Below are 45,267 nucleotides of genomic sequence, written 5' to 3' on the forward strand. Positions count from 1 at the left end.
CCGAGCTGGTCGCGGACATGCAGGCCCTGTTCAAGGCCTACACGGAGCGGGGCCGGGCCGCCGAGGAGGCCGGTGACACCGAAGCCCCGGCGGGCCGGCCGGAGCGGGAGCCCGGCGAGCCATCCGCCGGAGCCTCGGGTTCAGTGCGCCTCGGCGAACGCCTCGTAGACCTTCTTGGGGATGCGGCCGCGCGGGGGGACGTCCAGCTTGTTGGAGCGGGCCCAGGCGCGGACGGCGGCCGGGTCGGGGGTCAACGCGGTGTGCGTGTACGCCTTCCCGGACTTCGACTGCTTGCGGCCGGCCTCGAGGTAGGGCGCGAGGGCCTTACGCAGTTTCTTGGCATTGGTTGGATTGAGGTCGATCTCGTACGACTTGCCGTCGAGTCCGAAGGCGATCGTCTCCGCCGCTTCCGAGCCGTCGATGTCGTCAAAGAGAGTGACCACGACACGTTGCGCCACGAATATCGGTCCCTTCGTGCGGCACCTCTGCGATCACACCCCATGACGTGCGTGGACGCCACGGAGTTGTCGGGGAGATGTCGACTGTCCGGCTGTTATTGGGCAAAGTATCGGCTATTGCCAATTCCTTTGTACAGTGCCGGGCATTGCATTGTGAAGCCCGACTAAAACCTTCCGCGTGTCCGAAGGTAATGGGGCCCCGCCGCTCTTCTGCGATTTTTCCCAGGATTTTCCGTGCAGGCCCCCGCGTCGATGCGGGATCGTGATCGGGCTCACGTAGGATTCTACGAATCTACGCGAGTAGAAATTTTGTGCGGGTAGTCTGAAGCGACCTGCTCAGCACCACACACCGGGAGTGCCAGTGGCACGCGTCGTAGTCGACGTCATGCTCAAGCCGGAGATCCTCGACCCCCAGGGCCAGGCGGTGCAGCGTGCACTGCCGCGCCTCGGTTTCGAGGGTGTCTCCGACGTACGTCAGGGAAAGCGATTCGAACTGGAAGTGGACGGACCGGTGGACGACGCCGCGCTCGCCCGCATCCATGAACTGGCGGAATCCTTCCTCGCCAACACCGTGATCGAGGACTTCACCGTCAAGGTCGAGGAAGTCGCGGAGGCAGGAAAGTGACCGCTCGTATTGGAGTCGTCACCTTTCCCGGCAGCCTCGACGACCGGGACACGCAGCGTGCGATCAAGCTCGCCGGTGCCGAACCCGTCGCCCTCTGGCACAAGGACAAGGACCTCAAGCAGGTCGACGCCGTGGTGCTGCCCGGCGGTTTCTCGTACGGCGACTATCTCCGGGCCGGTGCCATCTCGCGCTTCTCGCCCGTGATGGAGAGCGTGATCGAGCAGGCGAAGTCCGGAATGCCCGTCCTCGGCATCTGCAACGGCTTCCAGGTCCTCACCGAGGCGCACCTTCTCCCCGGCGCGATGCTCGGCAACAACCACCTCCACTTCATCTGCCGCGACCAGAAGCTGCGGGTGGAGAACGCGGAGACGTCCTGGACGGCCGACTACGAGTCCGGCCAGGAGATCCACATCCCGCTGAAGAACATGGACGGGCGGTACGTCGCCGACGAGCACACGCTCGACATGCTGGAGGCGGAGGGCCGGGTCGTCTTCCGTTACGTCGACTTCAACCCCAATGGCTCCCTCCGGGACATCGCGGGCATCACGAACGAGGCCGGGAACGTGGTCGGTCTCATGCCGCACCCCGAGCACGCCGTCGAGACCCTGGTCGGGTCCGGCCGTACCGACGGCCTCCCCTTCTTCACCTCGATCCTCAAGAAGCTGGTCAACGCATGAGCCGCACGCCTCTGGACACGGTCGAGAACGCGGCCGCGACCCCCGACGTCGAGCTGCCCTGGGCCGAACTGGGCCTGAAGAAGGACGAGTACGAGCGCGTCGTCGAGATCCTCGGCCGCCGGCCCACCGGCGCCGAGCTCGCCATGTACTCCGTCATGTGGTCCGAGCACTGCTCGTACAAGTCCTCGAAGGTCCACCTCCGCCAGTTCGGTGAGAAGGCCCCGCAGTCCGACGCCCTGCTCGTCGGTATCGGCGAGAACGCCGGTGTCGTCGACGTCGGCCAGGGCTACGCCGTCACCTTCAAGGTCGAGTCGCACAACCACCCGTCGTACGTCGAGCCCTACCAGGGAGCGGCCACCGGCGTCGGCGGCATCGTGCGCGACATCATCGCGATGGGCGCCCGCCCGGTCGCGGTCGTCGACCCGCTGCGCTTCGGCGCCGCCGACCACCCCGACACCAAGCGCGTGCTGCCGGGCGTCGTCGCGGGCATCGGCGGTTACGGCAACTGTCTCGGTCTGCCCAACATCGGCGGCGAGGTCGTCTTCGACGCCTGCTACCAGGGCAACCCCCTCGTCAACGCCGGTGCCATCGGTGTCATGAAGCACGAGGACATCCACCTCGCGAAGGCGTCCGGCACCGGCAACAAGGTCATCCTCTACGGGGCCCGCACGGGCGGCGACGGCATCGGCGGCGCCTCCATCCTGGCGAGTGAGACCTTCGACGACGCCAAGCCGTCGAAGCGCCCCGCGGTCCAGGTCGGCGACCCCTTCCAGGAGAAGCTGCTCATCGAGTGCACGCTCGAGGCCTTCGCCGAGAAGCTGGTCGTCGGCATCCAGGACCTCGGCGCGGCCGGTCTGTCCTGTGCCACCTCCGAGCTGGCCTCCAACGGCTCCGGCGGCATGCGCGTCACCCTGGACGACGTACCGCTGCGGGACTCGACTCTCTCTCCCGAGGAAATCCTCATGAGCGAGTCGCAGGAACGCATGTGCGCGGTCGTCGAGCCGGAGAAGGTCGACCGGTTCCTGGAGATCTGCGACAAGTGGGACGTCATCGCCACCGTCATCGGTGAGGTCACCGACGGCGACCGTCTGGAGATCTACTGGCACGGCGGCAAGATCGTCGACGTCGACCCGCGCACGGTCGCCCACGACGGCCCGGTCTACGAGCGCCCCTACGCCCGCCCCGAGTGGCAGGACGCCCTCCAGGCCGACGACGCGAACAAGCTGCCGCGTCCGGCGACCAGCGAGGAGCTCAAGGACCAGGTCCTCAAGCTCGTGAGCTCGCCGAACCAGGCCTCCAAGTCCTGGATCACCTCCCAGTACGACCACTTCGTGCAGGGCAACACGGTGCTGGCGCAGCCCGAGGACTCGGGCATGATCCGCATCGACGAGGAGACCGGGCTCGGCGTCGCCATCGCCACGGACGGCAACGGCCGCTACGCCAAGCTGGACCCGTACGCCGGCGCACAGCTCGCCCTCTCCGAGGCCTACCGCAATGTCGCGACGACCGGCGCCAAGCCGCTCGCCGTCTCCGACTGCCTGAACTTCGGCTCGCCCGAGGACCCGGCCGTCATGTGGCAGTTCGCCGAGGCCATCCGCGGTCTCGCCGACGCCTGCCAGCAGCTGGGCACCCCGGTGACCGGCGGCAACGTCTCGCTCTACAACCAGACGGGCGAGGCCGCCATCCACCCGACCCCGGTCGTGGCCGTGCTGGGCGTCATCGACGACGTCGCCCGGCGCACGCCGGTCGCCTTCCAGGAAGAGGGCCAGCTCCTCTACCTGCTCGGTGACACCCGTGAGGAGTTCGGCGGTTCGGCCTGGTCGCAGGTCGTCCACGACCACCTCGGGGGCCTGCCCCCGAAGGTCGACCTGGAGCGCGAACGCCTCCTCGGCGAGATCCTCATCTCCGCCTCCCGCGACGGCATGATCGACTCGGCGCACGACCTGTCCGACGGCGGTCTGATCCAGGCCGTGGTCGAGTCGGCACTGCTCGGCGGCAAGGGCGCCCGGCTGGTCGTCCCCGACGGTCTCGACGCCTTCACCTTCCTCTTCTCGGAGTCGGCGGGCCGCGCGGTCGTCGCCGTCCCGCGCTCGGAGGAGCTCCGCTTCAACGACATGTGCGGTGCGCGGGGTCTGCCCGTCACCCGTATCGGTGTCGTGGACGGAGACGCGGTCGAGGTCCAGGGCGAGTTCGCACTCCCGCTGGCTGAGCTGCGCGAGGCGCACGAGGGGACCATCCCGGCGCTCCTCGCCTGACCGTCGCCGGTCGTACGACGAGGAAGGCCCCGCCCGGAGTCACGTTTCCGGGCGGGGCCTTCCTCGACTCATCGGACGTAGTTCTTGAGGATCTCCGTGTCGAGTTCGATGCCGATCGGGTCAGGGATGAGCACCCTCTCACCGAACTTCGCGGTGTGGATGTCGCGGTAGCCTCCGACCTTCCGGTCCGGAGTGCTGTGCACCGTGACCGTGCAGGAGTCCCGGTCGATCAGGAGGTACAAGGGAATTCCGGACTGGCCGTATGCGGCGGGCTTCTCGTGCCGGTCTCGCCGGTCGGTGTCCGAGTCGTACGAGGTGACCTCGACGACCAAGAGCGTCCCGGCAGGGTCGGCCCACTCGCCGTGTCCCGCGAAGTGGGCTTCGGGCGCGAGCACCGCATCCGGTTTCGCCCTGCCCTCTCGGTACGTCTCCACGCGGAGCCCTTGGCCCTGATACAGGTCCAGGTCAGGCCTGGTCTGCATACAGCGTCGGGCCAGCCAGGTCACGATGGTGTTGTGGTCTCCGTCCGTCACCTTCTTGACTCCGATCCGTCCGTTGATGAACTCCAACGTGACGGTCTCGGGAGCGGCGGAGGCGATCGTTTCGAACTCCTCCACCGACATCTGAGACGTGTGCTCGGCCATAACCGTCATGTTGCACTTCCTTCCAGGCGAAGGCCAGCGTTGTCCGGGTCCGGCAGTGCGGGGCGGTTTTGGCCGTCGATCACACTCACGGGTCATTGCCCCTGGTCTTCTGACCCGGCCTCGTGTCCTGGTGGACCGTGCGCTGGGCCTGAACGAGCACCGTGAGACATAGGCTCACCTCCATGCCCCCGGTCAAGAAGCGCATACGGACGTACGATCCCGCCAAGACGCGCGCCGCGGTTCTCGCACAGTTCGGGCACATACGGGAGGCCGTCCGCGTCCTCACGCCCGAGCGGCTCGCGCTGCCCACCCGGCTGGGGGACTGGACGGTGCGTGAACTGGTCGCGCACGTCGGCACGACTCTCGAAGGTGTCACCCGGCTCCTCGACAAGCCGGAGCCCGTAAAGCGGGACGCCACGGTCCTCGACTGGCCGTTCGCGACCTCCGCCAACTCCGGGGCCATCGCGGACACAGCCCACCGACTGGCCGAGGAGCACCCCGACCTGGTGGCCTTCCTGGCCGACGTGGAGCGGGACTTCACGGCCCACCTCGACGCCCACCCCGGCACCCGGCTGCTCGCCACCAGCGCGGGCGCGATGCCGCTGGCGGACTGTGTCGTCACCCGCACCGTAGAACTCGTCGTCCACACCGACGACCTGAACGCCGCCGTGCCGGGTTTCGACATCCCCCTCGACCGCCAGGCCCTCGCCGCGTGCACCCGGCTGCTCGCCGACGCGCTCGCCGTGAAGGCGCCCGGCGCGTCGACGGAGGTGCGGATCCCGCCGTACGCCGTCGTGCAGTGCGTGGAGGGCCCCCGGCACACCCGGGGCACACCGCCGAACGTCGTGGAGACCGACCCGCTGACCTGGATCCGGCTGGCGACGGGACGTACGGAGTGGAAGACCGCGCTGGACGAGGCGAAGGTCAGCGCGAGCGGTGAGCGGGCCGACCTCGGGGGACTGCTGCCCCTGATGGGCTGAGCCCACCCGCTGACTCCACCGCCGGCTCCACCGCCGGCTCCACCCGTTGGGCTCCACCGCCGGCTCCGCCCGTTGGGCTCCACCGCCGGCTCCACCCGTTGGGCTCCACCGCCGGCTCCGCCCGTTGGGCTCCACCGCCGGCTCCGCCCGTTGGGCTCCACCGCCGGCTCCACCCGTTGGGCTCCACCCGCCGACCTCACCGCTGACTCCACCCGCACCGCCCCGGAGGGGAACCGGCCACCCCACCCCTCCCGTCACACCGTCATGGACAAGCAGCGACTGACCCTCAGCGTCCTGACCCTGCTTCCGCTCGCCGTGGCCTGCGGCACCGAGACGGCGGGCGGCGGTTCCGTGGGGAGCGGATCGTCGCCGGTCACCGGCGTTCACTGGAGTGTCGACACCCTCACCACGCACGGCCGGACCCGGCAGGCGCCGGACAGCGCGTATCTGCGGATCGGCGAAGACGGTCGCGTCAGCGGCAACCTCGGTTGCAACACTTTCGGCTCGACCGTCACCCTCAAGGGTGACCGTGTCGACTTCGGGAAGATCGAGGCGACCGACATGGGCTGCCAGAAGGACCCCATGAGCTTCGAGCAGAGCCTCAGCCGCGCCTTCGTCGACGGCACGTTCACCAGCGAGGTCAAGGGCGACAGGCTGACGCTCACCACCGACGGCGGCGACCGCGTCAATCTGACCAAGGAGCCGGACGCGCCCCTGTACGGCACGAAGTGGACGGTCATGTCACTCGGGGACGGTGCCGTGGCCCAGTCCCTTCCCGAGGGGGCCGACGCCCACTTCACCCTCGACAAGGCGAAGGGCACCCTTTCCGGCCGCCTCGGCTGCAACCAGGTCACCGCCAGGGCCACCGTCCGCGACGGACATATCACCCTCGGGACCGCCAGGACCACCCGGATGATGTGCGACGGCTCACTCATGGACACCGAGAGGACCCTGCTGGGTTTCTTCGACAGCACGGTCGGATACGAGTTGAACCACCGAGCCATCGCGCTGACCAGCGCAAACGGTAAAACCCTCCAAGCCGTCGCCGACGAGTGATCCGTCAAAGATCCGTATCCCCAATTCGGACCAGTGGTCGATCTCGCCTACACTCGGTGGCGTGCCACGTGGTGACGGTCGACTCAATCATGATCTGCTCCCCGGCGAGAAAGGCCCCCAGGACGCTTGCGGCGTCTTCGGAGTCTGGGCCCCGGGTGAAGAGGTCGCCAAGCTCACTTACTTCGGGCTCTACGCCCTCCAGCATCGGGGCCAGGAATCCGCGGGAATCGCGGTGAGCAACGGCTCCCAGATCCTCGTCTTCAAGGACATGGGCCTCGTGTCCCAGGTCTTCGACGAGACCTCGCTCGGTTCGCTCCAAGGTCACATCGCGGTCGGTCACGCCCGCTACTCGACCACCGGCGCCTCCGTGTGGGAAAACGCCCAGCCGACGTTCCGTGCCACCGCGCACGGCTCCATCGCGCTCGGCCACAACGGCAACCTCGTGAACACGGCGCAGCTCGCCGAGATGGTCGCCGACCTCCCCAAGCAGGACGGCCGCACCACCCGCGTGGCCGCCACCAACGACACCGACCTGCTCACCGCGCTCCTCGCGGCCCAGGTCGACGACGACGGCAAGCCGCTGACCGTCGAAGAGGCCTCCGCGAAGGTCCTCCCGCAGGTCAAGGGCGCCTTCAGCCTCGTCTTCATGAACGAGCACACCCTGTACGCGGCCCGCGACCCGCAGGGCATCCGCCCGCTGGTCCTCGGCCGTCTGGAGCGCGGCTGGGTCGTCGCCTCCGAGTCCGCCGCCCTCGACATCTGCGGCGCGGCCTACGTCCGTGAGATCGAGCCGGGCGAGTTCGTCGCCATCGACGAGAACGGCCTGCGTACGTCCCGATTCGCGGAAGCGAAGCCCAAGGGCTGTGTCTTCGAGTACGTGTACCTGGCCCGTCCCGACACGGACATCGCCGGCCGGAACGTGTACCTCTCGCGTGTCGAGATGGGCCGCAAGCTCGCCAAGGAAGCCCCTGTCGAGGCTGATCTGGTGATAGCGACTCCGGAGTCCGGGACGCCCGCCGCGATCGGTTACGCGGAGGCCAGCGGCATCCCGTTCGGCGCCGGCCTGGTCAAGAACGCGTACGTCGGCCGGACCTTCATCCAGCCTTCACAGACCATCCGCCAGCTGGGCATCCGTCTGAAGCTGAACCCCTTGAAGGAAGTCATCAAGGGCAAGCGCCTGGTCGTCGTCGACGACTCGATCGTGCGCGGCAACACCCAGCGGGCCCTGGTGCGCATGCTCCGCGAGGCGGGTGCGGCGGAAGTCCACATCCGGATCTCCTCTCCCCCCGTGAAGTGGCCCTGCTTCTTCGGCATCGACTTCGCGACCCGCGCCGAGCTGATCGCCAACGGCATGAGCATCGAGGAGATCGGCACCTCGCTCGGCGCCGACTCCCTCTCGTACATCTCCATCGACGGCATGATCGAGGCGACCACCATCGCCAAGCCGAACCTGTGCCGCGCCTGCTTCGACGGCGAGTACCCGATGGAGCTTCCCGACCCCGAGCTGCTCGGCAAGCAGCTTCTGGAGACCGAGCTGGCCGCGGGTCCCGCAGCCACGGCCGCGGCTGACGCCATCCGTCGCCCGTAAGCGCCGCAGAGCCCCGTTTCACCAACCCGAAAGATCCCAGGCAATGTCTTCTGTGTCTGATCAGTCACCTCCGGCGACGGGCACTGCTTCCGGTGCTTCCTACGCGGCTGCCGGCGTCGACATCGAAGCGGGCGACCGCGCCGTAGAGCTGATGAAGGAGTGGGTGAAGAAGACGCAGCGCCCCGAGGTCCTCGGCGGCCTCGGCGGCTTCGCCGGCCTCTTCGACGCCTCCGCCCTCAAGCGCTACGAGCGCCCGCTGCTCGCCTCCGCCACGGACGGCGTGGGCACCAAGGTCGACCTCGCCCGGCAGCTCGGCGTGTACGACACCATCGGCCACGACCTGGTCGCGATGGTCATGGACGACATCGTGGTGTGCGGCGCCGAGCCGCTCTTCATGACCGACTACATCTGCGTCGGCAAGGTCCACCCGGAGCGCGTGGCGGCCATCGTGAAGGGCATCGCCGAGGGCTGTGTGCTCGCGGGCTGCGCCCTGGTGGGCGGCGAGACGGCCGAACACCCGGGCCTGCTCGGTCCGGACGACTTCGACGTCGCGGGCGCCGGTACGGGCGTGGTGGAGGCCGACCGGCTGCTCGGCCCGGATCGTATCCGTACGGGTGACGCGGTGATCGCCATGGCGGCCTCCGGTCTTCACTCGAACGGGTACTCCCTCGTCCGGCACGTCCTCTTCGACCGGGCGAACCTCAGCCTGGACCAGCACGTCGAGGAGTTCGGCCGCTCGCTCGGCGAGGAGCTCCTGGAGCCCACCAAGATCTACTCGCTGGACTGCCTGGCGCTGACGAAGACCACCGAGGTGCACGCCTTCAGCCACATCACCGGCGGCGGGCTCGCGGCCAACCTGGCCCGGGTGATCCCGGACGGGCTGCACGCGATCGTGGACCGCGAGACCTGGACCCCGGCCCCGGTCTTCGACCTCGTCGGCAGGACCGGCAATGTCGAGCGTCTGGAGCTGGAGAAGACGCTGAACATGGGCGTGGGCATGATCGCGATCGTCCCCGAGGAATCGGCGGACGTGGCGGTGGCCACCCTCGCGGACCGCGGCGTGGACGCCTGGATCGCCGGTGAGATCACCGAGCGCGGCGAGCACGCGACGGGCGCGGCCCTGATCGGCGACTACGCGAGCTGAGGCCCTCGGGGCAGCACGAAACCCGGTCCGGCGTTGAGGCCCCGGACCGGGTGAAGTGCGGTTGCTACGAGAAATCCGCCAACAGAGATCTACTCACCGCTACTGCTACGAGAGATCGCGGAAACCGCGAGGGACGCTGGTGCGTCAAGCGCCGCGACGTTGAGACTGCGGACCGGACTGGTCGTCCTCATCCTCATCGTCGTCGTTGTAGAGATCCGCGTACTGGGCGTACGGGTCGTCTTCCTCGTCGTCGTCCTCGAACGGCTCGCCATTCGGCGGCTGGCTCGAAGTCGAAGCGCCCAGCTCATTGGCCAGACGCGAGAGGTCAGTCCCGCCGCTGCTGTACTTCAGCTGGCGGGCGACCTTCGTCTGCTTGGCCTTTGCCCGGCCGCGCCCCATGGCTCGACCCCCTCGGATACGGGGCTCGGTGGCCCCAGAGTCTTGACACGCGTTCATGATCTGGAACGGGCTCTCCGTGGAGAGACCGGTCCGTAGGGCTTCCACGGTACCTGAGCCCGCGCCCATACGGTACGTCGCCCGCAGGACGCGCCTAGGCCCAGAACCTGCGAGGTGCCCTGTCCTCGCTGGTCAACCGCGATTTTAACCTCTTCTTGGCGGACGACCCGCCGACGGGAGTGAGAGTTCTCTCGAAGTGTCCCCTCGGCGGGTCCCTGACAAGCGTCGAGACACGTGCGGAATGCGACGGAATGGAAGGTTCCGCTATCCGCGGTGGCGCGCCTCCGCCATCCGCTGCTCGGCGATCCGGTCGGCCGCGGCAGCCGGCGGAATCCCGTCCTCCTTCGCACGTGCGAATATGGCCAGCGTGGTGTCGAAGATCTTTGTGGCCTTCGCCTTGCACCGGTCGAAGTCGAAGCCGTGCAGCTCGTCGGCGACCTGGATGACACCGCCCGCGTTCACCACGTAGTCGGGCGCGTAGAGGATCCCGCGGTCCGCGAGGTCCTTCTCGACGCCCGGGTGCGCGAGCTGGTTGTTGGCGGCGCCGCACACGATCCGCGCGGTGAGCACCGGCACGGACGCGTCGTTCAGCGCCCCGCCCAGCGCGCAGGGGGCGTAGATGTCCAAGCCCTCGGTGCGGATCAGCGCCTCGGTGTCCGTGGCGGCCGTGACGCCCGTCGGGTGCTTGTCCAGGATCTGCCGTACGGACTCGTCGCGTACGTCCGTGATCACGACCTCCGCGCCGTCCTCGCGCAGGTGGTCCACCAGGTGGCGGCCCACCTTGCCGACGCCCGCGATGCCGACCTTGCGGCCGCGCAGTGTCGGGTCGCCCCACAGGTGCTGGGCGCTCGCCCGCATGCCCTGGAAGACCCCGTAGGCGGTCAGGACCGAGGAATCGCCGGCGCCGCCGTTCTCGGGCGAGCGGCCCGTCGTCCAGCGGCACTCGCGCGCCACGACGTCCATGTCGGCGACGTACGTACCGACGTCGCACGCGGTGACGTAGCGCCCGCCGAGCGAGGCCACGAACCGACCGTAGGCGAGGAGCAGGGCCTCGCTCTTGATCTGCTCGGGGTCTCCGATGATCACGGCCTTGCCGCCGCCGTGGTCGAGACCGGCCATGGCGTTCTTGTACGACATCCCGCGCGAGAGGTTCAGAGCGTCGGCGACGGCTTCCTCGTCACTCGCGTACGGGTAGAAGCGCGTACCGCCGAGGGCGGGGCCCAGAGCGGTGGAGTGGATGGCGATGACGGCCTTGAGGCCGCTGGCCCGGTCCTGGCAGAGCACGACTTGCTCATGACCCCCCTGGTCCGAGTGGAACAGGGTGTGCAGGACGCCGTCGGTTACGTCGGTCACTGTGGTGACTCCCAGGTAAGTAGCGGCGGTTGTGGACGGTGCCCGTGCGGATGGCGGGCTTCCGTGGGCATGAGATTAGAGCCTGTGCCCGGTCGCCATCCGCGCAGTGTTCAGGATCACCTCCTCCCGGAGTACGTTTCCGCACGGTCGTGGGACGATTTGGAGTGATTTCCCGGTCGCCCGAGCGCCGCTCGCCCGGGATTCCCGCCCGGGTTTCGGGTCCGGTCCGTTGGGGAGGGAGCAGGGGTGCCCAAGGTGTCCTCGGTGATCGTCCCGTACGCGTCCTATCTGCGCGTGTACGAACCGCTGGCCGCCTTCCCGGAGCCGGAGCGCACCCACTGGGCGCGTTATGCGCGGCGCGCCGAGCGTCCGTCGTACCAGGACGAGTTGCGCCGCTCGCTGGCCGATCTGCTGCCCACCCCGCCGATCCCCGTGCCGGTGCACGAGAGCGCGGACGCGTTCGTGCTGAGCGTCGACGGAGTGCTCTGCGTCTGTCCCTGGCGCACCCGGCTGCGCGGCTGGCAGGCGCTGGAGGAACTGGCCGACGAACTGCCCGCGTCCGTCCTGGACGCGGTCCTGCCGCCGCTCGTACGCCGCCAGGCGGCGCTTGACTACGAGCGCTGGCTCGCCCGCAACCCTGACGCCCGCCCGTGGATCCGCACCTCGACCTGGCAGGTGCCGCTGAACTGGTTCGTGCTCGTCACCGACGAGGAGCGGCGGTACGAGAAGGGGGCGGGCGGTGACGGAGCAGCGCCGGTGCTGCGCTACCGGACACCGATGGTGCAGGCGCGGCGGCGGACGGCACGCGCCCTGAAGACCCTGCGGGACACCCTGGACGAGGGGCCCCTCATCGATGGGCTGGTGGACGTGGGGCGCTGGCTGGAGGAGTTCCATCCGCGCTCGCTGGTCGAGCTGGACTACGGCGGGCTCGTGCACGCCCTGCCGGCCGGGCACCTCGAGGACGACCACTCGGCGGCAGACGTCGCCAAGGGCATCGAGGCGCTGCGTCACGGGGACGGGGCGGCGGCGGGCGAGGCGTACGGGCGGCTCGTGGAGCGCTGGCGCTCGGTCCGGGACCGGCGCTCGGCGAACTGAGGGGCGTCCAGGGCGTTTGGGTCTGTGGGGCGCATGGGTCCTGTGTGTCACGTGGGTTCTGTGTGTCCTGTGGGACCTGTGTGTCCTGTGGGGTGTCTGAGTGCTGTGGGGTGTCTGAGTGTCCCGGGCCGGCTGGGGCGGGTCGGCCGCACGAGAAGTGTGATGTGCTTCTCACTGGTGTTCGCCCGAACTGACGTATGGTCCTCGCACGCTGAAGAACCCTCACTGCGGGAGAAGATCGCGCAGGGCGGGACCTAGGTCCCGATCCGGTCTTTTGTGTCGACGATGTGCCAAGCGTGACGGATGGCACTTACCTGGCTCTTGCATCGCTTGCCCCTCCTCGTGCCAAAATAGGACAAGGAGCCCGGGGGAGGGCTCCATCCGTCCATGTTTGGGCGGGAATCTCGGTATTGCGCGCTATGGGGGGTCTGATGACTCCTGATCGTCCTGTGACTGATCGTCACAGTGGCGTGACTGTCCGCTATGGCATGGTCCATCGGCTTCCGTCGCTGATGAACACCTGGGAGGGCAATTCCATCGGTTTGGCCGACGCGGCTGGACGGATGGTGTAGTTGTAGTGCCGAGGACAAGCCGTTCGTCCTATAACCGACTCGACTCGCGTCCGCCATTTCGGGCAACGCGGGTCAAGGTGCAGAATTTAGAGGAAAGAACCGAGAAGGTTCGGTTCTCCCGAGGAGGCCGCTCATGACCGCTCGCACCCCTGATGCCGAGCCGCTGCTGACCCCGGCTGAGGTCGCCACGATGTTCCGCGTCGACCCCAAGACGGTCACGCGGTGGGCGAAGGCCGGCAAGCTCACATCCATCCGCACGCTCGGCGGGCACCGCCGCTACCGCGAGGCTGAGGTCCGCGCACTACTCGCGGGTATCCCGCAGCAGCGCAGCGAGGCCTGAACAACTGCATAACCGGGCAATTCGGTAGGTCCCCCAACCTGTCAAGACGCCCGACCACAGCTCCAAGCGACGCGGGTCCTGCCCCAACAGGGCTCACGCCCGACCCAGTTACACATGCGACAAGGGTGCGTCGTCGATCGCGCTGGACTCCGCCGGGTCCAGCGCGATTTTTTTGTGCCCTGCTCAGGCGCCGAAGGGGCGCGGCTGTGGGGTCGTGCGGTGGGCCTGTGAGCGGCCTTGTCGGAGTCTGGGGAGGGGTGTCGGATCTCCCGTGGGAGTCTCCGGAGAGTGGTGCAATTGCACATATTAAATTGACAAGTTGTAGGTGGGGTGTAAGTTCCGCTCTTCTGAAAACTTATGCGGTGACACCCGTCACATGCCAGAGTCCTTGTTGCCTGTGGCGCGTCTGCGCTAAAGGAGTTGGGCGGATGTGCCCTCCCGCGCGAGGGTCACGCCTTGGCGGGGGTTTCGTCCTCGGCCGCCGTCTCGTCCTCGTCGCCGTGCGCGGAGGGCTCCATGGCCAGTCTCAGGAGCTGGTGGCAGATCGGGCAGTGCCGCGTCAGATGGCGGTACCCGGAGGCGGCCGACAGATGGGCGCGGAGCAGCGCGCGCGTCTCGTGCCGAGCGGACGCCGCCATGGACCACCTCCACGAGGTCGAGTGCCCTGGATTCCGGGGTACCCGCCGAATGTGACGGCGTCAAGGTGCGGGAGGCTCCGCCGGTCGGGCGGGGCTGCGTCCGACGTCCGGTGGGAGGGCCTGGGGAGCGGCTGTGTGGGGGTGGGGGCGCACGAGGCGCGTGAAGGGGCGTACGGCGCCAGGAGTCTGTGGATACGCGCCCAGGGGCCCGAACGTGCGCTGCCGGGGGTTCGGGCCGCGCGGGGTGGCCCGCGCGCGGGTGGTCAGGGAGTCCGGATGCGCGAGGGGTCCGTGACTTCGAGCGGCTGCGTGGAGTGCGTACGCACGAGAGCCCGGGTCCGAAGACCCGGGCTCTCGTATCTACTGCGGTCCTGACGGGATTTGAACCCGCGGCCTCCACCTTGACAGGGTGGCGAGCACTCCAAACTGCTCCACAGGACCAGGTTTCGCAGTCACTTTCTTGCGCTGTGCTGCGAGAAGAGACTGTACAGGAGGGCGAGCCCGGGGTCGAACTCACCCACCGTGCAGGTCCCGTCACGGCACCGCCGCGTCGATCGCCTTCACGATGCGCTTGTCGGAGACCGGGTACGCCGTGCCGAGCGCGTGGGCGAAATAGCTGACCCGGAGCTCCTCGATCATCCAGCGGATGTCCAGGACCTGCTGCGGGACCGGCCGGCCCTGCGGCAACTGCTCCAGGAGCCACGCGTACTCGTCCTGCATCTCGTGGACCTTCTCCATGCGGGTGGTGTCCCGCTGGACGCCGGTCGGCATCTGCTGAAGGCGGCGGTCGGCGGCGACCAGATAGCGCATCAGGTCCGGGAGGCGGCGCAGGCCGGTCGCCGTGACGAAGCCGGGCTTCACCAGGGCGTTCAGCTGCGTCCGTACGTCCGTGAGGTTTGCCAGCAGGGTGGGGCTGCTGGTGGCCTTCAGACGGCGCTCACAGGCCTGCCAGGCGGCGAGGACCTGCTGCACCTGGCCCACCGTCCGGACCGTCGTGTCGACGATCTCGGCGCGCACCTTGTCATACAGCTTCCGGTACGACTCCTCGTCCCACGCCGGGCCCCCGAAGTCGCCGATCAGCTTGTCCGCCGCCGCTGTCGCACAGTCGTCGAACAGGGCCTGCACGGAGCCGTGCGGGTTGGCCGACAGGGCGAGCTTCTGGGCGTTGGTGAGCTTGTCCGAGGCGAACTTGCCCGGGTTCACCGGGATGTTGCGCAGGATCAGCCGCCGGGTGCCCTTCCACATGGCCTGATCCTGCTCGGCCTCCGTGTCGAAGAGACGTACGGAGACGGTGTTCGCCGTCGGGCCGTCGTCGACCAGGGCCGGGTACGCCTTCACCGGCTGGCCGGCCCGGCGCGTCTCGAAGACGCGCGTCAGCGTGCCGATCGTCCATTCCGTGAGGCCCGTACGTTCCAGGGACTCGCCGCCCTCGCGCTCCGCCGTCGCCGCCGCGGCCTGCGAGATCGCCTTGCGCGCCTTCGGCTTCAGCTGGAGCTGGAGGGTCTCCAGGTCCTTGTCCTCGGCCAGTTTGCGGCGCCGCTCGTCGACGATCCGGAAGGTGATCTTCAGATGGTCGGGGACGCGGGACCAGTCGAAGTCGTCGGCAGTGACCGGCACGCCGACCATCCGCTTGAGCTCGCGGGCGAGGGTCGTCGGCAGCGGCTCCTGAAGGGGCACGGCCTGGTCGAGGAACCGCTTCGCGAAGTTCGGGGCGGGGACGTAGTTGCGGCGGATGGGCTTGGGGAGGGAGCGGATGAGCTCGGTGACCACTTCCTCGCGCAGGCCCGGGATCTGCCAGTCGAAGCCCTCGTCCGTCACCTGGTTCAGGACCTGGAGCGGGATGTGGACCGTGACGCCGTCGGCGTCCGCGCCCGGCTCGAACTGGTAGGTCACCCGGAACTTCAGGCGGCCCTGACGCCACGAGTCGGGGTAGTCGTCCTTGCTGACGTCACCGGCTCGCTCGTTGATGAGCATCGAGCGCTCGAAGTCGAGAAGCTCCGGCTCGTCATGGCGCTTGTGCTTCCACCACGAGTCGAAGTGCGCGCCGGACACGACGTGGGCCGGCACCCGCTGGTCGTAGAAGTCGAACAGCGTCTCGTCGTCGACCAGGATGTCCCGGCGGCGGGCACGGTGCTCCAGCTCCTCGACCTCGGTCAGGAGCTTGCGGTTGTCGGCGAAGAACTTGTGGTGCGTGCGCCAGTCGCCCTCCACGAGGGCGTTGCGGATGAAGAGGTCGCGGCTCGTCTCGGCGTCGATACGACCGTAGTTGACCTTGCGCTGGGCGACGATCGGGACGCCGTAGAGAGTGACCTTCTCGTACGCCATCACGGCCGCCTGGTCCTTCTCCCAGTGCGGTTCGCTGTAGGTGCGCTTGAGGAGGTGTTCCGCCAGGGGTTCGACCCACTCGGGCTCGATCCTGGCGTTCACGCGGGCCCAGAGGCGGGAGGTCTCCACCAGCTCGGCCGACATCACGAAACGCGGGGGCTTCTTGAAGAGGGCCGAGCCAGGGAAGATCGCGAACTTGGCGTTGCGGGCACCCAGGTACTCGTTCTTGCCCGTGCTGCGCCCGCCGCTCTCGCCCCCGGTCTCCTTCACGTCCTTCATGCCGACGTGCGAGAGCAGGCCGGCGAGGAGGGAGACATGGACGCTCTGGTCCGCCGCGTCGTCCTCGTTGAGATGGATGCCCATCTGCTTGGCGACCGTGCGCAGCTGGGTGTAGATGTCCTGCCACTCGCGGATGCGCAGGAAGTTCAGGTACTCCTGCTTGCACATGCGGCGGAAGGCCGACGAGCCTCGCTCCTTCTGTTGTTCGCGGACGTAACGCCAGAGGTTGAGGAAGGCGAGGAAGTCGCTCGTCTCGTCCCTGAAGCGGGCGTGCTGCTGGTCCGCCTGCGTCTGCTTGTCGGCGGGGCGCTCGCGCGGGTCCTGGATGGAGAGCGCCGCGGCGATCACCATGACCTCGCGCGCACAGCCGTTCTTGTCGGCCTCCAGGACCATGCGGGCCAGCCGGGGGTCGACGGGGAGCTGGGCGAGCTTGCGGCCGGTCTCCGTCAGGCGCTTGCGTACGTCCTTCTGGGACGGGTCCAGCGCGCCCAGTTCCTGGAGGAGTTGGACGCCGTCGCGGATGTTGCGGTGGTCCGGCGGGTCGATGAAGGGGAACTTCTCGATGTCGCCGAGGCCGGCCGCCGTCATTTGGAGGATGACGCTCGCCAGGTTCGTACGGAGGATCTCCGCGTCCGTGAACTCCGGGCGGGCGCTGAAGTCGTCCTCGGAGTACAGGCGGATGCAGATGCCGTCCGACGTACGGCCGCAGCGGCCCTTGCGCTGGTTGGCGCTGGCCTGCGAGACCGGCTCGATGGGCAGGCGCTGGACCTTGGTGCGGTGGCTGTATCTGGAGATACGGGCGTTGCCCGGGTCGATGACGTACTTGATGCCCGGGACGGTGAGCGAGGTCTCGGCGACGTTGGTCGCCAGGACGATCCTGCGGCCGGTGTGGGGCTGGAAGACGCGGTGCTGCTCCGCGTGGGAGAGGCGGGCGTAGAGGGGGAGGACCTCGGTGAAGCGGTACTGCTTCTTGGTGAGTGCGTCCGCCGTGTCGCGGATCTCGCGTTCGCCGGAGAGGAAGACGAGGATGTCGCCCTTGCCTTCGGCCTGCAGTTCCTCGACCGCGTCCGTGATCGCGGTGATCTGGTCGCGGTCGGCGTCGTCGCCGTCCTCTTCGAGGAGCGGGCGGTAGCGGACCTCCACGGGGTACGTACGGCCGCTGACCTCGACGATCGGGGCGTCGCCGAAGTGGCGGGAGAAGCGCTCCGGGTCGATCGTGGCCGAGGTGATGACGACCTTGAGATCCGGGCGCTTGGGGAGCAGCTGGGCGAGGTAGCCGAGCAGGAAGTCGATGTTGAGGGAGCGCTCGTGGGCCTCGTCGATGATGATCGTGTCGTACGCGCGCAGCTCGCGGTCCGTCTGGATCTCGGCGAGCAGGATGCCGTCCGTCATGAGCTTGACGAAGGTGCCGTCCGGGTTCACCTGGTCGGTGAAGCGGACCTTCCAGCCGACGGCCTCGCCGAGAGGGGTGTCCAGCTCCTCCGCCACGCGCTCGGCGACCGTGCGGGCGGCGATGCGGCGGGGCTGGGTGTGGCCGATCATGCCGCGGACGCCGCGGCCCAGTTCGAGACAGATCTTGGGGATCTGGGTGGTCTTTCCGGAGCCGGTCTCACCTGCGACGATGACGACCTGGTGGTCGCGTATGGCGTCGGCGATGTCGGCCTTCTTCTGGCTGACCGGGAGCTGCTCGGGGTAGGTGACGGCGGGCACGCGGGCGCGGCGCTCGGCCATGCGGGCCTCGGCCTTGGTGACCTCCGCGTCGATCTCGGCGAGCACGGCGGCGCGGGCTTCGGGCTTGCGGATCCGGCGCGCACCCTCGAGCCTGCGGCCGAGCCGGTGCGCGTCGCGCAGGGACAGCTCGGCCAGGCGGGGGGCGAGGTCGCCGAGGACGGGGGCAGGATGCGTAGACATACGCCGTCCAGGATCTCACCTCGCCGAAATTACTGGCGAGCGGTTTTGGGCGGGGCGTGCGGACAGGTCAGGGGGTGCGCTGCGCCGGCGGCTCGGGGGAGGCGGCGGGGGCGGGCTCGGGCGTGGCAGAGGGCGCCGGTGTGGCGGCGGGCGCGGACTCCCGGTGGGGACGGTCTCCCCGGGCCATGGACTGGGCGGTGTTGGAGACGGCCTTGATGCCCAGGTAGGCGGTGGTCATGCTGCTCACCGCGGTGAACGCGGCGGTGAGCACGCCGACGATCACGGCCTTGTCGCCGTCGAGCCGCCAGACGCCGAAGATCGCGACGCCCGAGATCGCGAGAATGCTGACGACCACGGCCAACAGCCCGTACCGGGCCCGGTCCTTCTCCAACTCGGTGTCCCGAATCACTCTGGCCACGTTCCCGCTCATGTGTTCCCCGCCCCGAAGAAACCTGCTGGACCGGCCAGAACATAGCGGCGGCCGAGCGCCGGTGCCAAGCGAGCCGCCCGCCACCGGTCGCGCCCGTCCCGGCGCGAAAAGGGGCGAACCCCTTCGGGTCCGCCCCTCCTCAGCCGCCCGCGCGGGTGTCATCGCACGTCGACGTAGTCCTCCGTGCCGTCGCCCACGAAGTGCTTGCTGTCGGGATACAGGAAGACGGGTACCCAGGTGCCGTCCTGCTGGGCCTTGAAGCCCTTGCTGAAGGATCCGTTCGATTTCGTGGTGACGGTGGACATCAGGTACCAGGTCTTCTTGCCCTTGGGCCGGAAGAGGATCTCCACCTTCTTGGCGCCGTACGCCTTCCAGGAGGTGGTGCCGGCCTTGCGCTCCTGGAGCACGCCCTTGACGGTGATCGTCCGGCCCTTGGAGACGGGCTCGGGGGACGCGTTGGCGTCCTTGATCCGGGTGAGGGCGCGGTTCCTGCGCAGGCTGCCGCTGACGCCGCCCTTGATGTCCTTGCTGGTGGAGCCGGCGTAGTGCAGCCGCCAGTAGCCGTCCGTGTAGCCCGGCAGCTTCTCGACGATGAACTGCGAGCCGTTGGTGGTCTGCACCGTCTTCTTGGTGCTCCAGCCGGTCCTGCCGTCGGGCGAGTACTGGATGTCGACGCCGATCCGGTCGTTGGTGTCCCGCCCGACCAGGTCGACGATGCCGGTGACGTCCAGCTGCGCGTACTCGTCCAGTCGCGCCGTGAACTCGGTGAACTTCGTCGTGGCGGTGGCCGCGACGGTGACGTCGGCCTTCGTGGTGCGCTGGATGAAGGGGTTGTACGGGTACGGCGGGAAGCCGACCTCGTAGACCACCTTGCTGCCGTACGCGTACTTCGAGAAGGAGAAGCGGCCGTTCGCGTCGGTGGTCGACTGGACGGGGCTGCAGGTGGTGCAGTCCTTGTAGTCCATCTGCAGCGCGATGCCGGCCAGCGGCTTCCACTCCGTGCCGCTCTGGTACTGGAGCGTTCCGGCGACGTTGAACTTGTCGTTCGCGGTGACGTGGAGGCTGCTCTTGTCCAGGACGATCCGGGTCGGCGCGGTCTTCGGCCTGACCTCTACCCAAGGGCCGGCGGCGAAGCCCAGGTCGCCGTTGTACTGGGCGAAGGTCCAGCCGCCGTTCACCACCTCGTGGGAGGCGGAGAAGTGGCCGGCGTCGTCCGTGACAGCGGTGGTCTCGTCGTTCCCGTCGAACGTGAGGTCCACGGTGGCGCCGGGCAGTGGCACCGTCTCACGGGTGCTGGGGTCGCGGACGGCCATGTCACCGGTGGCCGTGACCGTCTTGTGCTCGATGTCCGGTTCGGTCGGCGTGACCGAGTAACCGGTGATGACGGGCTGCTTCTGGTAGCGCAGAGTGCCGGCGTTCTGCTGGACGGTGGTCTCGCCCGAGGAGTCCGTGGCCTCGATGTCGATCGTGTAGTCGCCCAGAGTGTCCAGGTGGATGGGCTGGGAGGCCCAGATGCTGTCCCAGGAGCTGTAGTCGTACTTGCGCGTGAAGTCGGTGATCGTGGCCACCGGTGCGTCCGACTCGGCGCTGCCGGCCGGGCGGAGCTTGGCCGTGATCTTGTCGACCGAGCCGCTGTAGTTGAGGCGGACGTCGAGGACCGACCAGTCGGCCTGGTCGCTGTACGCATTCTCGACGTTCGGCCCCGCGGCGTGGGCCGTGCCGGGTATCGCGAGGGTGCCGACCAGGACGGCGCCGGCCGTCACCAGTCCTCTGGCGATATGTCTCAAGAACCCCCCTAAGGCTCCGCGAGCGACGAAAACCCCCTCCAGTTGACCCGGAGGGGGTTCTCGTTCTTGTGGCTGGGGCCGGGGTCGAACCGGCGACCTATCGCTTTTCAGGCGATCGCTCGTACCAACTGAGCTACCCAGCCACGAGGTTTCATAAGAAACCTCAGCGGTCCTGACGGGATTTGAACCCGCGGCCTCCACCTTGACAGGGTGGCGAGCACTCCAAACTGCTCCACAGGACCAAGCTTTTGCGCGCGACGCGTAAAACAGTGTCGCACACGGTGTTGCGTGCCCCCAACGGGATTCGAACCCGTGCTACCGCCTTGAAAGGGCGGCGTCCTAGGCCGCTAGACGATGAGGGCTATCGGCCCGCCTGGGCGCTTCTCAGCGCGTCGGGGACGTGAGAAGCATATGGGATGGCGGGAGGTATCGCCAAAACGGTTTACGGGGTGGTCGTGGGGGTGGTCGGCGAGGGGGAGGAGGACTGGGGCGCGCCCGGTTGGTTCTCCTTCGGGAGGTGGCGGCTGACCTCGGCCGTCGTCAGGCCCAGGCCGCCCAGTTTGATCTCGTCCCAGGCCTGGAGACGGCGGGTGTCGCGGTCGACGTAGAGGACCGAGGCCTCGATGGGGTCCGGGTACTTGCCCTCGATCGCGCGCAGGCCGCTGCCGCCCGTCGAGCCCTCGACGCGCAGGCGGGTTCCGTACTTCATGACCTCCATCTGCTCGTGGTGGAGGTGACCGGCCAGGACGAGGGGCACCTCGCCGTCCGTCCCGCGGGCCGCCGACGGCTCGTGGGCGATGGCGATGTCGACGGGGGTGCCTGCCGTGCGCTGGTCGCGGAGGGCGGAGGCCAGGCGGGCGCCGGCCAGATCCTCCGCCGCGTCGCCGCCCGGGGCGACCGAGCGGTCGGGGGTGAACTGGGGGTCGCCGATGCCGGCGAAGCGCAGGCCCGCGACCGTGATCGCGCGGCCGTCGTCCAGGACGTGCACGTTCTTCAGGCGTTCCAGGTAGCGCTGGGTGACGAGGCTGTCGTGGTTGCCGCGCACCCAGATGTACGGCGCGCCCAGGTCGGGGATGGGGTCCAGGAAGCCGTTCTCGGCCGACGTTCCGTGGTCCATGGTGTCGCCGGAGTCGACGATCACATTGATCGAGTACTGCTTCACCAGCGACGCGATGATCTTCCAGCTCGCGGGGTTGAGGTGGATGTCGGAGACGTGCAGGACCCGGATGGTGGACGGGTCCGGCTCGTACGTCGGGAGCGTGGACGTGACGTCGTAGAGCTTCGTCACGTTCGTCACCAGGCGTGCCAACTCCTCCTGGTAGACGTTGAATTCGCTGACGATGCTGCGGGCGTTGCCGACGAGGGAGGGGGCGGAGGAGAGCAGTCCCGAGAACTTCGGTTCCAGCACCGAATTCGGGTTCCAGGTGGCGAAGGCCGTCGCACCCGAGGCGGTGAGCAGGGTGAGGGCAAGGCCACCGGCGGCCAGGGCGCGGCGAGGGCGGCGGTAGACCGCGAGGCCGAGGGCCGTGGCGCCCGACACGACCGCGACGCAGGACCGTACGGCCAGGTCGAGTGTGCCGTGCTCGACGTCGTGCGCGACCTCGTCCTGCAGGCCCGAGAGCCGCTCGGGGTGGTCGACCAGGGCCTGCGCGCGGACCGGGTCGAGCTGGTCGACGTTCACGTCGAGGCGGACCGGGGCGATGTGGCTGTTCAGCTCCAGGGCGCCGAGCGGGGAGACGTTGATCTTGGTGCCGCCGGTGACCGAGGGGCGCAGGGTCATCGTGGTGTTCATGGGGCCGACCGGGACGCGCACATTGCCCACGATCAGCAGGCCCAGCCAGGCGCCGAGGAGGACGACCGCCAGCAGGCCGAGCGCCCGGGTGTACGGGTTCGGCTGTTGGACGAGTTCCTCGGTGACGGGGCGGAAGCGGCGGGTGCGGCGGAGGTGGCGGGAGCGGAGGGTGTGGTGCTTGCGGGTCAGGGTGGTGGTGACGGCGGATATGGCGGTGGTGACGGCAGCGGGGACGCGGGCCATTGGTCCCGTATGCCCAAGTGCGGGGGTGGGTATGCGGGGCGTACGGGGTTGTCGTCGACTCTCCTGTGCGGCGGTCGTACCGGACAATGGCCGTGTGCTGGAGATGACGCGCGAGGAGTTCGAGGAACTGGTCGCCGAGGCGCTGGACCGGATTCCGCCGGAGCTGACGCGGTTGATGGACAACGTGGCGGTGTTCGTCGAGGACGAGCCCGATCCCGCCGATCCCGAGCTGCTCGGGCTCTACGAGGGAACTCCCCTGACCGATCGCGGGGAGTGGTACGCGGGGGTGCTGCCGGATCGGATCACGATCTACCGGGGGCCGACGCTGCGGATGTGCGAGACGCGGGAGGACGTGGTCGCGGAGACCGAGGTCACCGTGGTGCACGAGATCGCGCATCACTTCGGGATCGATGACGAACGGCTGCACGCGCTCGGCTACGGGTGAGCGAGCGGGGAGTGGGTGACGGGGGCTGACGCCCACGGGGGCTCGGGACGTGTGTCATGTTCCCGCGTGTCCTCTTGCGGGCGGCGGGAGTTGGGCAGGGGGACTCCCCGATCCATCCCCAGGCTCTCGGCCTCGCCGAGCAGGGGAGACCCCCTCCGGAGGTGGCTGCCCGTGCGCGCCTTGTACGTACCCGTCCGTCTGGCCGCCACGGTCATCGTCGTCGCGTCCGCCGCCGGCTGTATGAGCGTGGGTGACGACGCGGGCCGGCCCGGGCCCGCGCACTCGGCGGGGCGGCACGGCGGCCAGGCTTCCGGCGGGGGGTCCGCGGGGGGCGGGGGCGGTGGCGGGTTCCACGGGGGGACGGGTGCGAAGGGCGGTGCCTCCGCCAAGCCCGGTGAGTCGGCCTCCGGGTCGGCGTCCGCGTCCGCGTCGGTCTCCGGCGGTGCGAAGCCGTCCGCCAGGGCGACGGGCAAGGGGGACGGCAAGGGACAGCCGGAGCAGCCCCCGCCGTCGAACGGGGCGCCGAGTCCCACGCATGCCACGTCCGATCCGACTCCGCCGCCTCCTCCCCCGCCACCGCCCGCGACGTCGACGCCCGATCCGACCACGGCGGAGCCCTCGTCCTCGGCGCATGAGCAGACCACGCAGCTGGTGGTTCGGGAGCCGGCACCGCGGGCGGGCCAACCGGCGTGAGCGGGGCGGCGGGGAGGGGCGGAGCGCCGACTGGTGGAGAGGTGGCGGGAAAGTCGGCGGAGGGAGCGGGAATACGCTCGACCACCGCTGGTGTTGGAACCCCTGCCAGCAGACGTGAGACCTCCCCTATGTGCCTGACCTGCCCCTTTGGGGGTCAGTTTGCCTTCAGGGGTTGGGGGTGCGTATGGTGGTAGATCGTTTGATCCCATTTGCCCGGCGCCATTGCAGAGAGCGCCGCGTGTGGCGCGTACTCTCCCTTGCCGTGGCCGGACCGCATAGAGGCGGTCGATTGCGACTTCACGGAGTTTGGGCGCGTGCCGAAGAACTCCGGAAGGTTCGCATTTCGCATGTCTGTTTCCAGTACTGATCACGTCGTCGTGCCCGAGAACAACGAGAACGACAACAACGAGGGCATCCAGGCCGCCGTCGAGACCGTGGAGACGGTCGAGACCGTCGACGCCGCCCCCGAGATCACCTTCGACTCCCTCGGCCTCCCCGAGGGCGTCGTCCGCAAGCTCGCCCAGAACGGTGTGACCACTCCGTTCCCGATCCAGGCCGCGACCATCCCGGACGCCCTGGCCGGCAAGGACATCCTCGGCCGTGGCCGCACCGGCTCCGGCAAGACCCTCTCCTTCGGTCTGCCGACCCTGGCGCGACTCGCCGGCGGTCACACCGAGAAGAAGAAGCCGCGCGCCGTCATCCTCACGCCGACCCGTGAGCTGGCCATGCAGGTCGCCGACGCGCTGCAGCCCTACGGCGACGTCCTCGGCCTGAAGATGAAGGTCGTCTGCGGCGGTACGTCGATGGGCAACCAGATCTACGCCCTGGAGCGCGGCGTCGACGTCCTCGTCGCCACCCCGGGCCGTCTGCGCGACATCATCAACCGTGGCGCCTGCTCGCTGGAGAACGTCCAGGTGGCTGTTCTCGACGAGGCCGACCAGATGTCCGACCTGGGCTTCCTGCCCGAGGTCACCGAGCTGTTCGACCAGATCCCGGCCGGCGGCCAGCGGATGCTGTTCTCGGCCACGATGGAGAACGAGATCTCCACGCTGGTCAAGCGCTACCTGACCAACCCGGTCACGCACGAGGTCGACAGCGCCCAGGGCAACGTCACGACGATGTCCCACCACATCCTCATCGTGAAGCCCAAGGACAAGGCGCCGGTCACCGCCGCGATCGCCTCCCGCAAGGGCCGCACGATCATCTTCGTCCGCACTCAGCTGGGCGCCGACCGTATCGCCGAGCAGCTGCGCGACGCCGGTGTGAAGGCCGACGCGCTGCACGGCGGCATGACCCAGGGCGCGCGGACCCGGACGCTGGCCGACTTCAAGGACGGTTACGTCAACGCGCTCGTCGCGACCGACGTCGCCGCCCGCGGTATCCACGTCGACGGCATCGACCTGGTCCTGAACGTGGACCCGGCCGGTGACCACAAGGACTACCTGCACCGCTCCGGCCGTACGGCCCGCGCGGGCCGCAGCGGCACCGTGGTGTCCCTCTCCCTGCCGCACCAGCGCCGTCAGATCTTCCGGCTGATGGAGGACGCGGGCGTCGACGCCGCGCGTCACATCATCAACTCCGGTACGGCCTTCGAGCCCGAGGTCGCCGAGATCACCGGCGCCCGGTCGATGACCGAGGTCCAGGCCCAGTCGGCCGGCGACGCCGCGCAGCAGGCCGAGCGTGAGGTCTCGCAGCTCACCAAGGAGCTGGAGCGCGCGCAGCGTCGTGCGGTCGAGCTGCGTGGGGAGGCCGACCGTCTGGTGGCCCGTGCCGCGCGCGAGCGGGGCGAGGACCCGGAGGCGGCGGTCGTCGCAGCCGCGGAGGCCCTGGCGGAGCAGGCGGTGGCCGAGGCCCCGGCCGAGACGCCGGCCGTGTCCGAGCAGCCCGTCGCCGAGCGTTCGTCCTACGAGCCGCGTCAGCGCCGTGACGAGCGGGGCAACTACGAGCGTCGCGACAACGACCGCGGTGACCGTGGTGGTTCCGGCTTCCGTCGGGACAACGACCGTCGTGACGACCGTGGTGGCCGTTCGTTCGAGCGTCGTGACGACCGCGGTGGCTCTGGCTTCCGTCGGGACAACGACCGTCGTGACGACCGTGGTGGCCGTTCGTTCGAGCGTCGTGACGACCGTGGTGGTTCCGGCTTCCGTCGGGACAACGACCGTCGTGACGACCGTGGTGGCCGTTCGTTCGAGCGTCGTGACGACCGCGGTGGTTCCGGCTTCCGTCGGGACAACGACCGTCGTGACGACCGTGGCGGCTTCGACCGTGACCGTCGTGACGACCGTGGTGGTCGTTCGTTCGAGCGTCGTGACGACCGCGGTGGTTCCGGCTTCCGTCGGGACAACGACCGTGGTGCCGCCGGCCGTACCTTCGAGCGTCGCGACGACCGTGGCGGCCACCGTGGCAGCGACCGTCCCTTCAACCGCGACCGCCAGGACAACCGTCCCTCCAGCGGTTTCCGCGCCGGCAGCCACGACCGCCCGTACGGCCGTCGCGACGACCACCGCGGCACCGGCACCGGCACGGGTACCGGCACCGGTTCCTTCGGCCGCCGCGACGAGAAGCCGCGCTGGAAGCGCAACGGCTGATGTCCGCTGACGTCTGCTGACGTCCGCGACTGCTGACTGAACGCCGTGGCCCCCACCGATCCGGTGGGGGCCACGGCGTTTTCCGTGCCCGTGCCCGCGCCCCCGCACCATTCGAAACGACTTTCCCGAGACTTCGAACTCGCTGTACGATCAGCCGACTTCTGAGACGGATGCGACGGCCGGGGGGCCGGGGGCATCAAGAAGCGGTGCGCGTCCCGTCTCGTTCTTCGGGGAGGGTCTTCTTGACTCGTCATGCCTTCGTGCGCCTGCGTCTCGTCGCCGCCTCCGCGGTGCTGGCGGCCGGACTGAGCCCGTTGCTGCCGTCGCCGACGGCTGTCGCGGACGCGCCGCAGGAGACGGTGGTGCCGGCGACACTGCGCGACACCTACACCTCGGCCGAGCTCTACAGCGGGTCGTCGCCCAGCGGCCACGACGGCGCGGGGCAGCAGGGTGTATTCCACACGCTGGAGGGGTCCGGGCTGGTCTGGACGCGGTACGCGGACGGGACGTCCGTGCCCGTGACGCGGCCGACGGGGATCATGGGCGCCTGGGGGACCGGCGGCGATGTCCTCGCGTACCGCTACGAGGGGGACCGGGTCGACCTGTGGAACGCGGTCGACGGGACCACCCGTACCCTTCATGTGCCCTCGGGCCTGGGGCTGCTCACCGTGTACAGCGACCTGGCGGTCGCCTACCGAGGCGTGACGGACGAGAAGGGCACGACCTGGCGGGAGATGCACCTGCTGCTCCCCGAGGCCGACGGCACCACGCGTGACGTGCCGGTCAGCGGAGTGCCCGCGGGAGTGCACCTCGGGGCGCCCGTGGGCGGTGACGCCGACGGGCTGCTGTTCCAGGGCTCGAAGGACGGGCAGTACCTGTCGATCATGGTCGACCGGCGCACGGGGCAGGTGCGGGACTGGACTCCGCTGCGCTCCAAGGTCTACCTCAGGGCTCAGATCACCGCCGAGCACGTGGTCCTGTTCAACGTCGGCCAGACCGCCGTGCAGGTGTTCTCCCGCTCCGATCTGTCGGCGGCCCCGAAGGAGGTCACGCTGTCGGGCAGCGGCAGAGTGAACCCCGTGCAGGACCTCGCCGTGGTCGGCGACTGGCTGGTCCACCGCTCCGGCGGCAGTACGGTGGTGGTCGCCGAACCCATAACGGGCGGTCCCTCGGTCACCCTGATGCCCTCGTCGGGTGCCTACTTCTCCGCCGTCTCCGACGGCACCGCCGTCCTGATCGGCCGCACCACCGCCGACGACTGGGGTGTCCAGCGCATTCAGCCGGGTCCCGACGGCAGCCCGGTCGTCCGTCGGATCAAGGCGCTGTCCAAGCCGCCGCTGCCGATTCAGGGGCTGTCGCTGAACCAGGGACGGCTCGTCGTCGCCGACTACGCGAGCGGCGACGGCGCCCAGGGCGAGCGCACCAGCCGCATCCGGACCGTCACCGCGGCCGGGAGCCCCACGTTCGGCGACGCCTCCCGGTTCCTCGGCACGGACTACCTCATCGACAACTGTCCGGCCGGCGACGCCGGTTGCGCCGCCTTCCACGGCCTGGGCGACGGGCAGGTCGCCTGGGTGAACCGCGGCGGCACGGGAGGATCGGCGTCCGACCGGATCGAGGTCGGTGGGCAGGGCCCGTACGACGGCGACACCATCGACGTGCCCGCCGGCGGGCGGATCACCGACGCCTCGGGCCGCTACATCCTCTACACCACGGCCGGCCGGCAGTACGTGTACCGGGTGCGCTCCGCACCGAGCCCGTATCTCACCCGGGCCCCCGGCGCCGCCGCCCTCTCCGGCGACACCCTGTGGACCGCCGGGACGACGCCGGGCAGCGTCGTGCCGTACGACCTGACCACGAACAAGAGCGCCGCCCCGGTCACCACCGACGCCGGCTGCACCCCCACCGAACTCCAGGCGCTGGGCCGCTGGCTGTACTGGGCGTGCGACGGCCGGGCGGGCGTCTACGACCGCACGGCGGGCAGGTCCGTGCCCGTGCCGACGGACGAGGCGAAGCTCGGCGACGGGTACGTCGTCACACACGACAAGCAGGACGGGAAGCTGGTCCTCACGACGGTCGCGGCCGGCACGCCCGCGAGCCGGGTGATCGGCACCCTGGCGGACACCGGGGTCTCGCAGCGGGACGTTCGCTGGACGGTCGACGAGTCCGGCGCGAACGCCGCCTATGTCGATGCCCAGGAGCGCGTGCACCTCGTCCCGTCCGGTGTGCCGCAGCAGCCGCTGCGCCCGCTGGAGGATGCGCAGACCGCGCGGGAGGTCTACGCGGACGAGAAGCATCCGGATCTGGTCTCCCTCACGAGCGTGCTGCTGTCGAAGCCCGCCGCGAGCTGGAAACTGACCGTGCGCGACAAGGCGACCGGCAAGGTCGTCGGCACCCAGGACGGCGGCGCGGTGCGCGGCGAGCTGAAGGTCGGCTGGCACGGCGCCACCAGCACCGGGTACCTGCCCAACGGCTGGTACGACTGGACGCTCTCGGTCGTGCCCGCGGACGGCGTCGGCGCGCCGCTGGAGGTGCGCAGCACGGTCCAGCTCCTGCGCGGCAGCGCGGTGCGCCACGACTACGTCGGCGGCCCCGTGGTGGAGTACCCGGACGGCACCGGCGACCTGCTCACCCTCACCTCCTCGGGCACGCTGACGTTCCAGCAGGGCACGGGCAAGGGCACGTTCTCCAAGAAGGTCAGCGGCAGCGGCTGGCCGGCCGGCATCACGGCGGTGCCCTTCGGCGATCTGAACAAGGACCGCTGCAACGACGTCCTGGTGCGCCTCGCGAGCGGGGCCCTGCGCCTGTACAAGCCGGCCTGCCACACCGCGCTGAAGCCGTCGACGCCGTACACGACGCTCGCGTCCGGCGGCTGGAACCAGTACGACGTCCTGACCTCGCCCGGCGACGTGACGAAGGACGGTCTGCCGGACCTGATCGCCCGCAACGCCGCGACCGGCACGGTGTACCTCTACAAGGGCACGAGCACGGGCAAGCTGTCCGCGCGCGTGAAGCTGTACGCCAACTGGAAGACGTACAAGAAGGTCGTCGGCGTCGGTGACCTCAACGGCGACGGCATCGGTGACCTGCTCGCCCAGGACAAGACCAACACCCTGTACCGCTACTACGGCACCGGCAAGGGGTCGTTCGGCGGGCGGACGAAGGTGTTCGCGGGCTGGGGCGGGTCGTACAACGTCGTCGTCGGCGCCGGGGACATCACGGGCGACGGCAAGGCGGATCTGGTCGCGCGGGACACCGCGGGCAATCTGTACCGTCAGAACGGCACCGGCAAGGGGTCGTTCGCGGCACGGGTGAAGATCGGGAGCGGCTGGCAGGGCTACAAGGGCCTTTTCTAGCCAACCCGACGTCTTGATCGGTGCATGTCGATCCCCCGGCGAGGGAATCGCTGGGGGCATGACAGATGACGCCAAGGCGAGTGGGCTGTCGGACGAAGAACGGCTTGCCCAGCTCGGCTACACGCAGGTTCTCGCCCGCCGTATGTCGGCGTTCTCCAACTACGCGGTCTCGTTCACGATCATCTCGGTTCTCTCGGGGTGCCTGACGCTGTATCTGTTCGGCATGAACACCGGCGGCCCCGCCGTGATCACGTGGGGGTGGGTCGCGGTCGGACTGATGACGCTGTTCGTCGGGCTGTCGATGGCCGAGATCTGTTCGGCCTATCCGACCTCGGCGGGGCTGTACTTCTGGGCCCACCGTCTGGCGCCCGCGAGGTCGGCCGCCGCCTGGGCCTGGTTCACGGGGTGGTTCAACGTCCTCGGGCAGGTCGCGGTGACCGCCGGGATCGACTTCGGCGCGGCGTCCTTCCTGGGCGCGTATCTGAACCTGCAGTTCGGCTTCACGATCACGCCGGGCCGTACGATCCTGCTCTTCGCCGGGATCCTCGTCCTGCACGGGCTGCTGAACACCTTCGGGGTCCGGATCGTCGCCCTCCTCAACGACATCAGCGTGTGGTGGCACGTGCTGGGTGTCGGGGTGATCGTGGGCGCGCTGGCCTTCGTACCGGACCACCATCAGTCGGCGTCCTTCGTGTTCACGCACTTCGTGAACAACACGGGCTGGGGCAGCGGCGTGTACGTCGTCCTCGTCGGCCTGCTGATGGCGCAGTACACCTTCACCGGGTACGACGCCTCCGCCCATATGACCGAGGAGACGCACGACGCGTCGACGGCGGGCCCCAAGGGCATCGTGCAGTCGATCTGGACCTCGTGGATAGCCGGGTTCGTGCTGCTGCTGGGCTTCACCTTCGCCATCCAGTCGTACGACAAGGAGCTGGGCTCGGCGACGGGCGCGCCGCCGGCGCAGATCCTGCTCGACGCGCTGGGGGCGACGGCGGGCAAGCTCCTGCTCCTGGTCGTGATCGGCGCGCAGCTCTTCTGCGGGATGGCGTCCGTCACCGCCAACAGCCGCATGATCTACGCGTTTTCGCGGGACGGCGCGCTGCCGTTCTCGAACGTCTGGCACACCGTGAGCCCGCGCACGCGCACGCCGGTCGCGGCGGTGTGGCTGGCGGCACTGGGCGCGCTCGTGCTGGGGCTGCCGTACCTGATCAATGTGACGGCGTACGCGGCCGTGACGTCGATCGCAGTGATCGGGCTCTACATCGCGTACATCATCCCGACGCTGCTGCGGCTGCGCAAGGGGGTGGCGTTCGAGCGGGGGCCGTGGCACCTGGGCCGCTGGTCGAGCGCCATCGGCGTGGTCTCGGTCGCCTGGGTCGTCGTGATCACGGTCCTGTTCATGCTGCCGCAGGTCTCGCCGGTCACCTGGGAGACCTTCAACTACGCCCCGGTCGCGGTCCTCGTCGTCCTCGGCTTCGCCGCGACCTGGTGGCTGGCCTCGGCCCGCCACTGGTTCCTCAACCCCGACCACGCCCGCACGGTCGCCCGCGTGGCGGCGCGCAAGGACGCGCCCGAACCGGTTGATCCATAGGGCTGTTCGCTGTTGGCGTGGCCGGGACGCCGATACCCGATCGGAGTCCTGGCCTCGTCCGGCTATGCTCGGGGATGCATCGGCACGGGATCGGTCCGGGCCGGCGTGTGGACCCTTAGCTCAATTGGCAGAGCAGTGGACTTTTAATCCATTGGTTGTGGGTTCGAGTCCCACAGGGTCTACCGAAAAGCCCCAGGTCAGAGGGAATCTGACCTGGGGCTTCGGTGTGTTCGGGGAGCGTGGGGCCCGATGGCTCCGGCGCTACTTCGACCCCGCCGAGTACCGGACTCAGCCCGCCGTGAGTTCCGGCAGGGGGAGCGTGTGCTGGGTCTGGAGGACCTTGGCGCGCAGGTAGCGCACGTTGTGGGCGGTGGTGAAGACGCCCGTCGGGACGCGGTGGGAGACCGTGACGCCGAGGTCGCGCAGCTGCTCGGCCTTGTCGGGGTTGTTGGAGAGCAGGTCCAGGTCGTCGATGCCGAGGGCCTGGAGCATCTGGGCCGCCGCCGTGTAGTCGCGGCCGTCCTCGGGCAGGCCGAGCGCGGCGTTGGCGGCGTACGTGTCGAGGCCCTGGTCCTGGAGGGCGTACGCGTCGAGCTTGTTGTAGAGGCCGATGCCGCGGCCCTCCTGACGGAGGTACAGGAGCACTCCGCCGCGCTCCGCGATCTGCTCCACCGCCTCGCGCAGCTGCGGGCCGCAGTCGCAGCGGGCCGAGCCGAAGACGTCACCGGTCAGGCATTCGGAGTGGAGCCGCACCAGCGGGGTCGCGCCGGGCTCGCCGAGCACGACGGCGAGGTGCTCCTTGTCGTCGGCGAGGCCGTGGAAGGTGACCAACTCCGCGTCGACCGAGTAGCCGTCGCCGAAGCGCAGGGGCACAGTGACGCGGGTGCGCACCGTGGCGGTGGGGAAATCGCGCATGTTGTCTCTCCGGTCCAGCGGGTGTGGTGCGAGTTGTGCCGGTGGTGCTTCAGTTTTGAAGCACTGCCTCGGAGACAGACAGTACACGGTGCTTTAAAGTTCAAGCAACGGCTTCGGTCGATTCTGTGTCGTACGGCTCACGAAGAGTGCTGTCGTACGGCCCGCGAGGAACGGCGTCGCCGACTCAGGAAGAACGCCGCCGCCATGGCAGATCTTCCCCGCAGGCCCCGGGGTTCTCCCCCTGGATGCCGCGGGTGATGGCCCCGCAGATCTCCTCCAGTTGTCCCACCTGCTCCGGGGTCAGCCGGTCGAAGACCGCCCTCATGACCTGCTCCGCGTGACCCGGCGCCGCCCGCTCCAGAACGGCCATGCCCTCGTCCGTGAGGACCGCGACCTGGGTGCGCTTGTCGCTGTGGCAGCCCTCCCGGCGCACCAGGCCGTCGTTGGCCAGCCGGGTCACGCCGTACGTCAGCCGACTGCGGGTGATCTTCAGGATCTCGGCGAGATCGGTCATCCGCAGCCGCCGGTCCGGTGCCTCGGACAGCATGGCCAGGATGGAGTAGTAAAGGTGGGGCATGCCGGTCTCGGCCTGGAGTTGCCGGTCGATCGTGTCCTCCAGGAGCGAGGTGGCGGCGTTGTACGCGCGCCAGGCACGCTGCTCGGCGGGGGAGAGCCAGCGGGTCGTCATGCCGCCAGTCTAGGTATTGTTTAAAACTTGAACCACTAGGAGCCCTGCGCTCGGAGCTGGAGAGTGCGCCCCATGCCCCACCCCTATGTCCTGTTGTCCGCCGCCGTCTCCCTCGACGGCTTCCTGGACGACACCGGCCCCGAACGCCTGCTGCTCTCGGGCCCGGCCGACTTCGACCGGGTCGACGAGGTGCGGGCGTCCAGCGACGCGATCCTGATCGGCGCCGGCACCATCCGCGCGGACAACCCCCGGCTGCTGGTCAACTCTGCCGAGCGCCGGGCGGCGCGGATCGCCGCAGGACGCCCGGAGTACCCGCTGAAGGTCACCGTCAGCGGCTCCGGCGACCTCGACCCGGACGCCCAGTTCTGGCACACGGGCGGCGAGAAGGCCGTCTACACGACGGACAAGGGTGCCGAACGCGCCACCGACGCCCTGCGCGGACTGGACGTCGACGTGGTCCCGACCGGCGCCGAGCTGGACTGGCGCGTCGTGCTCGAACACCTCCACGACGTACGCGGGGTGCGGCGGCTCATGGTCGAGGGCGGCGGGCGCGTGCACACCCAGCTGATGGCACAGGGGCTGGCGGACGAGCTGCAGCTCGCCGTCGCGCCGCTCTTCGTGGGGGAGCCGGACGCGCCACGGCTGTTCGGACCCGGGGGATATCCGCCGGGCCGGATGCTGCTGGTGGAGACACGGCCGGTCGGGGACGTCGTCCTCATCCGCTACGTCCCCACCGCACCCGGGGCGGGCGCTCTCGCCTCCGCCGCGGACCGGCACTGGCTGGGCGTCGCCTGCGAGCTGGCGGCGCTGTGCCCGCCCTCGGAGACGGCGTTCAGTGTGGGGGCGGTGGTGGTGGCGGCCGACGGCACCGAGCTGGCGCGCGGGCACTCGCGGGAGGGCGACGACTCCGTCGTGCACGCCGAGGAGGCGGCGCTCGCGAAGATCGATGCCGCGGATCCGCGGCTGCGCTCCGCCACCGTGTACAGCAGCCTGGAACCCTGTGCGCGGCGGGCGTCCCGGCCCGCGCCCTGTGCGCGGCTGATCCTCGACGCGGGTGTACGGCGGGTGGTCACCGCGTGGCGCGAGCCCGACACGTTCGTGACGGGGGCCGACGGGAACGGTCTGCTCGTGGCCGCGGGGGCGGATGTCGTCGTACTGCCGGAGTTCGAGGAGCGGGCCGTGGCGCCCAATCGGCACCTTCTCGCGGCCGGGTAGGGGCGGCCTCGCGGGCGTCCGCGAAAAGCCTGGTGAATCGGGCCCCGCGGATGGCGTACACTAATTTCAACGACGCGGGGTGGAGCAGCTCGGTAGCTCGCTGGGCTCATAACCCAGAGGTCGCAGGTTCAAATCCTGTCCCCGCTACTGAAGGCCAAGGGCCGGAACTCGGAAACGAGTTCCGGCCCTTGGTTTTTTCCCGTGTGCCGTCCCCGGTTTCTTGCCGCCCGGCTTTCCCGTGTGCCGTCCCGCCCCGGGTTTCCCTGCCGACGCGACTTTCTGTAGTCTTCCGCTCACTATGAGTCGTACTCGGTGGCTGGTCCGGCGCGCGCCGGCGCTCGCGCTGCTGCTCGCCGCGTGCGCGCTGTTCCTCGGGGTCTGTCACGGCGGTCATGACTTCGTGCCGGACGGCGGGACCGTCGTCGCCCCGGCCGGGCACCACCACGGGCGCGGCGGAGCGGGTGGCGTCCGGTGGTCGGGCTCGGACTGACGCGTCCCCCGGTCGGCCCCTCACCACTCGCCCCCCGCCCCCGCGCCGGGAAGCCTGGACGGGTGGGGCAGCAGCGAGGAGGCGCGCGGCGGGCCGAGGAGCCGAACGACGAGCCGTACGACCGGTCCGGTGGGCGATTGCCCGGGGGTCCCATGCCCGATCCGGGGCCGGGAGGCGAGTCGGTGCCCTGTCCGGTCGAGCCGGTGCCCTGCCCGGTCGAGTCGGTGCCCCGCCCGGTCGAGGCGGACCGGAGCCGGATCTCCTGCGCGCGCAACCTCGTCCGGGTGCTGCCCGCGCTGCTCATCCTGGTCGGCGCGTTCTACGACTACTTCACCCCGATGGCCTTCACCGCGGGCCCCCTCCTCACGGCCGCGCCGCTCGTGGCCGCCTCACTCTTCTCGCTGCGCGGCACCGTGCTCACCGGCATCGCGGCGCTCGTCGCGGTGCTCACGATCCACATCCGGCTCGGCATCGTCTTCAAGGTGGACGCGCTCACGGAGGTCGCCACCGTGGCGACCGTCGGCGTGCTGGCCGTGCTCATCAACATCCTCGTCCGTCGCACCGACGAACGACTCGCCTCGGCCCACCAGATCGCCGAGGCGGCCCAGCGTGCCGTCCTGCCGGAACCCGACCGGTGGATCGGCGGCCTCGACGTCGCGGCGCGCTACGAGGCCGCGCAGGCGGGCGCGTTCATCGGCGGCGACCTGTACGCGGTGCAGGACTCCCCGCACGGCGTACGGCTGGCGGTGGGCGACGTACGCGGGAAGGGCATGGAAGCGGTGGCCGCCGTCGCGGTGCTCATCGGGGCGTTCCGGGAGGCGGCCGAGCAGGAGGCCACGCCGGAGGCGGTCGCGCAGCGGCTGGAGCGGGCGCTGGCCCGCGAGGGCACCCGGCGCAAGGGCCTCGACGCCTTCGAGGGGTTCACCACCGCCGTCCTCGCGGAGATCACGCATGAGGGCGGCCTCGTACGGATCGTCAACCGCGGCCACCCGCCGCCGCTGCTCCTGCACGCGGACGGAACGCTGGTCATGCTCGCCGCCGCGAACCCCGCACTGCCGCTCGGCATGGGCGAGTTGGGCGGCTGGCCGGACCGTGCGCAGGTGGCGGAGTTCCCGCACGGGGCCACGCTCCTCTTCCACACGGACGGACTGTCCGAGGCCCGCGACGCGCAGGGGCGCTTCTACGATCCGGCCGCGCGCCTGGCCGGACGGACCTTCCCCGGCCCCGACGTCCTGCTGGCCACGCTCTCGGAGGAGGTCCGGCGGCACACGGGCGGCGCACTGACGGACGACATGGCACTGCTCGCCGTACGGCGGCCGTAGTCACGGGAAGGGACGTTCTTGATCGTTGTCACGAGGGGTGATCGGTCGATGTCCCTCCGCATAACGACTGACACACCGTCAAATAACTGCCGGGTAGGAGGGTGCGGTCAACTCGCCCGATTTCCGCCGCTCATGGTCGGTAAGTCCTGGCCAAAAGTGGTTAACGATCAGTACGAACAGCTTGGAATCCGGTACCCGTGTCTATTAACGTTCGATAACGCAGCGCGGTCGTCCCAGCCGTCACAAGAGTCGGCTCCGTGCGCACGCGCCGAATCCCGCAAGGGAACCGGGGAACCACCAACTTGGGGTGAATCGAGCGTCTTTCACGGTGGAGACACCGTGGGTTGACGCGCGTAGGAGACCTTCCTGCTCCGAACCCGTCAGCTAACCCGGTAGGCGAGAAGGAAGGAAAGGAGCACGCCCACGTGGCGTCCAACCGGCCTGCCCAGCCCACTTCGTTCCCGCCGAACGACACCCAGACTTTTGGCTACGCCTACGGCAAGGACGAGGGCCCCTGGGAGGAGTGGAACCCCACCGAGGATTCCATCCGTCCCCTCCGCGGCCGGCACCGCGTCTCCAAGCAGCGCGGCGGGGGACTCGCCCGCAGCTCCACGGTCCTGGGCGTCGGCGTCATCGCCGCCGTCGGCGCGGGCGGCATGGCCACCGCGGCGCCCGGCAAGCCGCCGGTGTCCATCTCGCTGCCCGACCTCTCCTCGGTCACCCAGTCCGCCAAGGCGCTGATATCCGACGGCGGTTCCAGCACGCCGAAGGGCTCCGCCACCCCGCTCACCAGCGCCGGTGTGACCAGCGCCGACGCCGCGCAGGGCAACAAGGACGCGGGCGAGGCACTGCGCGCCCGCATCATCCTGCAGGCCGAGTCGCAGCAGGACCAGGTCGACAAGGCGGCCCAGGCCGCCGCCGAGTCCGCCGCGACGAAGAAGGCGGTCGCGCTGGCCGCCAAGCAGAAGGACGACGCCGAGGCCAAGGTCGCCGCCGCCAAGAAGAAGGCGGACGAGGACGCCAAGCAGAAGGCCGAGGCCGCGCGCCTCGCCGAGCTCGCCAAGAGCTACTCGCTGCCCACCTCCTCGTACACCCTGACCTCCCGGTTCGGTGACGCCGGTTCCATGTGGTCCTCCGGGTACCACACCGGCCTCGACTTCGCGGCCCCCACCGGCACGCTGATCAAGGCCATCCACAGCGGCACGATCACGGAGGCGGGCTGGGCCGGCTCGTACGGCTACCGCACCATCCTCACCCTCGACGACGGCACGGAGCTGTGGTTCTGCCACCAGTCGTCCATCAGCGTCAGCGTGGGGCAGAAGGTGGCCACCGGCGACGTCATCGGGCGCGTGGGCGCGACCGGCAACGTGACCGGGCCGCATCTGCACCTGGAGGTTCACCCGGGCGGCGGCAGCGCGATCGACCCGATGGCGTGGCTGCAGAGCAAGGGCCTGAACCCCTGATCGTTCCCGGGGGCCGTGTGCGGAATACGGCAGTCCGCTACGGCTGTTGAAATGGGGCATGACTTCTCTCCGCAAGCTCGGCTCCTCCGACCTGGAGGTCTTCCCGCTCTCCCTCGGTGGCAACGTCTTCGGCTGGACAGCCGACGAGGCGCAGTCCTTCGCCGTGCTCGACGCGTACACGGCAGGGGGCGGCAACTTCGTCGACACCGCCGACGGCTACTCCGCGTGGATCGCCGGCCACACGGGCGGTGAGTCGGAGACGATCATCGGCAAGTGGTTCGCCGCGCGCGGCAACCGCTCCGATGTGGTCCTCGCCACCAAGGTCAGCACCCACCCCGAGTACAAAGGCCTGTCCGCGACGAACATCAGGGCCGCCGCGGACGCCTCGCTGCGCCGCCTCGGCACGGACTACATCGACCTCTACTACACCCACTTCGACGACACCTCGGTGCCGGTCGAGGAGATCATCGGCGCGCTGGACGAACTGGTCCGGGCCGGCAAGGTCCGGGAGATCGCCGCCTCCAACATCTCCGCCGAGCGGCTCGCGGAGTCCGTGGAGTTCTCCGACCGCGAGGGCCTCGCGCGTTACGTCGCCCTCCAGCCCCACTACAACCTCGTCTCGCGCGACACCTACGAGGGCCCGCTCCAGGAGGTCGCCTCCCGGACCGGCCTGGCCGCCGTCCCCTACTACGCGCTCGCCTCCGGCTTCCTCACCGGCAAGTACCGCCCGGGTACGACGGTCGACTCGGCGCGGGCCGGGGGCGCCGGCAAGCACCTCGGCACCGAGCGCGGCATCCGCGTCCTGGCCGCCCTCGACGAGGTCGCCGGGGCCCATGGCGCCGAGGTCGCCACGGTCGCTCTCGCCTGGCTCGCCGCCCGGCCGACGGTCGCGGCGCCCATCGCCTCCGCCCGGACGGTCGAGCAGCTGCCGGCCCTGCTGGCGGTCGCGGACCTGACCCTGACGGACGCGGAACTGGCCAGGCTGACGGAAGCGTCCGCCTGAGGTCTACGACTGGTAGGGGTTGTACGCGGGGTACGGCGTCGCCGGGGCGGGATACGGCGTCGTCGCACCGGTGAGGTACGGGGGCACGCCGGCGGGGTTCGCCTGGCCCGGCACCGGGGCGTAGCCGTACCCGGGCCACGGCGGCGGTACCTGAGGCGGCACGGGTACGGCCGGGGCCGACGTGCGGGCCGCGTACGCGAGGGAGGGGCGGGCGACCTCCCGGCGGCGCCACAGCTCGTTCAGCAACTCCCGCTCCCGTACGACGAAGTCGGCGTTCGCGCGGCCACTGCGCCCCCGGTGCCGCAGAAACGCCAGCGAGGTCGCGTAGGCCTCGTACTGCGCGACCGAGCGCGCCGCCGCCTTGCCGAAGTGGTGGGCGGCGTACTCGCGGGCCAGCCGCCGCGCCCGCATCGAGCCGAGCACGTACGGCTCGGGCGGGGTGAGCCACCCGGCCGCCGCGTACGCCGGAAGTTCGGTCCGTACGGTCTTCAGCTCCCGCTGACGCGTCCAGATGACGAGGAAGGTGAGCAGACCGAACGCGGGCACCATGAAAGCCCCGTAGACCGCGTAGAAGCCGTACTCCCCGAAGTTCGACGAGCCGTTCCACGTGGAGTGCATGCCCATCGCGAGCAGCAGTCCGGTCAGGGGCAGCAGGACGCGGCGCACGTGCTGGCGCTCGGCGGACAGGGCCGCGATGCCGAAGCCGATGCCGGTGAGCACGGTGAACAGGGGGTGCGCGAAGGGCGACATCACGACGCGGACGAAGAAGGTCGCGGCGGTGACGGAGGCCAGACCGCGGTCACCGTTGAGCTGGTCCGTGCCGAAGGCGGTGCCGAGATAGAGGATGTTCTCGGTGAAGGCGAAGCCGGTGGCGGTGACTCCGGCTATGACGACCCCGTCGACGATCCCCGTGAAGTCCCGGCGGCGGAAGAGGAACACCAGGAGCACGGCGGTGGCTTTCGCGGACTCCTCCACGATCGGCGCTATGACGGTCGCGCCGAGGGTGTCGGCGCTGGTCGGGTCGGCGGTGGCGGTCGCTATCCATTTGGTCGCGAAACTGTTGGCGACGATCGCTATCAGCGCCGCCGCGCAGGCGCCCCACGCGAAGGCGAAGAGCAGGTTGCGCCAGGGGCCGGGCTCCACCCGGTCAAGCCAGCGGAATGCGGCGACGAGGAGCGGCACGGGCAGCACGGCGAGGCCGAGCCCGACCAGGAAACCCTCGGTGCCGGTCTGCTGGCGGACCAGGGCCAGGATGACGAGGCCGGAGAGCGCGAGCAGGGTGATCAGCGCGCCGTAGCGCACCCACTTCCGCTGCCACCAGTGCGCGTGCCGCAGCGCACCGTCGGCCGGCCCACCGGTGGGACCGCCGGGATACGTCGGGTACGGGGGAAAGGTGGCCACGGCATTGACCCTAACGAGGGAGGGGCGCTGCCCGCGACGGCGCCTGGTGGTGTTCGTCCGCGGGTCTTCAGTCGCCGGATGTGTCCTGGTCTCGGTGCTGTACGCGCCGGAACAGGAGGTCGTTCACCACATGACCCTTCTCCAGTCCCTGACCCTCGAAACGGGTCAGCGGCCGGAAGTCCGGACGAGGCGCGTAACCGCCGTCCGGCTGGGTGTTCTCGAAGTCCGGGTGTGCGCTCAGCACTTCCAGCATCTGCTCGGCGTACGGCTCCCAGTCGGTCGCGCAGTGCACGAGGGCGCCGGGCCTGAGGCGGGTCGCGGCGAGGCTGAGGAACTCCGGCTGGATCAGCCGCCGCTTGTGGTGCCGCTTCTTGGGCCATGGATCGGGAAAGTACACGCGCAGCCCGCTCAGGGAATCCGGCGTGAGCATCTCCCTGAGCAGAATGATCGCGTCGCCGTTGCCGACGCGGACATTGGTGAGCCCGTTCTGGTCCGCGAGATTGAGCAGGTTGCCCTGCCCCGGCGTGTGCACGTCGACGGCCAGGATCCCCGTCTTCGGGTCCTCCGCCGCCATCCGCGCGGTGGCCTCGCCCATCCCGAACCCGATCTCCAGCACGACGGGCCGCTCGCCCCCGAACAACTCGGAGAGGTCGATCACCCGCTGCCCGTCGATGTCGAGCCCCCACTTGGGCCACATCCGCTGCAGCGCGTCCGCCTGGCCCGTGGTGACCCGGCTGCGCCGCGGCTGGAAGCTCCGGATGCGCCGCTCGAAGTGCGATCCGGCGGGGTCGGCCTTCGGACCATCGGGGAACCGGGGCTCCCCCTTGGCCCGGGCACGCCGATAGGGCTCACCTCCGGCGACGGAGCTGGACCGGGGCTCTTCGGGGGAGTCAATGGAGTCAGACACAGTGAAGCGATTTTACGGCGCCCCGGGAGCAGCCTCCTGCCCCCTCACCCCCGCCAAGGGCGCGAGCTCTGTCACGCCGGCCGACCGGGGCTTTCAGGGGCGCGGGGAACCGCGCGACCAGCCCCCACCGGCCCGCGGACGAAGAAGCCACCGGCCCGGCCCGTCACCCCGTCACGTCCCCGCCAGCACCCCCAGCGCCCTGCGCGCGACCTCACGCCCGACAGGGAGCGACGCCGTGGCGGCGGGCGACGGTGCGTTCAGGACGTGTACGGTCCGCGGGCCCTCCTCGATGAGGAAGTCGTCCACCAGGGTGCCGTCCCTCAGGACGGCCTGGGCCCGGACACCGGCCGAGGCCGGGATCAGGTCGTCCGGCGTCACCGCCGGCAGCAGCCGTCGCACCGCGCCGGTGAACGCCGCCTTGGACACCGACCGCCGCAGCTCCCCCGCCCCGTACCGCCAGTGCCGCCGCGCCATCCGCCAGGAACCGGGCCACGCCACGGCCGCACCCACCTCACGGGGTCGGACGATCCCCCACCCGTACCCCTCCCGGGCGAGCGCGGGCACCGCGTTGGGCCCGATGTGGACGTCTCCGTCGATCCCTCGGGTGAGATGCACGCCGAGGAAGGGGAAGGCGGGGTCGGGGACCGGGTAGACCAGGCCGTGGACCAGCTCGGGACGCGCCAGGGAGTAGTACTCGCCGCGGAAGGGGATGATCCGCATGCCGGGTTCGTCCCCGGCCAGGCGCGCGATCTCGTCGCAGTGCAGCCCGGCGCAGTTGACCAGCACCCGTCCCCGCACGATCGCTCCGTCCGCCGTACGGACGGCGACACCGAGTGCGGGCCGGCGGTCGATGCGGACGACCTGCGCCCCGTACCGGATCTCCGCCCCGGAGGACTCGGCGAGCTGCCGGGCCACGGCGACGAAGTCGCACACTCCCGTCGTGCCGACGTGGATCGCGGCGAGCCCGCGCACCTGCGGCTCGTACTCCGCTATCTGGGCGGGGCCCAGCTCCCGCACCGGAATCCCGTTCTCCCGGCCGCGCTGCACGAGCCCGTGCAGACGGGGCAGCTCCGCCTTCTCCGTGGCGACGATCAGCTTTCCGGTGACGGCGTGCGCGATGTCGTACTCCGCGCAGAACTTCACCATCTCGGCGGCGCCCCGCACGGCGTACCGCGCCTTCAGCGAGCCGGGCCGGTAGTAGATCCCGCTGTGGATCACCCCGCTGTTGCGCCCCGTCTGATGACGGGCGGGGCCCCGCTCCTTCTCCAGCACCGTCACCCGCGTGCCCGGCGCGGCGCGCGTGATCGCATACGCCGTCGCCAGGCCGACGATCCCGCCGCCGATCACCAGCACATCGCAGTCGTAAGCGACCCGCACCTGTTCCACCTCCCGGCTTCAAGAGTGCACTGCGCCACTGACAACGCGCTCAAACCCGCGAAGCGCCGGAAGCAGTTCCCCGAGCCCCGCAGGGGCGCGGGGAACTGCGCGCCCAGCCACGAACGACCCGCAGCCGAACCACCCGCGGTCGTACCGGTCCTCCAGCGGAGCGACTACGCCGGGGCCATCAGCAGCGGCCGTGCCCGCTCCCTCAGCTCCACCACACGCGGTTCGTCGCCGTAGGGCTCCAGACGGTGCAGAAGGTCCTTCACGTACTCCGTCGTGCGCGCGGAGGAAATCCGCCCGGCGACCTCCACCGCCCGTACGCCCTGCTCGCATGCCGCGTCGAGATTGCCCGACTCGAGCTCGGCGACCGCCGACACCACCAGTCGCAGGCCGTGGGAGCGTACGAACTCCTCCGTCGGCTTCGACAGCGCCTGCTCGGTGAAGCGGCGCACCTGGCGCGGTGCCTTCAGGTCGCGGTAGCACTCGGCCGCGTCGGCCGCGAAACGGTCGTACGAGTAGAAGCCGAGCCAGCTCGGGTCGTGGTCGCCGTCCCGGGCCCGCTCCAGCCAGCCCTCGGCGGCCTTCAGGGCCCCGCCGGCCGCCTGGGCGTCACCCGCGCGCGCGTGGGCGCGTGCCTCGACGAGGCGGAAGAAGCTCATGGTGCGGGCGGTGGCGAGTCCCCGGTTGCGCTCCAGGGCGGCCTGGGCGAGGTCGACGCCCTCGTCGCCGAAGCCGCGGTAGGTCGCCTGGAGGGACATGGAGGCCAGCACGTAGCCTCCCAGGGGGACGTCGGCGGCGGCTCGGGCCAGGCGCAGGGCCTGGATGTAGTAGCGCTGGGCGGCCTCCTGCTGGCCCGTGTCGAAGGCCATCCAGCCCGCCAGGCGGGTCAGCTCGGCACTCGCCCCGAAGAGGGCTCTGCCCACTTCGTCGGAGTAGGCGCCGAGCAGCAGCGGTGCCGCCTCGACCCGCAGACATTCCGGCACCATCGACGAACGCCAGTCGCCACCTCCGTACTTGGAGTCCCAGCGCCTGGCGTCCTCTGCTGCCTCGCGGAGCTTCTGCACATCGCTGTGGCCGACTTTCAGTGGTGCTCCGGAGCCCTCGGAAGGGTTCACGTCCCGCGCCACCGAACTGTCGGCCGGGGTTATCAGCCACCGTGAGGCGGGAGTCGCGTAAGCGCTCACTGCGAAGGATCCCGCCAGGGACTGCCAGATGCCGCCGCTGCCGGCCCGGCGGCCGGCGAGGTCGAGGCGGTACAGCTCGGTGGCCGACCGCACCGCCTGCCCGACGTCACGGGGGAAGGCGAGGCCCACTTCGGGCGCGGGATCCGCGTCCGCCAGGCCGATCTCGTGGAGCGGCACCGGGCGGCCGAGCTTCTGACCGATGGCGGCCGCGATGAGATGCGGCGCCGCACCCTGCGGCACCATTCCCTTCGACACCCAGCGCGCCACCGACGTCTTGTCGTAGCGAAGAGTCAACCCGCGTTGAGCGCCAAGATCGTTGACGCGCCGCGCGAGTCCTGCGTTGCTGATTCCCGCGAGGGCGAGAACGGCGCCGAGTTTTTCGTTCGGCCCGCGTTGCTCCCTGGACATGCGCCACCCCTCGACACAGACGGCTGCCGCGCTGGCATAACCATGCGGCATTCGTAAACCCAGCGTAGTTCGCCGCATCCCAGGCGTTAAGGGGCGTTGTTTGGGATGGCGGGATTGTGGTCCGTACGGAAGTACGGACGGTTGCATCGTGCTCCCGCTGTGTGGCTGTGCGCCCGTCCGTGCGCTCTTCTCCGGCCACCGGGGGAGCGCTTCCATGGATCACGCGTGGGTCGGCCCGCTGTACTGGATCCAGTGGGCTGGGGGACACCGCCGCCTACATCCCCGCGGGCGGCGGACCGGTCCGGGAGGCGAACTACGCCTCCCGGACTGTGCGTTGTCGGTGCGGTGTGCAGGTCCTGCACGGAGCGTGCGCGCGCCTGTCCGCCCGCAGCCGATTTGGCCGAAAATCGACGGTGGCCTTTGCGGGCAAATAGCGCTCCTACCACGCCACTTGAGGGCGCATGAGGTGCTTTCGGGGAGCGTATCGGGGGCGCATTCGCGTCGCCGATCCACCCCCGCCCACTCGTCGTTCCCAGTGAATCTCTCGTGATCGCCTTGCTTCGGGTGGGTGTTCGCATCTGCTTCGGATCGGCTTTGCAGCGGCCTCCCAACGGCGCGAACGTATTCGCGGGGGCGCATTCCAGGGGGCGCAAGCCGCCGCAGGGGCCCTCCCGTTCGCGGTCTTCGTGGCAGCATGGAGCCGAGTTCGTACGGTGCACTGGTTGTCCACAGCCTGTGGAGGCGTCGATGCGGTGGTTGGTGGGGTGGAGCAGTACCGCCGCCAGAGCGCCCGAGATCGGCTTGGCGGGCGCCACCGGAAGCGACGGCGAGACCGTGCACCCGGTGGGCTCCCAACTCCTGTGGGGCGACCCCGATCCGCTCTGGGCGGTCGGCGACTGGCGCCCCGACGAGGTCCGCGTCATCAAGGCCGACGCGCAGAACCGGATCGCCGTCCTCGGCACCTGCGGGGCGAGCGACGAAGAACTCAAGGTCGGCCTCTTCGCCGCGCGCGGCGGCGCACTGCGCCACCTCACCGCCTGGTCCGGCAGCTACACCGCCGTCGTCCAGGTCGGCCGCCGCACCACCGTCGCGGGCGACCTCGCGGGCGCGCGGCCCGTCTTTCACACTCCCTGGGCGGGCGGTACGGCCTACGCGACCGCCGCCCTGCCGCTGGCCGACCTCATCGAGGCCAACCTCGACTTCGGGCACCTGGCGGCCCTGCTCGCCGCCCCCGACGTACCGGCCGCGGTCCACGACTCGACCCCGTACGACGGCGTACGACGCATTCCGCCGGGGCACGCGCTGATCCTGCGCGCGGGGGCCCGAGAGGTCGCCGGTTACGAGCCCGTCGCCTCCCTCGCCGTCGCCGCGCCCACCGCGGACCCCGACAGCGCGGTGGACGGCGTCCGGGACGCCCTCGTGGAGGCGGTACGCGCGCGCCTCGCCGCTCCCCGGCACGTACCCGGGACCGACATCGACCCCCGGCCCGTAACCCGGAAGGGGCCCGCGGAGCGGCGCGCCGCGCGCCGGATTCCCCTAACGGGACACGATGCCGACCACAACG

The 45,267-nt window shown here is 69.8% G+C and carries 34 protein-coding genes, 6 tRNA genes, 1 pseudogene and 1 riboswitch; of the genes and pseudogenes, 22 read left to right on the plus strand and 19 right to left on the minus strand.

The window, feature by feature from the left end; genetic code table 11:
• Window positions 1-140 precede the first annotated feature (140 nt).
• On the minus strand, window positions 141-458 hold the full coding sequence (locus ABZ656_RS26620; protein ID WP_101404193.1) for an Lsr2 family protein: 318 nt from the start codon (window positions 456-458) through the stop codon (window positions 141-143).
• Window positions 459-819: 361 nt separating this feature from the next.
• On the opposite strand from ABZ656_RS26620, the gene purS reads away from it, so the two are divergent.
• Genes purS through purL form a run of 3 tightly spaced genes read left to right on the plus strand, consistent with a single transcriptional unit; the run spans window position 820 to window position 4,015 of the window.
• Window positions 820-1,083 (plus strand): phosphoribosylformylglycinamidine synthase subunit PurS, encoded by a 264-nt coding sequence (gene purS / locus ABZ656_RS26625; RefSeq protein ID WP_005482678.1) that lies wholly within the window; start codon window positions 820-822, stop codon window positions 1,081-1,083.
• On the plus strand, window positions 1,080-1,760 hold the full coding sequence (gene purQ, locus ABZ656_RS26630) for a phosphoribosylformylglycinamidine synthase subunit PurQ (protein WP_360270974.1): 681 nt from the start codon (window positions 1,080-1,082) through the stop codon (window positions 1,758-1,760). Before purS ends, purQ begins: the two co-directional genes overlap by 4 nt.
• The gene (gene purL, locus ABZ656_RS26635) at window positions 1,757-4,015 is read left to right on the plus strand and encodes a phosphoribosylformylglycinamidine synthase subunit PurL (protein ID WP_101404195.1); all 2,259 of its coding nucleotides are present in this window, start codon (window positions 1,757-1,759) and stop codon (window positions 4,013-4,015) included. Before purQ ends, purL begins: the two co-directional genes overlap by 4 nt.
• A gap of 68 nt (window positions 4,016-4,083) precedes the next feature.
• Here purL and ABZ656_RS26640 read toward each other — a convergent pair whose 3' ends face one another.
• Window positions 4,084-4,668 (minus strand): Uma2 family endonuclease, encoded by a 585-nt coding sequence (locus ABZ656_RS26640; protein ID WP_101404196.1) that lies wholly within the window; start codon window positions 4,666-4,668, stop codon window positions 4,084-4,086.
• A gap of 173 nt (window positions 4,669-4,841) precedes the next feature.
• Between ABZ656_RS26640 and ABZ656_RS26645 the strand changes: the two genes are divergently transcribed.
• From ABZ656_RS26645 to purM, 4 genes are all read left to right on the plus strand, one after another.
• Window positions 4,842-5,639, plus strand: a complete 798-nt coding sequence (locus tag ABZ656_RS26645; RefSeq protein ID WP_101404197.1) for a maleylpyruvate isomerase family mycothiol-dependent enzyme — start codon at window positions 4,842-4,844, stop codon at window positions 5,637-5,639.
• A 150-nt stretch (window positions 5,640-5,789) separates the two neighbouring features.
• Window positions 5,790-6,695, plus strand: coding sequence for an META domain-containing protein (locus ABZ656_RS26650; RefSeq protein ID WP_360270977.1), 906 nt, complete (start codon window positions 5,790-5,792; stop codon window positions 6,693-6,695).
• A 61-nt stretch (window positions 6,696-6,756) separates the two neighbouring features.
• Entirely contained in the window at window positions 6,757-8,283 is a 1,527-nt protein-coding gene (gene purF, locus ABZ656_RS26655) for an amidophosphoribosyltransferase (RefSeq protein WP_101404199.1), read from the plus strand.
• Window positions 8,284-8,326: 43 nt separating this feature from the next.
• Window positions 8,327-9,427: a phosphoribosylformylglycinamidine cyclo-ligase gene (gene purM, locus ABZ656_RS26660; protein ID WP_180362430.1), complete on the plus strand. Its 1,101-nt coding sequence runs from the start codon at window positions 8,327-8,329 to the stop codon at window positions 9,425-9,427.
• Between the two features lie 144 nt (window positions 9,428-9,571).
• Here the strand turns inward: purM and ABZ656_RS26665 are convergent, their stop codons facing one another.
• Together ABZ656_RS26665 and ABZ656_RS26670 are read right to left on the minus strand one after the other, a co-directional pair.
• Window positions 9,572-9,826, minus strand: a complete 255-nt coding sequence (locus ABZ656_RS26665; protein ID WP_037615441.1) for a DUF3073 domain-containing protein — start codon at window positions 9,824-9,826, stop codon at window positions 9,572-9,574.
• A gap of 321 nt (window positions 9,827-10,147) precedes the next feature.
• Window positions 10,148-11,236 carry a Glu/Leu/Phe/Val dehydrogenase dimerization domain-containing protein gene (locus ABZ656_RS26670; RefSeq protein WP_360270980.1) on the minus strand — a complete coding sequence of 363 codons (1,089 nt, stop codon included), beginning with the start codon at window positions 11,234-11,236 and terminating at the stop codon, window positions 10,148-10,150.
• Window positions 11,237-11,482: 246 nt separating this feature from the next.
• Between ABZ656_RS26670 and ABZ656_RS26675 the strand changes: the two genes are divergently transcribed.
• Both ABZ656_RS26675 and bldC read left to right on the plus strand, forming a co-directional pair.
• Window positions 11,483-12,331, plus strand: a complete 849-nt coding sequence (locus ABZ656_RS26675) for a hypothetical protein (RefSeq protein WP_360270982.1) — start codon at window positions 11,483-11,485, stop codon at window positions 12,329-12,331.
• A 705-nt stretch (window positions 12,332-13,036) separates the two neighbouring features.
• Window positions 13,037-13,243 carry a developmental transcriptional regulator BldC gene (bldC, locus tag ABZ656_RS26680; protein ID WP_003949541.1) on the plus strand — a complete coding sequence of 69 codons (207 nt, stop codon included), beginning with the start codon at window positions 13,037-13,039 and terminating at the stop codon, window positions 13,241-13,243.
• Between the two features lie 449 nt (window positions 13,244-13,692).
• On the opposite strand, the gene ABZ656_RS26685 is transcribed toward bldC, so the two are convergent.
• From ABZ656_RS26685 to ABZ656_RS26725, 9 genes are all read right to left on the minus strand, one after another.
• The gene (locus ABZ656_RS26685; protein ID WP_101404203.1) at window positions 13,693-13,881 is read right to left on the minus strand and encodes a DUF6274 family protein; all 189 of its coding nucleotides are present in this window, start codon (window positions 13,879-13,881) and stop codon (window positions 13,693-13,695) included.
• A gap of 366 nt (window positions 13,882-14,247) precedes the next feature.
• Window positions 14,248-14,322: transfer RNA gene (locus ABZ656_RS26690), tRNA-Asp, on the minus strand.
• 93 nt (window positions 14,323-14,415) lie between these two features.
• On the minus strand, window positions 14,416-18,396 hold the full coding sequence (gene hrpA / locus ABZ656_RS26695) for an ATP-dependent RNA helicase HrpA (protein WP_360270984.1): 3,981 nt from the start codon (window positions 18,394-18,396) through the stop codon (window positions 14,416-14,418).
• A 67-nt stretch (window positions 18,397-18,463) separates the two neighbouring features.
• Window positions 18,464-18,826, minus strand: a complete 363-nt coding sequence (locus ABZ656_RS26700) for a hypothetical protein (protein WP_101404205.1) — start codon at window positions 18,824-18,826, stop codon at window positions 18,464-18,466.
• A gap of 158 nt (window positions 18,827-18,984) precedes the next feature.
• Window positions 18,985-20,613, minus strand: a complete 1,629-nt coding sequence (locus ABZ656_RS26705) for a hypothetical protein (protein ID WP_360270986.1) — start codon at window positions 20,611-20,613, stop codon at window positions 18,985-18,987.
• A 69-nt stretch (window positions 20,614-20,682) separates the two neighbouring features.
• Window positions 20,683-20,756: transfer RNA gene (locus ABZ656_RS26710), tRNA-Phe, on the minus strand.
• A 24-nt stretch (window positions 20,757-20,780) separates the two neighbouring features.
• A tRNA-Asp gene (locus ABZ656_RS26715) sits at window positions 20,781-20,855 on the minus strand.
• 47 nt (window positions 20,856-20,902) lie between these two features.
• Window positions 20,903-20,975, minus strand: a tRNA-Glu gene (locus ABZ656_RS26720).
• Between the two features lie 80 nt (window positions 20,976-21,055).
• Window positions 21,056-22,648, minus strand: coding sequence for a metallophosphoesterase (locus ABZ656_RS26725; RefSeq protein WP_101404207.1), 1,593 nt, complete (start codon window positions 22,646-22,648; stop codon window positions 21,056-21,058).
• Window positions 22,649-22,742: 94 nt separating this feature from the next.
• Between ABZ656_RS26725 and ABZ656_RS26730 the strand changes: the two genes are divergently transcribed.
• The 6 genes from ABZ656_RS26730 to ABZ656_RS26755 all read left to right on the plus strand — a co-directional run bounded on the left by ABZ656_RS26730 (window position 22,743) and on the right by ABZ656_RS26755 (window position 31,506).
• Entirely contained in the window at window positions 22,743-23,093 is a 351-nt protein-coding gene (locus tag ABZ656_RS26730; protein ID WP_067377126.1) for a metallopeptidase family protein, read from the plus strand.
• 171 nt (window positions 23,094-23,264) lie between these two features.
• Window positions 23,265-23,786 (plus strand): hypothetical protein, encoded by a 522-nt coding sequence (locus tag ABZ656_RS26735; RefSeq protein WP_101404209.1) that lies wholly within the window; start codon window positions 23,265-23,267, stop codon window positions 23,784-23,786.
• Between the two features lie 347 nt (window positions 23,787-24,133).
• Window positions 24,134-26,374, plus strand: coding sequence for a DEAD/DEAH box helicase (locus ABZ656_RS26740; RefSeq protein ID WP_360270989.1), 2,241 nt, complete (start codon window positions 24,134-24,136; stop codon window positions 26,372-26,374).
• Window positions 26,375-26,616: 242 nt separating this feature from the next.
• Entirely contained in the window at window positions 26,617-29,730 is a 3,114-nt protein-coding gene (locus tag ABZ656_RS26745) for a VCBS repeat-containing protein (RefSeq protein WP_360270991.1), read from the plus strand.
• Window positions 29,731-29,788: 58 nt separating this feature from the next.
• Window positions 29,789-31,324 (plus strand): amino acid permease, encoded by a 1,536-nt coding sequence (locus tag ABZ656_RS26750; protein ID WP_360270993.1) that lies wholly within the window; start codon window positions 29,789-29,791, stop codon window positions 31,322-31,324.
• Between the two features lie 109 nt (window positions 31,325-31,433).
• A tRNA-Lys gene (locus tag ABZ656_RS26755) sits at window positions 31,434-31,506 on the plus strand.
• Between the two features lie 106 nt (window positions 31,507-31,612).
• Here the strand turns inward: ABZ656_RS26755 and ribA are convergent.
• Window positions 31,613-32,239 (minus strand): GTP cyclohydrolase II, encoded by a 627-nt coding sequence (gene ribA / locus ABZ656_RS26760; protein ID WP_101404213.1) that lies wholly within the window; start codon window positions 32,237-32,239, stop codon window positions 31,613-31,615.
• Between the two features lie 184 nt (window positions 32,240-32,423).
• Window positions 32,424-32,927: a MarR family transcriptional regulator gene (locus ABZ656_RS26765; RefSeq protein WP_101404214.1), complete on the minus strand. Its 504-nt coding sequence runs from the start codon at window positions 32,925-32,927 to the stop codon at window positions 32,424-32,426.
• Between the two features lie 72 nt (window positions 32,928-32,999).
• Here ABZ656_RS26765 and ABZ656_RS26770 point away from each other — a divergent pair, with 72 nt between their 5' ends.
• The 6 genes from ABZ656_RS26770 to ABZ656_RS26795 all read left to right on the plus strand — a co-directional run bounded on the left by ABZ656_RS26770 (window position 33,000) and on the right by ABZ656_RS26795 (window position 38,420).
• Window positions 33,000-34,142, plus strand: coding sequence for a dihydrofolate reductase family protein (locus tag ABZ656_RS26770; RefSeq protein ID WP_360270996.1), 1,143 nt, complete (start codon window positions 33,000-33,002; stop codon window positions 34,140-34,142).
• Between the two features lie 73 nt (window positions 34,143-34,215).
• Window positions 34,216-34,289 (plus strand) — tRNA-Met (locus ABZ656_RS26775).
• Window positions 34,290-34,440: 151 nt separating this feature from the next.
• The gene (locus ABZ656_RS26780; RefSeq protein ID WP_129592257.1) at window positions 34,441-34,632 is read left to right on the plus strand and encodes a hypothetical protein; all 192 of its coding nucleotides are present in this window, start codon (window positions 34,441-34,443) and stop codon (window positions 34,630-34,632) included.
• 152 nt (window positions 34,633-34,784) lie between these two features.
• Window positions 34,785-35,954 carry a PP2C family protein-serine/threonine phosphatase gene (locus tag ABZ656_RS26785; RefSeq protein WP_360271005.1) on the plus strand — a complete coding sequence of 390 codons (1,170 nt, stop codon included), beginning with the start codon at window positions 34,785-34,787 and terminating at the stop codon, window positions 35,952-35,954.
• A gap of 256 nt (window positions 35,955-36,210) precedes the next feature.
• Window positions 36,211-36,368, plus strand: a riboswitch (cyclic di-AMP (ydaO/yuaA leader).
• Between the two features lie 11 nt (window positions 36,369-36,379).
• Complete coding sequence (locus ABZ656_RS26790) at window positions 36,380-37,417, plus strand: M23 family metallopeptidase (protein ID WP_360270998.1); 1,038 nt, start codon at window positions 36,380-36,382, stop codon at window positions 37,415-37,417.
• Window positions 37,418-37,475: 58 nt separating this feature from the next.
• The gene (locus ABZ656_RS26795) at window positions 37,476-38,420 is read left to right on the plus strand and encodes an aldo/keto reductase (protein WP_101404218.1); all 945 of its coding nucleotides are present in this window, start codon (window positions 37,476-37,478) and stop codon (window positions 38,418-38,420) included.
• A 3-nt stretch (window positions 38,421-38,423) separates the two neighbouring features.
• On the opposite strand, the gene ABZ656_RS26800 is transcribed toward ABZ656_RS26795, so the two are convergent.
• From ABZ656_RS26800 to ABZ656_RS26815, 4 genes are all read right to left on the minus strand, one after another.
• Window positions 38,424-39,821, minus strand: a complete 1,398-nt coding sequence (locus ABZ656_RS26800) for a PrsW family intramembrane metalloprotease (RefSeq protein WP_101404219.1) — start codon at window positions 39,819-39,821, stop codon at window positions 38,424-38,426.
• Between the two features lie 67 nt (window positions 39,822-39,888).
• Window positions 39,889-40,728, minus strand: a complete 840-nt coding sequence (trmB, locus tag ABZ656_RS26805) for a tRNA (guanosine(46)-N7)-methyltransferase TrmB (RefSeq protein WP_360271001.1) — start codon at window positions 40,726-40,728, stop codon at window positions 39,889-39,891.
• Window positions 40,729-40,899: 171 nt separating this feature from the next.
• On the minus strand, window positions 40,900-42,114 hold the full coding sequence (gene lhgO / locus ABZ656_RS26810) for an L-2-hydroxyglutarate oxidase (protein ID WP_360271003.1): 1,215 nt from the start codon (window positions 42,112-42,114) through the stop codon (window positions 40,900-40,902).
• Between the two features lie 164 nt (window positions 42,115-42,278).
• Complete coding sequence (locus tag ABZ656_RS26815) at window positions 42,279-43,703, minus strand: MFS transporter (protein ID WP_099921857.1); 1,425 nt, start codon at window positions 43,701-43,703, stop codon at window positions 42,279-42,281.
• Window positions 43,704-44,450: 747 nt separating this feature from the next.
• Between ABZ656_RS26815 and ABZ656_RS26820 the strand changes: the two are divergent.
• A pseudogene (locus ABZ656_RS26820) lies at window positions 44,451-45,267 on the plus strand (asparagine synthase); the annotation flags it as partial.

Source organism: Streptomyces sp. NPDC007095 (genome assembly GCF_040634475.1).
Lineage (GTDB): Bacteria > Actinomycetota > Actinomycetes > Streptomycetales > Streptomycetaceae > Streptomyces.

Bases quoted from the DNA above. Each gene is read 5' to 3' on its own strand.
- purL (WP_101404195.1), top strand. From the start codon at position 1,757: ATGAGCCGCACGCCTCTGGACACGGTCGAGAACGCGGCCGCGACCCCC.
- ABZ656_RS26640 (WP_101404196.1), bottom strand. From the start codon at position 4,668: ATGACGGTTATGGCCGAGCACACGTCTCAGATGTCGGTGGAGGAGTTC.
- ABZ656_RS26645 (WP_101404197.1), top strand. From the start codon at position 4,842: ATGCCCCCGGTCAAGAAGCGCATACGGACGTACGATCCCGCCAAGACG.
- purM (WP_180362430.1), top strand. From the start codon at position 8,327: ATGTCTTCTGTGTCTGATCAGTCACCTCCGGCGACGGGCACTGCTTCC.
- ABZ656_RS26665 (WP_037615441.1), bottom strand. From the start codon at position 9,826: ATGGGGCGCGGCCGGGCAAAGGCCAAGCAGACGAAGGTCGCCCGCCAG.
- bldC (WP_003949541.1), top strand. From the start codon at position 13,037: ATGACCGCTCGCACCCCTGATGCCGAGCCGCTGCTGACCCCGGCTGAG.
- ABZ656_RS26685 (WP_101404203.1), bottom strand. From the start codon at position 13,881: ATGGCGGCGTCCGCTCGGCACGAGACGCGCGCGCTGCTCCGCGCCCAT.
- hrpA (WP_360270984.1), bottom strand. From the start codon at position 18,396: ATGTCTACGCATCCTGCCCCCGTCCTCGGCGACCTCGCCCCCCGCCTG.
- ABZ656_RS26700 (WP_101404205.1), bottom strand. From the start codon at position 18,826: ATGAGCGGGAACGTGGCCAGAGTGATTCGGGACACCGAGTTGGAGAAG.
- ABZ656_RS26725 (WP_101404207.1), bottom strand. From the start codon at position 22,648: ATGGCCCGCGTCCCCGCTGCCGTCACCACCGCCATATCCGCCGTCACC.
- ABZ656_RS26740 (WP_360270989.1), top strand. From the start codon at position 24,134: ATGTCTGTTTCCAGTACTGATCACGTCGTCGTGCCCGAGAACAACGAG.
- ABZ656_RS26750 (WP_360270993.1), top strand. From the start codon at position 29,789: ATGACAGATGACGCCAAGGCGAGTGGGCTGTCGGACGAAGAACGGCTT.
- ribA (WP_101404213.1), bottom strand. From the start codon at position 32,239: ATGCGCGATTTCCCCACCGCCACGGTGCGCACCCGCGTCACTGTGCCC.
- ABZ656_RS26765 (WP_101404214.1), bottom strand. From the start codon at position 32,927: ATGACGACCCGCTGGCTCTCCCCCGCCGAGCAGCGTGCCTGGCGCGCG.
- ABZ656_RS26770 (WP_360270996.1), top strand. From the start codon at position 33,000: ATGCCCCACCCCTATGTCCTGTTGTCCGCCGCCGTCTCCCTCGACGGC.
- ABZ656_RS26780 (WP_129592257.1), top strand. From the start codon at position 34,441: ATGAGTCGTACTCGGTGGCTGGTCCGGCGCGCGCCGGCGCTCGCGCTG.
- ABZ656_RS26785 (WP_360271005.1), top strand. From the start codon at position 34,785: ATGCCCGATCCGGGGCCGGGAGGCGAGTCGGTGCCCTGTCCGGTCGAG.
- ABZ656_RS26795 (WP_101404218.1), top strand. From the start codon at position 37,476: ATGACTTCTCTCCGCAAGCTCGGCTCCTCCGACCTGGAGGTCTTCCCG.
- ABZ656_RS26815 (WP_099921857.1), bottom strand. From the start codon at position 43,703: ATGTCCAGGGAGCAACGCGGGCCGAACGAAAAACTCGGCGCCGTTCTC.